Below are 57,671 nucleotides of genomic sequence, written 5' to 3' on the forward strand. Positions count from 1 at the left end.
AGATTTACAGTCTGCTCCCTTTGGCCACTCGGGAACCCCTCCAGGGTGTTTTCCTAATCTTTTACAAGAGAAGGCTTAACTGACGTTTTCCCAACACATCAATCAAGTGCGGAGCGCATATTATCAAACTCGGACTTTGTGTAAACCCTTTTTTTGTCTTTTTGAATTGAATGCTGGCTTTTTGGGCAAAGATGGCCGTAATTCCCCATTTTCTTTTTGAAATAGTGGTTTGAAAAGGAGATGGAAATATCAAATTTACGTTCCTTTACGTTTCCACGTGCTATAACTCGTTATAATAAAAGTTCTTTCTTATATGCTGATGTGGTTTATGAAAAACGTTTCGATTCTTTCTGCTGTTCTTGCTGTTGCCTTATTAGGAAGCGAAGGCGCTGTCGCTGCAGGGCCAAGAAGTGCACCTGCTATCTCTGTCGTCACTGATTTAGTGCAGGTTCATCAAATCTCTCAATCACTTTCTTTAGTTGGCAAACTGGAAGCTGAACAGTCAGTCATTATTTCGCCTGAAGTGGCTGGGAAAGTGGACATTATTGCGGTCAAAGCCAATCAGGAAGTAAAGAAAAATCAATTATTGGTGCAGTTATCTGACGAAAAAGCTCGTGCTTCTGTCGCCGAAGCAAAAGCGTATTTGCGTGATGAAAAACGTAAGCTGGCCGAATACGAGCGTTTGTTAAAGAGAAGTGCCATCACTCAAACTGAAATTGACGCTCAGAAAACCAGTGTTGACATTGCTCAGGCGCGTTTAGAAGCGGCAGAAGCGAACTGGAATGATCTTCATATCAAAGCCCCATTTGCTGGCACTGTAGGTTTTATTGATTTCAGCCGAGGTAAGATTGTCAGTACCAGCACTGAACTGATGACGTTAGATAACCTTTCATTAATGCAGTTGGATCTTCAGGTTCCTGAACGTTATTTGTCGATGCTTTCTAAAGGCATGAAAGTGGTTGGTACAACCCATGCTTGGCTGGGCAAGACATTTGAAGGCGAAGTGGTTGGTATCGATACTCGTGTAAATACTGAAACGCTGAATTTAAGAGTGCGCATTCATTTTTCCAATGCTGGTGGCTTACTTAAACCAGGAATGTTGGTTTCCGCTCTTTTAGCTTTCCCGGCAATTGAAGCGCCAATTATCCCGGTTCAGGCGCTAGAGTATTCTGGCACGAAACGCTTTGTTTATGTGGTTGGCGAAGATAACAAAGCCGTTCGAACCGAAGTGCTTCTAGGTGCTCGTGTTGAAAACCAAGTTGTGATTGAGCAAGGACTAGAAATTGGTGAGAAAGTTGTTGTTCAAGGCATCGTAAACATGCGTGATGGCGCTAAAGTGTCCGAAGTGACGGTAGCTGGTCTGCCTGTGAACAAGGATGACAACTAATGTTGATCTCTGATGTTTCAGTCAAACGCCCAGTGGCCGCGCTGGTTTTAAGCATGTTGTTGTGTGTGTTTGGTTTTGTTTCTTTTACTAAGCTTGCTGTACGTGAAATGCCGGATATTGAAAATCCGGTTGTTTCTATCTCAACCCGATATCAAGGCGCTTCCGCGACCATTATTGAAAGCCAGATTACCTCTGTTCTTGAAGAACAATTAACGGGTATCAGCGGTATCGACGAAATTACATCAGTGACTCGCAACGGTTCGTCACGTATTACGGTCACGTTTAACTTAGGTTATGACCTAAATACTGGTGTCAGTGATATTCGTGATGCGGTCGCTCGGGCTCAGCGTTCGTTGCCTGACGGGGCGGATGATCCACTCGTATTTAAGAACAACGGTTCCGGCCAAGCATCTATGTACATTAACTTGAGTTCATCGACGATGGACCGAACTCAGTTGACAGACTATATGGAACGAGTTCTGGTTGACCGCTTTAGCCTGATTTCGGGTGTCAGCTCAGTGAACGTCTCTGGTGGTTTGTACAAAGTGATGTATGTGCGACTGCAACCAGAGCTAATGGCGGGGAGGGGGGTGACCACTTCGGATATTTCAGCGGCATTACGCCGTGAGAATATCGAAAGCCCAGGAGGTCAAGTCCGTAACGATTCTACGGTGATGTCGGTTCGTACTGCTCGAACTTATCAAAAGTCGGAAGACTTCCAGTACTTAGTGGTTAAACGCGTCAACGGATCGCCTATTTATCTCAAAGATGTGGCCGAAGTATTTCTTGGTGCTGAGAATGAAAACTCGACTTATAAAACAGACGGTGTTGTGAACGTGAGCATGGGGATTGTTCCTCAGTCAGACGCTAACCCGCTGGAGGTGGCGCAACGAGTCCATCAGCAAGTTGATAACATTCAGAAATTCCTGCCTGAAAACACCAAGCTGGTGGTGAACTATGACTCAACCATCTTCATTGAACGCTCTATCGAAGAGGTATACAGCACCTTATTTATTACTGGTGGTCTGGTTGTTTTAGTGCTCTATATCTTTATCGGTCAGGCTCGCGCGACATTGATCCCTGCGATTACCGTACCGGTATCCTTGATCTCTTCTTTTATTGCGGCCTACTACTTTGGATTCTCTATTAACCTCATCACCTTGATGGCACTGATTCTGTCGATTGGTCTGGTTGTGGATGACGCTATTGTGGTGGTGGAAAACATCTTCCACCATATTGAGCAGGGCGAAAAACCTTTGCTTGCTGCCTATAAAGGCACTCGTGAAGTGGGCTTTGCTGTTATTGCCACGACCTTAGTGTTGGTGATGGTGTTCCTGCCAATCTCCTTTATGGATGGAATGGTCGGTTTGCTGTTCACTGAGTTCTCGGTTCTGCTGGCAATGTCGGTGATTTTCTCATCATTAATCGCTCTGACCCTCACGCCAGTACTGGGCAGTAAGATTCTTAAAGCAAATGTTAAACCGAATGGCTTTAACCGCTTTGTCGATAAGCTATTCGCAAAGCTGGAATCGGCTTATCGCACTGCTCTGCGTTTTGCTTTGCGCTTTAAATGGTTTGCCCCTTTAGTCATTCTTGGCTGTATTGGTGGCAGTTATCAGTTTATGCAGAGTGTTCCCGCGCAATTGACACCCTCTGAAGACCGTGGCGTTATCTTCGCGTTTGTACGAGGCGCAGATGCAACCAGTTATAACCGTATGTCGGCCAATATGGACCTAGTGGAAGCTCGTTTGAAACCCTTGCTTGGGCAAGGTTTCTTAAGATCGTTCAGCATTCAATCGCCAGCCTTTGGTGGTAATGCGGGGGATCAGACGGGGTTTGTGATTATGACGCTGGATGATTGGAATCAGCGCAGCATTACGGCTCAAAACGCATTAGGCGAAGTGAGAAAAGCGTTAGCAGGTATTCCCGATGTGCGTGTGATTCCGTTTATGCCTGGTTTCCGAGGCGGTTCCAGTGAGCCAGTTCAGTTTGTACTCGGTGGTTCTGATTATACGGAGTTAAAAGAGTGGGCTGAAAAACTAGAAGCGACAGCTGAAAGTTCAACCTATATGACGGGCGTGGATATCAACTATTCTGAGAAAACGCCTGAGTTGGTGGTGACGGTTGATAAACAAAGAGCATCGGAGCTGAACATCAGTGTGCAAGACATTTCGGATACGCTGGAAGTCATGCTGGGTGGTAAGGCGGTTACAACCTTCGTCGAGCGTGGTGAAGAGTATGATGTTTATTTACGCGGTGACGAAAACAGCTTTAATAATGCTGCAGATTTAAGTCAAATCTATATGCGCACCGGAAACGGTGATCTCGTCACTTTGGATACCGTGACTAAAATTGAGGAAGTGGCGTCGGCTATTCGCTTGTCACACTACAACAAGCAAAAGGCCATTACGATTACCGCGAACTTAGCCGATGGGGCAACCTTAGGTCAGGCTTTGGACTTTATGGATCAAAAAGCTTTGGAAATGCTGCCAAGCGATATCTCTGTCAGCTATTCCGGTGAGTCTAAAGACTTTAAGGAAAACCAGTCGAGTGTTGCGGTGGTATTCGCACTAGCCTTGTTGGTGGCTTACTTGGTGCTTGCCGCTCAGTTTGAAAGCTTTATCAACCCAATGGTCATTATGTTTACGGTACCTATGGGCGTATTCGGTGGTTTCCTCGGCCTATTTATTATGGGGCAGGGGATGAATGTATACAGCCAAATTGGTATGGTGATGCTGATTGGTATGGTGACTAAGAACGGTATCTTAATTGTTGAGTTTGCCAACCAGTTGCGTGACCGTGGCGTTGAGTTTGAAAAAGCGATTGTGGATGCTTCTGCGCGACGCCTTCGTCCTATTCTGATGACTGCATTTACAACTCTGGCTGGTTCTATTCCACTGATTGTCTCTACTGGCGCTGGTTATGAAAGCCGTGTGGCTGTGGGTACAGTTATTTTCTTCGGGATGGCATTCGCTACCGTGGTTACCCTGTTTGTTATTCCAGCAATGTACCGTTTAATTTCAGCGAAGACACAAGCTCCGGGGCACGTTGAAGCAGAACTGAACAGAGAGTTGGGGCACGATAACAAAGGTCGAACAACTCACTAAGCCCCTTGCCTTAAAGCCAAAATCAAAAAGCCCGCAAAATAGCGGGCTTTCGTTTTTCAATTCTTGTTCAATTTCGTCTAATTGTCTTTCACTGTGTCTAGATATATTTCACCGAATAACGTGAAGGCTTATGGTTCATCGCTAACACTATGTTGAGTACAAACGCGCCTGCTATAGAAAGCATAATGATTGACGGTGTTAAGAAGAACAGCGAGGTAAACACAATGATGCAGTCTAAAACAAGTTGAGTTTTGCCCACCGAAATGCCGAATTTGTCCTGAATAAACAGACATAGCACGTTAAAGCCACCCAAGCTTGAGCGGTGACGGAACAGAATCAGCATTCCTAATCCAGTCAGTAGTCCTCCAGCTATAGCACAGTAAGCCGGCTCAACATGTTCGATAGTGATGAAGTTCGACAAGTGATCAGTAAAGACTGAAACCAAGGCGCATGAGATAGCTGTGTTGACCGAAAACCTAGTCCCGAAGCGTTTCCACGCGAGCAAGTAGAATGGCATGTTGACGAAGAAATAGAGTACGCCGAAGCTCCATGGGAATACATGAGTGAGTAGAAGTGCTAAACCCGCAGTACCACCTGTGATCAAATTGGCTGCTTTTAAAAAAAATAGTCCCTGAGACACAATAAAGGTGCCAGTGAAGATCGCTACCCAATCTTCCTTCCGTGAATGTGTTTCCATTTAAGATGCCATTAATTGCTAAAAAATAAGTAATTGGTAAAGAATAAGTGGATACTAATTAAAACCTGATCTTTTCGGTAGCTAGCGAACAAAAATTAGGGTAAACCTATGTATTCCCAAATTTACACTGTGTAAAGAAAATGTAGACACTCATCTAAAAAGCGCAAAAGATGAGCGGTGTTGTCAATCAACATGAAAAAACTGCATGATAATTTCTGTAATTTGGGCTTTATGATATAAATCAAATTATGTAGAATGCGCGCCATATTACGGTGACGAAAACGTTTGCTTTTGGTCGTTGTGTGGTTTTTTGCTACTTTCAGTCAAATCTGAGTCAGGAGATACAGATGCTTAAGCGTGATATGAACATCGCTGATTATGATCCGGAGCTATACGCTGCCATTCAGGAAGAAACTCTTCGCCAAGAAGAGCACATTGAACTTATCGCTTCAGAAAACTACACCAGTCCGCGTGTAATGGAAGCTCAAGGTTCTCAGCTAACAAACAAATACGCTGAAGGCTACCCTGGCAAGCGTTACTACGGCGGTTGTGAGTACGTTGATAAAGCGGAATCTCTAGCAATTGACCGTGCATGCCAGCTATTTGGCTGTGAGTACGCTAACGTTCAGCCACATTCTGGCTCTCAAGCAAATAGCGCAGTGTACATGGCTCTTCTAAACCCAGGTGACACTGTTCTAGGTATGAGCCTAGCGCACGGCGGTCACTTGACTCACGGTTCACCAGTAAACTTCTCTGGTAAACACTACAACGTGATTCCTTACGGTATCGACGAAGCTGGTCAAATCAACTACGACGAAATGGAAGCTCTTGCTCTTGAGCATAAACCTAAGATGATCATCGGTGGTTTCTCAGCTTACTCACAAATCGTTGATTGGAAACGCATGCGTGAAATCGCTGACAAAGTCGATGCTTACCTGTTTGTTGACATGGCACACGTTGCTGGCCTGATTGCTGCTGGTGTATACCCAACACCAATCCCACACGCACACGTTGTTACTACTACAACTCACAAAACACTAGCAGGCCCACGTGGCGGCTTGATTCTTTCAAACGCTGGTGAAGAGATGTACAAGAAGCTGAACTCAGCAGTGTTCCCTGGCGGCCAAGGTGGTCCTCTAATGCATGTTATCGCTGGTAAAGCGGTAGCGTTCAAAGAAGCGATGGAACCTGAGTTCAAAGCTTACCAAGAGCGTGTTGTTAAGAACGCAAAAGCAATGGTTGCTCAGTTCCAAGAACGTGGTTATAAAATCGTTTCTAACAGTACTGAAAACCACCTGTTCCTTGTTGACCTAATCGACAAAGACATCACTGGTAAAGAAGCGGATGCAGCTCTAGGTGCAGCGAACATCACTGTAAACAAAAACTCAGTGCCAAACGATCCTCGTAGCCCATTCGTAACTTCTGGTATCCGTGTTGGTACACCAGCAATTACTCGCCGTGGCTTCAATGAGGAAGATGCGAAAGCATTGGCTAACTGGATGTGTGATGTTCTAGACAACATCAACGACGAAGCGGTTATCGAAGCAACGAAACAAAAAGTGCTTGATATCTGTAAGCGTCTACCAGTTTACGCTTAATTGCTTGAACATATGGAAAAGGCCTGCAATGCAGGCCTTTTTTACATCTTTAAACTGGCGAACTCGTTGGCTACAGAAAATCGCCATAGAACTGTAGTTCGCTCTATTTAGCCATACTGATCAAAGTGCCGGATTTGCATTTGAACATGTAGTATTTGTTGCTTTCGGTAAACTTACCTAAGCCTTCACCATCACAATATTCAATATTAATCTCGCGCATCACTTCGAGTGTATCTTCACTTGCCAGAGCAAACTTAGCACCATCTGAACAGACAATGCGAACTTTGCCATCGTCGCTGACAGAGTAGATATCGACTTCTGTATTACATAACTCAAAAGAAGCTTCGCGGAAGTTGTCTGTCTGAGAGTTCGAAGAACAACCGGCTGTAATTGCTGCTGTTGTCAGAGCGAAAGCGAGCATCGTTAAATTTTTCATTATCATTGTCCTTCATGATTTAAGAGTCAGTGGTTAGCCTATAAAACTATTTGCATCTATTCAATCATAGACACAAAAAAGGCGACATATCCGAAGACATATCGCCTTTTCATTGATTTAGTTGTTCAAGTATTGATTACTTTACTTCTAAACCTTGCGCTTGCATATCTGCGTGGTAAGAAGAACGCACAAACGGACCACAAGCCGCGTGAGTGAAACCAAGCTCTAGCGCGATATCTTTTAGCTCATCAAACTCTGCTGGTGGAACGTAACGTTCAACGGGCAAATGGTGGCGGCTTGGCGCTAGGTATTGGCCTAGGGTTAGCATAGTAACGCCGTGGGCACGAAGGTCTTTCATCACTTCGATGATCTCTTCTTTTGTCTCACCAAGGCCCATCATCAAACCTGATTTTGTTGGAATCTCTGGATGCTGCTGTTTGAATTTTTGTAGCAGTTGCAGTGACCACTTGTAGTTTGCACCCGGACGCGCTTTACGGTACAGGCGAGGTGCCGTTTCCAAGTTGTGGTTGAAGACATCCGGCGGGTTGTCTTTCAACAAGTCCAGTGCTACATCCATACGACCACGGAAATCAGGAACCAAAGTTTCAATACGAATATTTGGATTCAAAGCGCGAATTTCACGGTTACAGTCAGCAAAGTGTTGTGCACCGCCATCACGAAGATCATCACGGTCTACAGAGGTGATAACCACATATTTCAGTTTCATATCACTGATGGTTTTCGCTAGCTTTTTCGGCTCATCGGCTTCAGGAGCAACAGGGCGACCATGGGCAACATCGCAGAATGGGCAACGACGTGTACAAATAGCACCTAAAATCATGAAGGTCGCTGTACCGTGGTTGAAACACTCAGCCAAGTTAGGGCAAGACGCTTCTTCACAAACAGAGTGCAGGTTGTTCTTACGCATTGCTGATTTGATGTCTTGGATACGTTGGCTGTCTGCTGGCAGCTTGATTTTCATCCACTCAGGTTTACGCAAGATTTCTTTTTGTTCTGACGGCATGTTCTTTACGGGAATCAGTGCCATTTTGTCAGCGTCACGGTATTTGACGCCTTTTTCCATTTGAATGGGTTTGCTCATACTTTGTTACCGATTGAGGGTGCTTCAGTGCTGAATTCGACATGCTCGTAGCCAAATAGCGGTACGAGTTGTTGGATTAATTGTTGTTCTACTTGGTGAATATCTGCCGGTCCACCTAAGTTACTCACTTGTACCATTTCCATGCCTTGGTAACCACAAGGGTTAATTCGCAAAAATGGAGTGAGATCCATATTGACGTTTAAAGCTAGCCCATGAAATGAACAGCCTTTACGAATTCGTAGACCAAGTGAACAGATTTTTCTTCCGTCAACGTAAACACCCGGAGCATCCGGACGTGCTGCTGACGCAATATCGTAAGTTTTCAGAGTATTGATAACCAGATTTTCAATATCCGTTACCAGATCTCTAACACCTAATTTTTTGCGTCTTAGGTTAATTAAAAAATACACCACTAACTGACCTGGACCGTGATAAGTCACCTGACCACCACGGTCACTTTGTACAACCGGAATATCACCTGTGTTGAGCAAGTGTTCAGCTTTACCAGCCTGACCCTGTGTAAACACTGGGTTGTGTTCAACAAGCCAGACTTCATCACGAGTCTCTTCGTCACGCTGATCGGTAAATTCATGCATCGCCTGCCAAACTGGATGGTAGTCTTGTCGACCCCATTGTCTGACAACAAGCTGGTTATCTAGTGTCATATTCCGTCAGTGGTTGTTAAAATTTGGGTGATTATAAACGCCTTAAGAGCGAGGAACTACTCATAGAGGGCATTTTTTTGACCATAATTTAAGTGTTGTTTTGTTAACATTCTGATAAATATAAAGAAAGCAGCTTGATGCTGCTTTCAAAAATATTTTAATTGATATCGAATTATTTGATTCAGTTAAAGAACCATACGTACAATTTCAATATCACCCAGTTCTTTATACAGGGTTTCCACTTGCACGATAGAAGTGGCGGTAATGGTCACTGACACTGAGTGATAGGTACCTTTCGCACTAGGTTTAACTCGTGGGCTGTAATCGCCAGGAGCGTGACGTTGAATCACTTCAAGAACAAGCTCTGGTAATTCAGGTTTTGCATGGCCCATCACCTTGTAGGTAAAAGAACAAGGGAACTCAAGCAGGTCTTTTAATTTTGCATCAGAGTTGATGGTCAACATATTGGAAACTCCAAGTTTGGCATTCGATTAAGCGGTGCAGAATATTACAGCCTATCGAAGTGGATCTCAAGTGAACAAAAAAGCCGCTTTACTCTTCCTACTTGAAGCTGCGGTGGTGTTGGCTGCATTCGTTCGCCCCAATCACATAGTTATCTATGCTCATGGGGACTCACTTATTTGCCGCCTACCTGCAGTTCCAAGTAGTTTGAGTAAAAAGCAGCTTCCTTGTCAAATTACTAAAATACTATATCCAATTTCTAGAATTGGTATTAGAACAAGCCTTTGAATAGTAGAACAATGTAGTCCCATAGGCGGCTGAACAAGCTACCTTCATTCACATCTTCAAGTGCTAATAGAGGGTATTGAGCAACATCTTCATTGTCTACTTGGTAGTAAAGCTTACCAACTACATCACCTTTCTTAATTGGGGCTTTTAGCTCTTTTTCAAGTACAAAGCTTGCAGTTAGGTTTTTCGCTTGACCGCGAGGCAGAGTAACATAAGTGTCTTCATCAACGCCTAGAGCAACGGTTGACTTATCACCCATCCAGATTTGTTCTTCAACAAAGGTTTCACCTTTCTTATGTGGTGCAACGGTTTCGAAGAAACGGAAGCCGTAACTTAATAGTTTCTTGCTTTCAGATTTACGAGCATTCGCATCTTTAGTGCCCATTACAACAGCTACAAGACGCATCTTACCTTCGGTTGCTGAACTTACTAGGCTGTAACCTGCGTTCGATGTGTGGCCTGTCTTGATACCGTCAACGTTCATGCTCTTATCCCATAACAGACCGTTACGGTTGTACTGGGTGATGCCGTTGTAAGTGAATTTTTGCTCTGAGTACAGCGCGTACTCGTCTGGAACATCACGAATCAGCGCTTGACCTAGTCGGGCCATATCGTGAGGCGTTGAGTATAAATTTGGATCATCTAGACCGTGTACGTTCGCGAAATGCGTGTTGGTCATTTTCAGTGAACTTGCCCAAGCATTCATTAAGTCTACGAAAGCATCTTCTGAACCCGCAATGTGCTCAGCCATCGCAACACAAGCGTCGTTACCAGATTGAATGATAATACCTCGGTTCAGGTCACTCACTTTTACAGTGGTGCCGACTTCGATAAACATCTTAGATGAGTCAGGGAAGTTTTTTGCCCACGCGTTTTTACTAATCACGACATCGTCATTAGGAGAAATGTTTCCACGCGCAAGTTCTTGTCCGATAACGTAGCTTGTCATCATTTTGGTCAAACTTGCAGGAGACAGTTTTGTGTCCATCTCTTTTTCAGCCAGAATCTTACCTGAATGAAAATCCATCAGAACGTAACCTTTAGCGGCGATCTGTGGTGCGTCTGGCATAACAATAGGTGCAGCTGCGGCAGTGAATGAGATAAGAGTAGAAAGCGCAGTGGACGACGCCAGAACAGAATTTAGAATCAATTTTTTCATGGTAAATGCGTGTTATCTAGTTGGTTGTGTATATCTTAACAGAAACGACTATTCAAACCAGAGCCGATATGCCTTGGCTCTTCAATCATTACTGTGCAACTTGGTACTTTTTAATAAATGCGGTGTCGTAACCTAGGGACTTTACACGCTCTAATGTTTCTTGAGTCAGCGTATAGTCAGTAAAAGGGCCTAAAACAGCTCTATGGCTACCGTTTTCACTATCGATAAAACTTTGCACCGATAAGCTTTGTCCCAAATTTTGCGATAAAGTTCGAACTCTTTCTTCATTTTGTGAAGAAGCGACTTGAATTATATATCTTGGATCTGACTTTTTAACTAGGTTTGTCAGTGGTTTATCCACTTTAATAACTTCAATTGCAACGTTTGCGGTGCCGGTTTTAATGACGTCTAACTTGTAAGCCGCCGCATAACTTAAGTCAATGATGCGACCGGAATGGAATGGTCCACGGTCGTTGACTCGGACTATCGTTGTCTTGTTGTTATCGAGGTTAGTCACTTTTACGTAGCTTGGTATTGGCAATGTTTTGTGTGCTGCACTCATTGAGTACATATCATAAATCTCGCCATTAGACGTAAGGTGTCCATGGAATTTTTTACCATACCAAGATGCTTGCCCTTGTTCTTTAAAGCCCTCGGTATTTTTAACTATCTGGTATTTTTGACCACGTAATGTGTAGTCCTTATTACCACCTCGGCTATAGGGTTCATATTGAGGATGAGCATCCTCAATATGTTCGACTGAAATTGGGGCATTGGGTGCCACATCATCTTTAATATCGTAGCGGCCGCCGGAGCTCGAACAACCAGCGAGAATCATTAACACTAGGAGCGAAAAAAACGCGTTTAGTTTCATTAAGTCGCCTTTGAAAATGCCTTTCTGTGAGTGTGAATCGACATTAGGATACCGAAGCCAGCCATCAGGGTAACCATAGAAGTACCGCCATAGCTAACCAAAGGTAGTGGAACACCTACAACAGGCAAAATGCCACTTACCATGCCAATGTTCACAAACACGTAAACAAAGAAGCTGAGAACAACACTGCCTGCCATCATGCGGCCAAAGGCAGTTTGAGCATTGCTCGCCAAATAGAGACCTCGTCCGATAATAAACAGATATACAGAGAGAAGTCCTAAGATGCCAATCATGCCCCATTCTTCGGCGATAACTGCAAAGATAAAGTCAGTATGTCGCTCTGGTAAGAATTCTAGTTGAGATTGGGTGCCGTGCAGCCAACCTTTGCCTGAAATACCACCAGAACCGATAGCAATTTTACTTTGGATAATATGATAACCCGCGCCAAGGGGGTCAGATTCAGGGTTGAACAGTGTTCGTACGCGGACTTTTTGATACTCCCGCATCAAGAAAAACCACAATACAGGGATGAAAGCGCCTACGCCAACTGCCGCTGCGATGATGATTTTCCAACTGATACCAGCAAGAAAGATAACGAAGATACCTGATGCTGCAATCAATATTGATGTGCCTAAGTCTGGTTGCTTGGCAATTAAAATAGTGGGGACTAATACCATCACAATGGAAGCAACAAGTGTTCGAAAATTAGAAGGTAGAGGTCGCTTACCCACATAGCGTGCAACCATTAATGGTACCGCTAGTTTGAGCAATTCCGATGGTTGGAAACGTACAAACCCCAAGTTTAACCAGCGCTGTGCGCCTTTGGAGGATTCTCCGAAAAAGAGCACGCCTAAAAGTAAAATAACGCCCGCAAAATAGAGCAGGGGGGCTAGGCTTTCATACGTTCGTGGCGATATCTGGGCTAAGCCAATCATGACGGTAAGTGCCAATATCATGCGCATTGCCTGACGATCCATCATCGCCATACTCTGTCCACTGGCACTGTACATAACCATGAGCGCAAAGCCAAAAACCGCCAAAATACCAATCAACAAAGGTAGGTCAATGTGAAGCCTTTCAAATAGAGCCCGACTTTGTCCGGTTGAAGGATCCAGTTTCATTATTATTCGTCCTCTTGAGCACCCAGTATGATGTGATCGAATATGCGTCTAACGACAGGTGCACCATTGGTTGAACCACCACCGGCGTTTTCTAAAACGATGGTAACAATTGCTTGGGGATCATCAACTGGAGCGAAACCGGTAAACAGTGCGTGGTCGCGTAAATGTTCTGCTAATTCGTCAGCGTTATATTCTTGTCCTTCCGCTAAGCCGAATACCTGAGCAGTACCTGATTTACCGGCACTTTTGTATTTCAGATTCTGGAAAGCTCGTCTTGCTGTCCCTTTCTTACCGTGGTTAACCAGATACATACCTTCCATTGCCATATCCCAGTATTTCTTTGGCACGCCAGTAATTGGCGGGTAGCTGACATATTCTGCTTCTTTCTGACGAGTAAATTCTTCACCGTTATTGATGGTTGAACGCAATAAATGCGGAGCCCAAACTTCACCGCGGTGAACCAATACCGAGGTCGCCTTGGCGATTTGCATTGGTGTTGCGGTCCAGTAACCTTGGCCAATACCAACGGGGATTGTATCCCCTTGATACCATGGCGTACGGTGACGGGACATTTTCCATTCTCTGGTCGGCATGTTCGCTTTACTTTCTTCGTAAATATCGATACCAGTGTAATCACCAAAACCGAAGCGCATCATCCAGTCAGACAAGCGGTCGATGCCCAAATCGTAAGCGATTTGATAAAAGAAGGTATCGACCGACTCTTCAAGTGCTTTGATGATATCGACTCTTCCATGTCCCCAGCGTAACCAGTCACGGAATGGGCGTGTGGTTGAGTTTGGAATCTTCCAATAACCGGGGTCATTTCGGGTGGTATTCGCTGTAACCACGCCTTCTTTCAGGGCAGAAACGGCAATAAAAGGTTTAACGGTCGAACCCGGAGGATAAATACCTAGAGTTGTTCGGTTAACCAGTGGACGGTTCTTATCGTTCAACAGGCTACTGTATTCTTTACCGGAGATACCATGGACAAAGGCATTAGGGTCGTAGCTAGGGCTTGAGACCATCGCCAGAATTCCATTGTCTTTAGGATCGAGAACAACAGCCGCTCCGCGTCTTCCATCCAGGAGTTTGTGCACGTAAAGTTGTAAGTCGATATCTAGGTTTAGAACAATATCTTTGCCGGGAATTGGCGGAACATATTTGAGCGTGCGGATTATACGGCCACGACTGTTAACTTCAACTTCTTGATAGCCAGCGGTGCCGTGCAGTGTGCTTTCGTAATAGCGTTCAATACCCAGTTTGCCGATATCGCGAGTTGCTTGGTAGTTAGCAACTTGTTCGTCTCTTTCAAGGCGCTCGATGTCTTTATCATTGATGCGCGATACATAGCCGATAACGTGAGTCAGTACTTCGCCGTAAGGGTAGTAGCGTTTCAAACTTGCAGTAACGGTAACCCCGGGAAATTTATGTTGTTGTACAGAGAATTTTGCAACCTCAGTTTCTGTCAACTGAGTCAGTAATGGTACAGAGTTAAAACGACGAGAGTGACGACGCTCTTTCTCAAAGGTCGCTATTTTTTCCGGCGTTATTTCGAGGAATTCTTGCAAGCGAGCGATGGTGCCATCGATATCTTTCACTTGCTCTGGAGTGATCTCCAAGTTAAACACCGGACGGTTTTCTGCCAATAGGCGCCCGTTTCTGTCGTAGATTAAGCCTCGATTTGGCGCGATAGGAACAACTTTAATACGGTTATCGTTAGAACGAGTTTTATAGTCTTGGTATTGGTTGACCTGAATGTTGTAAAGGTTCGCGATGAGAATACCCATCATGAACACTATGCCAACAAATGAGACCACAGCACGGCTTTTGAAAAGCCGTGCTTCAGCAATGTAATCTCGAAAAGGGTTACTCTTACGTAACATCGATGCCTATTCTCGGTGATATGGATGGTTGGCAGTGATACTCCACGCCCGATACAAGCTTTCGGCCATGACGACGCGAACTAACGGATGCGGCAAAGTTAAAGGTGATAAAGACCAGCTTTGTTCAGCTGCCGCTTTACAAGCTGGTGATAACCCTTCAGGGCCGCCAATCAAAATGGATACGTCTCGTGCATCTAGCTTCCAACTTTCAAGTTGACCTGCTAGCTGTTCTGTATCCCAGCGTTTACCTGGAATATCGAGGGTAACAATTCTGTTGCCTTTTGGCACGGCAGCCAACATCGCTTCGCCTTCTTTTTGCAGTATTCTTGCAATATCAGCGTTTTTACCGCGTTTGCCTGCTGGGATTTCAACTAACTCAAGTGGCATGTCGTGAGGGAAGCGACGGCGATATTCTTGAAAGCCTTCTTCAACCCATTTAGGCATTTTAGTACCAACGGCAATAAGCTGAATTTTCACCATTAGCTCCAAAGTTTTTCTAGTTGGTACATTTCACGCTGTTCCTCCTGCATGACGTGCACCATGGTTGTCCCCATATCGACAACAACCCATTCACCTTCGTTTTCACCGTCCATACCGAGCGGATCGAAACCGATTTTCTTCGCTTCACTTGCGACGTGATCAGCAATTGATGAAACGTGACGTTTTGAAGTGCCAGTGCAAATGATCATGTAATCGGTCACACTTGATTTACCTTGTACGTCTAAGGTGATGATGTCAACGGCTTTCATGTCGTCAACTTTATCTGCAAGAAAGGTATTTAATTCTTCGCGTTGCAAGGGGTATTCCTCTGAAATGGTCTATTGGTACTATTTTTACTGTTTAGGCGCGCAGTATAACACTGTTTAAACTGGCAAAGGGATGTTTGCCTGAGGAGCGGCGAACTCTACGCTTATTTGATGAAGAAGTGGCCAGCATGGCTGCTCGTATTGAGTTTTAGCCAAGACTTCAATTTGAGCAAGTAACCTAATTAGGTGTTGCAACTTGCTGAATGACAATCTTTGAAGAGCAGCTGAATACAAGGGGCGCTTATTCTGCCAGACGCGGTGTTTGTCAAAAACAGCGCCCATGCCCATCGCGTTGAGTTGCTGTTTCATTTGCAATAAAAGAAGCAGTTCCTTTTGCAAGGTTCGCATCAAAATGATTGGTTCAATCGCTTCCGCTTCAAGCTGACGCAGAATTCTTTGTGCACGGTTGGCTTTACCTTCAAGCAACGCATCCATCCAATGAAATGGCGTGAAATGGTTATGTCGATCAAGTGACTCCTGAAGGCGAACAAGGGTTAACTGGCCATCAGGGTAATTGAGTGCAAGTTTTTGTAAGCTTTGCATCAACGCAAATAAATTGCCTTCATGCCATTGCGCCAGCATCTGAACCGCTTCGGCATCTGGGGTTAAACCCAATGTGCGGCAACGAGCCATAACGAACTGCGGTAAGCGAGATAATTCTGGTGTTAAGCAGGTAACCAGACAACCGTTTGCCATCAGCGCTTTAAACCAAGCAGTGTTCTCTTGAGCTTTGGTCAGCTTATTACCCATGATAATCAAAACAATATCTGGATTGAGATAATCAGCAACAGTCGCTAGAGATTTAGACAAGGCGGCATTAAGCCCCGATTCGGCAATCTCCAATACGATAATTTGTCGGCTACTGAATAGGCTTAAGGATTGGCAGCAGTCATAAACTTGTGTCCAATCCAGATTGTTATCGACCGTAAAATGATGCTTTTCTTCAAAGCCTTCATTTTGAGCTTTGCTTTCTATCGCTTTGACCGATTCTTGAGTCAGCAGTGGTTCGCCACCAAAGATAAGATATACGGGCAATAACGATCTTTGTAATGAGTCGGCAAGTTTATCGGCGTAAACTCTCATTGTTTCAATTACTCAGTGGTTGTTTGAGCCGATGGCTCTTGGTGAGTTTCGATAGTGTCAATGAGATACGATTCGTTTGTCACAGCTGCTTTAGCTGACTCTTCAGTATCTGAAATTTCATCCATAGTGCCAGCCTGAATCGACGCTTTTAGTCGACCCATTTGGCGAACGATTTGTGTCGCTGCCAGTTTACGCATTTCGTCTTCAATCATGTCGCGCTCAACAGACTTCGCTAAAGCCGTAAGAGGGTTATCTAAGTAACTACGAGTTACACTGGTTGAAAATGTCTTTGTACCAATCTCTGGTACCGTCACTCGATATGATGCTCTAAAGGTCAGCTCTTTTTCCGCTGCACGTGTGGTTTGATAGAGCGATAGTGTACGTTCGCCTATCCCTTCGTTGATCAAATGCACGTTAGGTACATCATCAGCTGGCTGAACGATTTCAATTTCGTTCATACGTAACTGACGAGTGACTATGCGAGTAAAACTACTGTATTGGTCGTAACTGGTAATCGAAAGTTTGCTTAGTTCATCTGGAACATCGTAATCACCGCGCAAGTGAAAACCGCACGCACTCAGTAAGGTCGCAGAGAGGAAAACCAGTGACAATTTCAATAAAGATGAACATGTAAAACGCATGGGATTATTATTCTCGTTAGATTACTTATGTTAGAACACAAAGGATTATGTTCTAACATAAGTAAACAGGGCACAAAGCCCTGTTTACAGACAACATAAGTACGAATTAGTTCGCTACGATATTCAGCAGCTTACCAGGAACGTAGATAACTTTACGTACGGTTAAACCTTCAGTAAATTTCACTACGTTTTCGTCATTTAGGCCAAGCTCTTCAACCTGTTCTTTAGTCGCATCAGCGGCTACGGTTAGTTTACCGCGCAGTTTGCCGTTTACTTGGACAACGATCAGTTTTTCATCTTCCACTAACGCTGCTTCATCGAATGTTGGCCATGATGCACTATCAATCTCTGACTCGCCAAGAGCGGTCCACATTTCAAAACAGATATGCGGTGCGATAGGGTAAAGCATCAGCGTAATCGCTTTTACTGCTTCGTCCAAAATTGCACGATCTTGTTCTGATTCTTGTGGTGCTTTAGTCAGCTTGTTCATCAATTCCATGATTGCTGCAATTGCCGTGTTGAACGTTTGGCGACGAGCGATATCGTCCGTTACTTTTGCAATTGTTTTGTGAACATCACGACGAAGTGCTTTTTGGTCTGCACTTAGTGTGCTGGCATTAACAGCTACAGTTGCACCTTTCGATGAGTGCTCGCGAGCCAGTTTCCAAACACGTTTTAGGAAGCGGTTAGCGCCTTCAACGCCAGATTCTTGCCATTCAAGAGTCATGTCTGCTGGAGAAGCAAACATCATGAACAGACGTACTGTATCTGCGCCGTATTTATCAACCATCTCTTGTGGGTCAATACCGTTGTTTTTCGACTTAGACATTTTAATCATGCCTGAGTGTTCAACGCTGCGACCTTGGTTATCTACTGAGGAAGTAATGTTACCTTTACCGTCACGTTCAACCTTAACTTCCGTTGGTGAGATCCACTCTTTTGTACCTTTCTCATTTGTCAGGTAGAAAGCATCAGCCAGCACCATGCCTTGGCAAAGTAGCTGTTTGAATGGTTCATCAGACGTGACATAACCCGCATCACGTAACAACTTGTGGAAGAATCGAGAGTACAACAGGTGCATACACGCGTGTTCAATACCACCGATGTATTGGTCTACTGGTAGCCAGTAGTTCGCTTTTTCTGGGTCTAGAATGTCATCTGCTTGTGGTGAACAGTAACGAGCGTAGTACCAAGAAGACTCCATGAATGTATCGAATGTATCGGTTTCACGTAGTGCTGGTTCGCCGTTGAAAGTGGTTTTTGCCCACTCTTTGTCTGCTTTAATTGGACTGGTTACGCCATCCATAGTCACGTCTTCAGGCAGAATCACTGGTAGTTGATCTGCTGGAACAGGATGAACTTGACCATCTTCAGTCGTTACCATTGGGATTGGAGCTCCCCAGTAACGTTGACGAGATACACCCCAGTCACGTAGACGGAAGTTTACGGTTTTAACGCCTTTACCTTCAGCTTCAAGTTTCGCAGCAATAGCGTTAAATGCTTCTTGGAACTCAAGGCCGTCAAATTCACCTGAATCGAACAATACACCTTTTTCTGTGTATGCCGCTTCAGAAATGTCTAGCTCGCTACCATCAACAGGTTTGATTACAGGAACAATATCTAGACCGTATTTAGTCGCAAATTCGTAGTCACGTTGGTCGTGTGCTGGTACTGCCATTACAGCGCCTGTGCCGTAATCCATCAATACAAAGTTTGCTACGTAAATTGGTACTTCACGACCGTTCAATGGATGAATCGCAGTAAGGCCAGTTGCCATACCTTTCTTCTCCATTGTCGCAAGTTCTGCTTCTGCAACTTTGGTGTTTCTACACTCATCAATGAAAGTCGCTAACGCTGGGTTGCTTGCTGCTGCTTTAGTTGCTAGAGGATGACCTGCAGCAATAGCTACATAGGTTACGCCCATCAGGGTGTCTGGACGAGTGGTGTACACTTCGAGATCTTGAGCTTCATCTTTTACTTCAAACTTAAGCTCAACACCTTCAGAACGACCGATCCAGTTGCGCTGCATGGTTTTAACCATTTCTGGCCAGCCTTCAAGCTTGTCTAGATCGTCTAGTAGCTCTTGTGCGTATGCAGTGATTTTAATAAACCACTGTGGAATTTCTTTTTGTTCAACTGGAGTATCACAACGCCAGCAACAGCCGTCTTCAACCTGCTCGTTAGCCAGTACAGTTTGGTCGTTTGGACACCAGTTTACTGAAGATGTTTTTTTGTAAACTAAGCCTTTTTCGTAAAGCTTAGTGAAAAACTCTTGTTCCCAACGGTAGTACTCAGGACGACAAGTTGCGAATTCGCGATTCCAGTCATAGCCAAAACCCAGCAGTTTAAGCTGGTTTTTCATGTACTCGATGTTTTCGTATGTCCAAGGTGCAGGTGCTGTTTTGTTTTTTACTGCAGCATTTTCTGCTGGTAGACCGAACGCATCCCAACCGATTGGTTGCATAACGTTCTTGCCTTGTAAACGTTGGAAGCGAGAAACAACATCACCGATAGTGTAGTTACGAACATGACCCATGTGCAGTCGACCACTAGGGTATGGAAACATAGACAGACAGTAGAATTTTTCTTTGTTTGGGTCTTCACTTACAACGAAAGTCTTGTTGTTATCCCAGTGCTGTTGAACTTTTTGTTCAATATCTTGCGGGTTGTATTGCTCTTGCATCGATGATATCCGGTTCTCTTGGAATTTGTGAGTTCAGTTTGAACAGACTCTTATAGATCGACATAGAATACATAAAGGAGCACAGCACAACAATAGCCAATCCGATTTGAAAGAGAGGTCTTATGCCAAAACAAAAATCTGGTTATGAAGCATTACTGAAAGATGTCGTTGAAACTCTCAAGCATAGCCGTGAGGAAGTCAGCCATATTGTCGAAACTTCTGGCAAAATTGTCAGTGCGGCTAATGATTTAACTAAAGATGAATTATCCCTTATTTCTGAATATGTTAAGTCAGATTTAAAGGAGTTTTCTGAAAGTTATGAAGAGAGTAAAAGTGGCCCATTTTACCTGATGATTACAGACTCCATCTGGCAAGGGTTGCTTGATATCACCGATAGAACCAAAGTGGAATGGGTGGAACTATTCCAAGATTTGGATCACCAAGGTTTGTATCATGCAGGGGAGATGATAGGGCTTGGTGTGTTGGTGTGTGAAAGTTGCGGTCACAAGGTGCAATATAACCACCCTTCAGAGATCGTTCCGTGCATTCGTTGTGGTAATAAAGTGTTTGGACGCTTACCACTTAAACCATAGCGAACCTTGCGTCTTGAAGTCATAGAACAAAGAGCCCAGTGGGCTCTTTTGACATTTAATTAATGACGGTTCTTCCGCTGGAGAATCAAACCTAAGGTTAGTCCGAACAACACCCACAAGTACAGCGGCCAACTACCCAACTGATGGTAAGGTGTTTGTCCACGAGTTGGGATAACTTCTGCTTTAAGTACACCCGTTTCAAACTGAGGGATCTGCTTAATGATGTTGCCTCGGTAGTCCGTTACTGCGGTTACACCATTGTTGGTGGAACGAACGACAGGCTTGCCCATTTCCAACGCTCTCATTCGAGCTATTTCCATATGTTGAAGCGGACCAATGGATTTACCAAACCAAGCATCGTTAGACAGCGTCAGGATGAAGTCGGTATCTTCATTGACATTTTCTCGCACTTGCTCGTTAAAAATAATTTCATAGCATAATGCGGAAGCGAACTTATGACCGTTAACGTCAATGTTTGGCTGAATGTAACTGCCTCGACTAAAAGAAGACATAGGTAAGTTAAAGAAAGGCGCAATTGGTCTTAGAATCTCTTCAAATGGCACAAACTCACCAAACGGAAGCAGGTGGTGCTTGTTATAGCGTCTCGCTGTCTCATATTGATATGCTGAGTCACCGCTTCCACCGAGAGCCAACACGCTGTTATAGAAGGCTTTGTTTTCATCTTGATTGAGAATGCCAAGGATAATGCCGCTGTTATTGGCACGTGCAAGTTCATCAAGACTTTTCAAATAAGAAGGCAGTTCGTATTCAAAAGCGGGTACGGCGGCTTCTGGCCAGATGATAATGTCAGCATCCCAATTCTCTCGGCTAAGATCTGTATATTTCATTATGGTCGGCCAGCGATGAGAAGGTACCCATTTCAGTGCTTGTTCAATATTACCTTGAATTAAGGCAACCTTAGTTGAACGATCGGCTTGCGGTGTGACCCAATGCGCAGAACGCAAACCATATCCGGTAGCAAAGATAACGGCAGGAATTACCAACAAAGACCAAGACTTATTGAGAAACGAATATGCCAAACTACTCGCGCACACCAAAACAAGTAAAGTCAGAAGCTCTACGCCACCAAGCGGAGCAAAGTTAGCCAGTGGGCTGTCGATTTGACTATAGCCTAACCAGAGCCAAGGAAAACCCGTCATAACCCAGCCACGTAACCAGTCAAATATGAGCCAAAGAATCGGTGCGGCAAGCAGTACTCGAGTTCGACTATTTGTTTGGAAGTAGCGATTCAGTGTCCAGCCGAACAAAGCCGAATAGATTGCCAGATAAGCAACCAATAGCACCATCAAAAAGACGCTGGCGATTTTAGGCATGCCACCAAAGGTATCAATGCTGACATGAACCCAGCGAATGCCTGTGGCAAATTGTCCAATTCCCCACAAGTAACCTATCCATGCGCCTTGTCTTGCAGACTGTTTATGTAAAAGAAGTAACAGCAGAGCCGGACTAATAAAGGCGAGCGGCCAAATTTGATATGGAGCGAACGATAGGGTAGTGAGAGCGCCAACAAAAGCGGCCGCAAGCGGCCGCATCAGGCGATGAGTAAAGTTATTATTCATCTGCTACTTTTAATAGACTCTTAGTTGGTAAGAGACAAAAGAATTATTCTTCAGTAATTTCAGGCATCGATTCCATACCTGGAATGGTAACCTGAAGCTGGATAACCCGACGGCTATCAGCTGCGGTAACTTTAAAGCTGTAATTGCCAATTTCAACCACTTCGCCACGAGTCGGTAAATGACCAAATGCCGTCATCACCATGCCGCCGACCGTATCTACTTCGTCATCACTGAATTGTGTTTTGAACGTATCGTTGAAATCATCAATTGTCGTCAGAGCTTTAACGGCGTAAGTGTGTTTGCTTAGCTTACGAATTTCCAGCTGTTCTTCATCATCTGTCTCGTCTTCGATTTCGCCGACAATTTCTTCAAGAATGTCTTCTATTGTGACAAGACCAGAAACACCGCCGAATTCATCAACAACAATCGCCATGTGATAGCGTTCCTCGCGGAACTCTTTTAGTAGACGATCTACCCGTTTACTTTCAGGCACGACGACTGCTGGGCGTATCACTTCTTCGATATCGAAGGGAGTACTATTGGAACCTAAATACTTGAGTAAGTCCTTCGCTAACAGAATACCTTCAACATGGTCTTTATCTTCACTGATCACCGGGTAGCGAGAGTGCTGTGCATCGGTGATCAGTGCAATCAACGTATCGAGATCGTCGGTACGTGAAATTGTGACCATTTGAGAGCGAGGGATCATGATATCTCTGACTCGCATCTCTGAAATTTCCATAACACCTTCGAGCATGTCGCGGGTATCGTGGTCAATTAAGTCATTTACTTCAGAGTCTCGAATGACATCAACCAATTCTTGGCGATCTTTCGGCTCTCCTTGAAACATTTGACCTAGGCGTTCAAAGAAGGACTTTCTACTCGGACCTTCAGACTTTTCTTTTTTACCTTCGTTGGAAGGGGGCGAATTGTCTTCGTTCATTATTTCTCAAATTATTAACGCTACCAAAGTGTGGTAGCTCACAAATAAATATAAGGCCAATGTGACCTTATATTTACACTTTTTCTGATAAATAGGGATCTTCAAAACCCAATTTTTGCATCAATTCTGTTTCGAGGGACTCCATCTCTTCGGCTTCGTCATCCTCGATATGGTCATAACCTAACAGATGCAGGCTTCCATGTACAACCATATGCGCCCAATGTGCTAACAGTGGTTTGTTCTGCTCACTGGCTTCTTGTTCAACCACTTGGCGACATATGACCAAATCACCCAGCAGATCCAGCTCCATGCCTGGTGGCGCTTCGAAGGGGAAAGATAGAACATTAGTCGGTTTATCTTTACCACGATAATCCATATTGAGCTGGTGGCTCTCTTCGCTATCGACGATGCGAATGGTCACTTCAGCTTGATCTTGAAATGGAGTGATAGCCGTTTCTAACCAAGTGGCAAAGTTCGCTTCACTGGGTAGGCCTTTTTCGTCTTCAACGGCTAATTGCAAATCGAGTTCAATACTCATTATTGGTCAGACTCTTTTATCGATGAACTAAGTTCTTCTTTCTGTAGTTCAAGCAGTTTAGATTCACGCTCTTCTCTACGACGTTTTTCGTACTCTTTACGCTCTTTCTGATCTTGTGCTTCCCACTTCTCATAGGCGTTAACAATACGAGCAACGACAGGGTGGCGAACTACGTCGTCAGCAATAAAGAAGTTAAAGCTAATTTCTTCCACTTCATTTAATACTTCTACCGCATGACGAAGACCAGATTTTGCTCCGCGAGGTAAGTCGATCTGGGTAACGTCACCTGTAATAACGGCGCGAGAGTTGAAACCGATACGAGTCAGGAACATCTTCATCTGTTCAACCGTCGTGTTTTGGCTTTCATCAAGAATGATAAATGCATCATTGAGAGTACGACCACGCATGTATGCAAGCGGTGCTACTTCAATAACGTTACGTTCGATGAGCTTTTCTACTCGCTCAAAGCCAAGCATTTCAAACAACGCATCGTAAAGAGGCCGCAAATAAGGGTCGACCTTTTGGCTCAAATCACCCGGAAGAAAACCGAGTTTTTCACCTGCTTCAACAGCTGGACGAGTCAGAAGAATTCGACGAATTTCTTGACGCTCTAACGCATCAACGGCCGCTGCTACCGCAAGGTAAGTCTTACCAGTACCTGCCGGACCAATACCAAATGTGATGTCATGAGTGGCCATGTTCATCAAGTACTGCGCTTGGTTTGGTGTGCGAGGTTTAATAACGCCTTTCTTGGTTTTCACAAACACTTCTTTGCCGTGAGTAAACTCTTCAGCGACGTCCGTGTTTTGCTCTAACACGCCCGATTCTTTTATTGCGAGATGAATTTGTTCCGGTTCAATGTCTGGAATTTCACCTCGAATTGGCGCGGTATCAACATAAAGGGATTTGATGATATCAAGTGCTGCCGCCGTCGTATGAGGTTTACCCACAATGGTAAAGAACTGGCTGCGATGATTAATTTCAACGCCCAAACGACGTTCTAAATGCTTGATATTGTCATCGAAAGGACCGCATAAACTGGCAAGTCGGCGGTTGTCAGAAGGTTCGAGATTGATCTCTAAGGTAACAATTTTATTGCTCAAATTAGCCTCTCAGTATGGTCATATCAAGGTGTCCGATTTCGACCGGACACCTTATGACTGTTAAAGCTTATGGAGTAAACGTCGCTACTCCTAGCTCATCTTCACGTTTTGTTTTTGCCATCATTTCTGATGGAGAAGTGACAACGCGAAGGTTCATTTCTTTTTCTGTACGAATCAGCTCACCACGAAGTGAGTTCGGGAATACATCAACGATTTTCACGTCAACGAATTGGCCGATTAAATCTGGTGAACCTTCAAAGTTTACAACGCGGTTGTTTTCTGTTCGACCACGAAGTTCCATCAGATTCTTCTTAGAAGTACCTTCGACCAGAATGCGCTGCTCTGTATCCATCATTAAACGAGAATAGCGCATTGCTTGCGAGTTGATCTGCTGTTGTAGCTCATATAAGCGATCTTTTTTCTCTTGCTCAGTCAGTTCACATGGGTAATCTGCTGCTGGCGTACCCGGACGAGGAGAGAAAATGAAGCTAAAGCTCATATCAAAATCAACTTCGCGAATCAGTTTCATGGTGTCTTGGAAATCTTTATCTGTTTCGCCAGGGAAAGCAACAATGAAGTCAGAACTGATCTGAATATCAGGACGTGCTTTACGTAGTTTACGGATAATAGACTTATACTCGATTGCTGTGTGCGGACGTTTCATCATCGTTAGAATTCGGTCACTACCGCTTTGCACTGGAAGATGAAGGAAGCTCACTAGCTCTGGAGTATCTTCGTACACAGCAATGATGTCGTCGGTAAACTCAAGTGGGTGGCTTGTTGTAAAACGAATACGATCAATACCATCAATGGTAGCGACTAGACGCAGTAGTTCAGCGAATGAACATATAGTACCGTCGTGCATTGGACCGCGGTATGCATTTACGTTCTGACCTAGCAGGTTTACTTCACGAACGCCTTGCTCTGCAAGCTGTGCAATTTCAAATAGCACGTCATCCATTGGGCGACTAACTTCTTCACCGCGAGTATAAGGAACAACGCAGTAAGTGCAGTATTTTGAGCAGCCTTCCATGATTGACACGAAAGCTGTTGGACCTTCAGCACGAGGCTCTGGAAGACGGTCGAATTTTTCGATCTCTGGGAAAGAAATATCCATAACAGGAGCTTTGTCAGTACGAGACTGTTTAATCATCTCTGGCAAACGATGTAGCGTTTGTGGGCCAAAAATAACATCAACAAAAGGTGCACGATCACGAATGTGGTCACCTTCTTGAGTTGCCACACAGCCACCGACACCGATTACAACGCCTTCTTTTTTGTCTTTCAACGTTTTCCAGCGACCAAGTTGGTGGAAAACCTTCTCTTGTGCTTTTTCACGAATCGAACAGGTATTAAGTAAAAGTACGTCTGCTTCTTCTGGATCCTCAGTCAGCTCATAGCCGTTGGCAGCGTTAAGCAGGTCGGCCATTTTAGATGAATCGTATTCGTTCATCTGGCAACCCCAGGTTTTAATTAGCAGTTTCTTACTCATTTTCACTTTCGCTCGTGTTAATTCTTAAATAAATCTTGAACGTTTTAGAGATTGTGAACCCTTTGTGTATTCAAAGGTAAACAGGTCTCAGCTCAAATTATAGCCGCCATCTCGGCGGTAAGCCGCGTATTGTACTGCTTTAAAAAGTCACTGACTAGTGATTGGATGAAATCTCTTAAATCCTTTGCTACATCAGGCTTTTTACCCTGTTAACTCTAAGGTTTTGTGACAAAAACGTTCGCAAAAAAAGTGCTGTTCCGTACAATAAGCCACGTTAACGAATTGAGATAATAGTTGGAAAGATGAACGATTTTGACATTGTTGTGATTGGTGGTGGCATGGTGGGGGCCGCAGCTGCGATTGGCTTTGCGAAACAGGGCCGGAAAGTCGCGGTTGTAGAAGGCGCAAAGCCGCATGCGTTTGAGCCTTCTCAAACGATGGACGTTCGTATTTCAGCTATCTCGCAGACTTCGGTTGATTTACTGGATTCACTGGGAGCGTGGGAAAGTATTGAGGCCATGCGTGTATGTCCTTACCGCCGTCTAGAAACTTGGGAACATCCTGAATGTCGAACTCGTTTCTCAGCTCAATCACTAGGCTTAGAACAGCTAGGCTACATGGTTGAAAACCGAGTTATTCAGTTGGGCTTATGGAGCTGTATAGAAGCGTATTCGAACATAACCCTGTTTTGTCCGGATAAGTTATCTCATATTCAGTTTGGCGACAGACATTCCATAGAGCTGGATTCTGGAGAGCAGTTGGTTTGCAATTGGGTGATTGGTGCGGATGGTGCCAATTCGCAAGTACGAGCTAGCGCCAATATTGGCGTAACGGCTTGGGATTATCGTCAACATTGTATGTTGATTAATGTTGAAACTGAAAAGCCACAACAAGATATTACTTGGCAACAATTCTTCCCATCAGGCCCTCGCTCATTCTTACCATTGAATGGCAATCAGGCTTCTTTGGTCTGGTATGACTCTCCAAGTCGCATAAAACAGCTGAATATGATGACAAATGAACAGCTGAGACTGGAAATACTTAAGCACTTCCCACAAGAGTTAGGTGACATTAAAGTTCTGCAGAAAGGTTCTTTCCCATTGACGCGTCGACATGCACAGAGTTACGTAAAGAATCATTGCGTATTAGTGGGCGATTCAGCGCATACCATCAACCCGCTAGCGGGGCAGGGTGTTAACTTGGGTTTCAAAGATGTGGCCACATTACTAAATTGCACCAATACTTTAGAAGAGTTAACAACAGAGGCGTTTCGCAGCTACGAACGCAAAAGACGACCAGATAATTTATTGATGCAGACTGGCATGGATTTCTTTTATAAGACGTTTAGCAATGACATTCCACCGCTCAAGTTTGCTCGCAATGCTGCATTAAAACTGGCTGAACAGGCAGGCACTGCGAAAGAACGAGTATTACGTTACGCGTTGGGATTGTAGATTGTTTTAGGGACGTTATTACCAAACTCTGAATACAAAAAAACGCTGCACTAGGCAGCGTTTTTAGATTCAACGAACTAATTATTTCTCTTGCGAGTTATTTAGTTACGCGAAGAACGGCAGTTTCACCAACAGAAACAGTACCAGAAAGCTTGTTCAGCTCTTTGATTTCGTCCATGTTAGAGATAACAACTGGCGTTAAAGTAGATTTTGCTTTCTCTTCTAGTAGAGCTAGATCGAATTCGATGATAGTGTCACCCACTTTCACTGATTGACCTTCTTCAGCAATACGTTTGAAGCCTTCGCCTTTAAGTTCTACAGTATCGATACCGAAGTGAACGAATAGTTCAACACCATCGTCAGACTCGATAGAGAATGCGTGGTTAGTTTCGAAAATCTTACCGATAGTACCATTTACTGGTGCAACCATTTTGTTGCCTGATGGCTTGATTGCGATACCGTCACCAACGATTTTCTCAGCAAACACGACATCTGGCACATCTTCGATGTTTACGATTTCACCAGAAAGTGGTGCGATGATTTCAATTGCACCAGCGTCAGCGCTGTCATCAGAGACTAGCTTTTTCAGTTTGTCAAACAGACCCATTGTGTCATGCTCCTAACGTTTTAAAATATTCTGTCGAAGTATAGTATACCAATCAAAAACAATAGACGACTACTTTTAGTCGTCTAAATCATTGGTATTCACAGATTATTGTGTTTTTTCAGCGATGAATTTTTCAACACATGCTTCGATTTCAGCAGCAGTTGGTAGAGAAAGTGCTTCCTCCGCCATTGCTTTTACTTCTGCGAAGTTAGAGTTGCGAACAACTTTCTTCACTTTAGGGATAGAAATACCGCTCATTGAGAACTCATCTAGACCCATACCAAGTAGAAGAAGTGTTGCGCGCTCGTCACCTGCTAGCTCACCACACATACCTGTCCATTTACCTTCTGCATGTGATGCATCGATAACTTGTTTGATAACTGTAAGTACTGCTGGAGATAGTGGGTTGTATAGGTGAGAAATCATCTCGTTACCACGGTCTACTGCTAGTGTGTACTGAGTTAAATCGTTAGTACCGATAGAGAAGAATGACACTTCTTTCGCTAAGTGGTGCGCAATTGCAGCAGCTGCTGGTGTTTCAACCATTACACCGATTTCGATGTTTTCGTCGAATGCTAGACCTTCTTCGCGAAGCTCTGCTTTGTATTCTTCAATGGCTTCTTTAAGAGCACGGATCTCTTCAACAGAGATAATCATCGGGAACATGATACGAAGTTTGCCGTGTGCAGATGCACGTAGGATACCGCGTAACTGGTCACGTAGAATTTCACGACGATCCAAGCTGATACGTACTGCACGCCAGCCTAGGAATGGGTTCATCTCTTTTGGTAGATCCATATATGGTAGATCTTTGTCACCACCGATATCCATAGTACGGATAATGACAGCTTGACCTTCCATTGCTTCTGCAACTTCTTTGTAAGCTTGGTACTGCTCTTCTTCAGTAGGAAGAGATGTACGATCCATAAATAGGAATTCTGTACGGTACAAACCAACACCTTCGCCACCGTTGCGTAGGATACCGTCACAGTCTTTAACTGTTCCGATATTGCCGCATACTTCTACACGGTGTCCGTCTAGAGTCTCAGCGTGAAGATCTTTAAGTTTTGCTAGCTCTTCTTTTTCATCGATGAAAGCTTGCTGTACCTTTTCTGCTTCAGCTAATTCAGCTGTAGTTGGATTAACAAAAATCTTGTTGTTAATTGCGTCAAGAACCAGCATGTCACCGTTCTTAACTTGTTTAGTAATATCGTTGGTACCTACAATCGCTGGAAGTTCTAGAGAACGAGCCATGATTGAAGTATGAGAAGTGCGACCGCCGATATCACATGCGAAACCAAGCACGTAATCAAGATTGATTTGCGCAGTTTCAGAAGGTGTTAGGTCATTAGCAACTAGGATAACTTGCTCATTGATGTTAGCGAGTGAAACTACATTGATGCCTAGTGCGTTCTTAACAAAACGAGAACCGATATCACGGATATCTGTTGCACGCTCTTTTAGGTATTCGTCGTCTAGAGACTCAAGCGCAGTAGCTTGCTCCTCGATAACAGTGTAAATAGCGTTATCTGCTGACAGCTTATCGTTTTTGATGAGTGCTAAAATTTCTTCTTCTAGCTCTTCATCTTCAAGCAACATGATGTGGCCTTCAAAGATGGCTTCTTTTTCTTCACCAAACGTTTCAAGCGCTTTTTGCTTGATTACTTCTAACTGTGCAGAAGCTTTGTTGCGAGCGTCGTAAAAACGAGCAACTTCAGATTCTACTTGATCGTCAGAAATGGTGTTTGTATTTAGGACAATTTCATCTTCTTGAAGTAGTAGTGCTTTACCGATAGCAATACCTGGAGATGCTAGGATACCTGAAATCATAGCTTTACCTTAAATTGGTCAACTGTAAACGGGAGATAAATGGACGCAGGCGCTAAAGATATTTTTAGCTTATTCTTTGAATAATATCCAACAAAGCCACTTTGGTTGTCCAAAATGGCTTTGAATTGGAATAGACCTGATTAGTGAAGTTGGTCCATTAGTGCTACTAGGTGGTCAACAGCTTTTTGAGCTTGAGGACCTTCTGCAGAGATAGTTACTACAGTGCCTTTAACTAGACCTAGTGTTTGTAGCTTGAATAGGCTCTTAGCACTAGCACTTTTGCCGTTAGAAGTAACAGTGATATCCGCGTCGAAAGCTTTAGCTTCTTTAACGAATTGTGCCGCAGGACGAGTGTGAAGACCGTTTTCTGCAGTAATTTCTACTTTCTTCTCGTACATGTGATATACCCCAATAATTTATTTTTTGTAAGTTTATTAACCAGTTTTTAGCTTAACCTTAGAACAGCGTTTCTGCTAGCAGAGTAACGTGCTTTTCGTGTTAGAACTGATACTGATCTAAAATTCGTCAATCGTATTGCCTGTGAGTTGGTCATTACAATTGAACTGGAATTTTTATTGCTTCTTTATTTTGAAGCGAAAAATAAAACAAGGTGATATTACCAAAGGTAGAAATAGGATCAACAAAAAAGCCCCATCAAGGGGCTTTTTTAAATGAAAAATTGATTTAACCACATATTACTGTTGGTTTTCTTTTTCCGTGAAAATGCCAGCAAATAGGGCTGTACTTAGGTAACGTTCACCTGAGCTTGGCAGTACGGTTACAATTGTTTTTCCTTCAAATTCAGGGAGTTCAGCCAAACGGTTAGCGGCAACAACTGCTGCACCTGAAGAGATACCAGCAAGGATACCTTCCTCTTCCATTAGGCGACGAGCCATATCAATTGCTTCGTCAGAAGTGACTGTTTCAACGCGGTCAATCAGGTCTAAATCTAGGTTACCTGGGATAAAACCTGCGCCGATACCTTGAATTTTGTGTGGAGCTGGTTGAATTTCATCACCCGCAAGCGCTTGAGTGATGACCGGAGATTCCGCTGGCTCAACAGCAACAGAGATAATTGCTTTACCTTTTTCGCCTTTAATATAACGGCTTGTACCTGTTAGCGTACCACCCGTACCTACACCAGCAACGAACACATCAACTTGGCCGTCAGTGGCTTCCCAAATTTCAGGACCAGTGGTCTTTTCGTGGATTTGAGGGTTTGCTGGGTTGTTGAACTGTTGAAGAAGCAGATACTTTTCTGGGTTGCTTGCAACAATTTCTTCCGCTTTAGCGATAGCGCCTTTCATGCCTTTTGCTGCTTCAGTCAGCTCAAGGTTAGCACCAAGTGCTTTAAGTAGTTTTCGACGCTCCAAGCTCATTGACTCAGGCATAGTTAGCGTTAATTTGTAACCGCGAGCAGCAGCAACAAACGCAAGAGCAATACCAGTGTTACCACTTGTTGGTTCTACCAATTCAACGCCAGGCTTAAGTGTACCTTGTTTTTCTGCTTCCCAAATCATGTTGGCACCGATACGGCATTTAACGCTAAAGCTTGGGTTGCGAGATTCAATTTTCGCTAATACTTTACCTTTGCTGACTTTATTTAGTCGAACTAGAGGTGTGTTACCAATAGTTAGGGAGTTGTCTTCGTAGATTTTGCTCATTGTTATATTCCTTCATTACGCATGTTTGGGTATCGGTATAACGATACGTTAGCGGATACAAAAAGAGCATATGTGCTCACTTAAAAAGGTAAAAGGATTAAATCGTTATATCTTATAGATAGAAGAGATCTTTCAGCAGTTTACCTAACTTAAGTTATGACATTGCCTTATTAACTTTTGTAGTCTCGTTTAAACTCGTTCACCCACATCGCGGTAGCGCCGCAAACAGCGACAGGCATTACGATTAGATTAATAATAGGTATCGTTGTCAAAAAGGCGACCAGAATACCGAAGCCATAAGCTTTGCTTTGTTTTTGTTTCAAACTGTTTCTCATGTCCTGAAACGAAATTTTATGGTTATCAAACGGGTAGTCGCAGTATTGAATTGCAAGCATCCACGCAGTGAAGATAAACCATGCAAAAGGACCGATAGTTTGCCCGACGGCGGGAATTAACAACAGGATGAATAACCCAAGCGCTTTAGGTAATACATAAAGCAGTTTTCGCCATTCGCGAGCCATAATACGCGGAACGTCTTTGACGAAATCTAACACTCCGCCATCATTCACTTGCTCTCCAATCATTTTCTGTTCTACTTTTTCAGCCAGTAATCCGTTGAACGGTGCGGCAATAAAGTTAGCTAAGGTGCTGAAGAAATAAGAAAACGTTGCAAGAATCGTAAGTACTAGCAGTGGCCACAGAATGTAACTTAGCCAAGATAGAAAACCAGGAATGTGACCCATCCAGCTGTTAATCCATTCGTCTAAGTGGATGAAAAGATAATATAAGGCTCCGCCTACTAATAATATGTTGGCCAGCAGTGGTAGAATCACGAAACGTCGAATGCCGGGGGATACCGCCAGTTCGAATCCGTAGAAAAAATAACCCAAGCCTGAACGCTGTTTCAAATGCATAGCTTATTCCGTGTCTTATTAAAGTGTCATAAGGATGAGCATTCTATTGTAACCAAGCAAAATCAGAATGAAAGAATGCTAAAAATCTCATTGTTATCTCAACTTATAACATTAAGTTGTTCTAAATCGGGGTAGAGTTTTGGTAGAGTATCTGGATATAAGAAATTTTGCCTCTGGTTGACGTTCTTCGAAAGCGTGAAATTCAGGACATCAAAAATCGAGAAGCCGAGAGTTTAAGATGCAGGAATTGCGATTCGTACTCATTATTGTTGGCGCGCTAGCGATAGCCGCTTTGCTATTTCATGGTCTATGGACCAGTAAGAAAGAAGGGAAATCCAAGTTCGGTGATAAGCCACTTGGTAAATTAGAGGTTGAGCAAGAAGATACAGTACCGTCGCGTGCATTTGCTCCTGAAGATGACTACGAGATCATTCGTAAGGATCGTAAAGAGCCAGATTTTGGTTTGTCTGATACTGCGTCTGAAGCTGATCCTTTGATTTCTGATTACGAACCAACCGTTGATGCTACAACTGCTATTAATACTGTTGAAGATGAGATGGAACTTGACGTGCCTTCAATGGTGGTTGAGAAAGACAAGGAAGAGGCCCAGGCTGATTCAGTAACTGAAGAGCAGCCTTCAGCAACGGATAACAAAGAGCCGAAATCGGATGAAATGGAAGTCATCGTTCTAAATGTCCATTGTACAGGTAATGAACCTTTTGTGGGTACTAAGCTGTTCGATAGCATGCAACAAAACGGTCTACTCTACGGTGAAATGGATATCTTCCATCGCCATGCGGATATGTCTGGAACGGGCAAAGTGTTGTTTAGCGTTGCGAACATGATGCAACCTGGAACACTAAAACACGATGATCCAGCTGAGTTTACGACTAAGGGTATTTCATTCTTTATGACCTTACCTTGTTTTGGCGATCCAGCTCAGAACTTCAAATTGATGTTGAAGACAGCGCAGCAAATAGCAGATGATCTCAGCGGTACCGTACTGGACGATGCTCGTAACATGATGACTCCAGATCGATTAGATGCGTATAGAAAACAAATCCAAGACTTCAAGATCAAAGCTGCTCAGCAGTAAGTGAACAGTTATTATTAAAAGGCTCCAAGTCGGAGCCTTTTTTCATGATTCGAGAGAATAAGAAATGCAAAACGTAGAGCAAAGACTAAAAGAACTAAGAGAAACGCTACATATTCACGCGATTCGCTATTACGTTGAAGATGATCCGACGATTCCTGATGCTGAATATGACCGTTTAATGCGTGAGTTACTCGATTTAGAGGAAGCTAACCCAGAGTTAGTTACTGCGGATTCGCCAAGTCAACGAGTTGGTGGAATGCCACTCAGTGGGTTTGAGCCTGTGACCCATGAAATCCCAATGTTGTCTTTGGACAATGCATTTGATGACGATGAATTAAACGCATTTAATCGTCGAATGGGCGACCGCGTTCCTGCTGCTAAACTGGCCGAATTTTGTTGCGAGCCTAAGCTTGACGGCCTTGCCGTTAGCCTGCTTTACGAAAATGGCGTTTTAGTCAGAGCGGCAACCCGAGGTGATGGTGCTACAGGCGAAAACATTACCGAAAACGTGCGCACGATAAAGTCTATTCCTTTAAAACTTCAAGGTGATTCATGGCCGCAGCGCATCGAAGTGCGTGGAGAAGTGTTTATGCCGAAAGCGGGTTTTGAACGCATGAATGAGCTTGCGGTGAAAAAAGGTGAAAAGGTATTTGTTAACCCTCGAAATGCAGCAGCAGGGAGCCTACGTCAGCTTGACTCGCGCATTACAGCAAAACGTCCTTTAGCTTTTTATGCATACAGCGTAGGTGTGATTGAAGGCGGAGATCTTTCATCGAGTCACTACGATCGCTTTATTCAGTTGAAAGGCTGGGGGCTACCAATGTGCCCAGAAACCAGAAGAGTTAAGTCTCTTGATGACGTAAAAGCTTATTATCAGGATATTTTGCAGCGCCGAGCTGAACTTCCTTATGAAATTGATGGCGTTGTGATCAAGCTGGATGATATTTCGCTACAGGAACAGCTCGGTTTTGTTGCTCGTGCACCACGCTGGGCAATTGCGTACAAATTCCCTGCGCAAGAAGAAATGACGACTTTGAACGATGTAGAGTTTCAGGTCGGTCGAACTGGTGCGATTACCCCTGTGGCTAAATTAGACCCAGTATTTGTCGGTGGGGTGACAGTCAGTAATGCAACCCTACACAATGCCGATGAAATTGAGCGCCTAGGCGTGAAAGTTGGCGATACCGTTATTATTCGCCGCGCAGGAGATGTGATTCCGCAAATTGTCTCGGTTGTTCAAGAGCTACGGCCTGAAACGGCACGAGAGATTATTTTTCCAGTCACTTGCCCAGTATGCCAATCAGCGGTTGAACGTGTGGAAGGTGAAGCGGTTGCTCGTTGTACTGGCGGATTAGTCTGTCAAGCGCAGCGCAAAGAAGCGCTCAAGCACTTTGTATCCCGCAAAGCTTTGGATGTTGATGGGTTAGGTGACAAAGTTATCGAGCAACTCGTTGATAAAGAAATGGTGGTGACTCCTGCTGATTTATTTAAATTGCGAGCGGGTGAGTTAACCATTTTGGAACGAATGGGGCCAAAGTCGGCGCAAAACATTGTCAATGCGCTTGAAAAATCTAAGCAAACTACGCTACCACGCTTTCTCTATTCTCTGGGTATCAGGGAAGTTGGTGAAGCAACAGCGTTGAACTTGGCTCAATATTTCTCAAATCTGGAGGCGATTAGCCAAGCTTCTGTCGAGCAGTTAATCGAAGTACCTGATGTTGGCAATGTGGTCGCGAATCATATTCACAGCTTCTTTGCCCAAGAGAACAACAATAAAGTGATTCAGGAATTGATTGAGCTTGGCGTTGAGTGGAGTGATATAGAGCCTCAAAGCGAAGATGCTCCTCAACCATTGGCAGGCAAAGTGGTTGTTTTAACCGGCTCTTTGTCGCAACTTTCTCGCAATGACGCCAAAGCTGCTCTTCAGGCTTTAGGTGCGAAAGTGACGGGAAGTGTTTCCAAGAATACAGATATACTTTTTGCAGGCGAAGCGGCTGGCTCGAAATTAGCAAAAGCGCAAGAGCTTGGTATTGAGATTCGCAACGAACAAGATTTGTTAGACTTAATGAAGTAACAATAGTTATCTATCAAAAAGCCTCTGTAATTTATTACTGAGGCTTTATTTTTATGCGTAAAATAACTTTAAACATATCCGTTACAACCGCAACTCTTTCCCCCAGTCTTTCAAATGTAACAGTTTGCATCTTTATGAAATCTTCTTGGAAAATATGCGATGTAATTCAACTAATATAAAATTGAATTTATTTAACTGTTTGTTTTTAAATTAAATTTTAATTTGTTTCATATTGTATGTTTGAGATTGAGATCTCGATCACTTACTCGATTAAAGTTTGCTCAAGTTCATATTTTTTTAGTCGAAAATTAAGTTCTCATTGATGTTTTACTCCATAAAGTTAGTCTAGTTGCATGAATGTACTCGTGCATTCAGAGTTTTTAGAGCGAAGTTAATCGCATTAAAACTCGAAATATAAGTCTTCTCTTCGGCGGCCAACTTAAGAGAGACGAAACAAACAGCTATGTCTATTTTTTAGGAGTTTTTCCATGGAAAAAGTATTTAAACGCACGCTTATCGGTGCGGCAGTTGCTTTCGCTTCTGTTTCTGGTTCAGCAAACGCAGCAGTACAACTTGCAGGCGACGCCGTTCAGTTTTACGGCCAAGCAGCTGGTTTTATGATCATGGGTGATGACAGCGATACTCAAAGTGCAGGTGCAGTAATTGAGTCTCGTGTTGGTTTTCGTGGTGTTGTAGAGTTTGAAGATTTTGCTCCAAACTTTATTTGGCAAATTGAAGGCGGTAACGCTGATAACGGCGCTAAATCAGGTCAGCTAGGTGCACGTGATACATATCTAGGTTTTGATTTTGATGGTTTCGGCCAATTAAAATTTGGACGTCAATTGGTAGCGGCATACAACTATGTAGACTGGCCACACTCAAACCCAGGTCTGGGCAATGTATTTGACTGGAATAATGACCTTGGTGTTTCATATCAAGACCGTGCTGATAACACATTCCGCTTTGATTCTGCAAACTGGGGTGGTTTTGGATTACAAGCAACCTTGAGTGGTATGGAACAAGATACAGACCGCATGGTGAGTAGTATTGCAGCTTCATTCTCTAAAGACCTATTTAGCTTGCATGCAGGTTACTACCACCGTGGTGAATATCAGTCTAAGGAAGATGAGCAATCTAAATATATCATCGACCAAGATACAGGTAACTTAGCTGCTAACCCTGACTATGTCGCTGGTGGTGCTACAGTTACTAACTACGCACATAACTATGCCATTTTGGGTGGTAGTTTATTCCTAGGTGATGTAACGCTTACTGCTGCTTATAAAGCAATGGAAACAGATTCTGCATCAGGTACAGTTAGTCAAAACGCGTTATCAGCAACAGCTCAGTATGTCTTAAATGGTAAGTGGGTATTCAAAGCTGGCTACTCTGCGACAGATGATGCTGATGGTAAAAATGATTCTGGCGATACAGCAGTAACTGCTCGCTTAGGTTATATCTTGCCAAGTGCTTATATGTACATCGATTCACGTAACTATAAGATTAATAACGCAGGTAATGATTACAAAGCTGATTGGGCAAACTATGTTCTAGTTGGTATGGAATACTACTTCTAATTGGCAAAAACAAATTAATCAAACGTACGAGCATCTGGCTAGGATGCTCGTTTTTTCTTAGGGGAAATCATCAATGAAATTATTAGGGACTTTCCTTGCAGTTGGTGCGCTGATGGCTTCTTGTAACGCGTTCGCACAAGTCGAAGTTAGGTTACATAGAGATGTTGCACCGCTAGTTATTCAAGATAAAGAAGTGGGTTTTTCTCTCAAGAAAAAAGATACGATTATTTTACCTAATGGTACTAATCAATTGGTTATTCGAATTGAAAAATTAGTTGAGCACCTTGGTGAGCGAGAGAAATTTAACTCAAAACCTGTAGTGGTAACTTTTGACGCCCAAGACAGTGTTGTAAATATCGAACCGATAAAAAATATTAGTCAAAGATCACAAGCTGAAGAGTTTGATAAAAATCCTAAATTTCGAATCAGTGTAGTTAGTGGAAAATTAGAGGAAAATGCGCAAGGTGTATTGAATGCATCTAACGGTTTAACTCGTGATTATTTAAAAGAGTTAGCGGTATACAACAAAGAGAACAGCCTCCAGATTGCATCTACAGATGCAAATGTTGAATCAAAATCTCATTCACTGGATTCTGGGGAAAGTGAATCCAAGCAGAAAGACATGGTTCAATACTGGTTCAATGAAGGCACTGCTGAAGAGCAAACACAATTTGCTGATTGGGCGTTTAGCCAAAGAACTTCTGTCACGAACATGATTCAGACCGATAGTAAGCCTGTTGAGATGATGGCCTATTGGTATGACAAAGCGAACAAGGCTGAGAAGTCAGATATTCTAGCTTGGTTGATTCGTCAGGAATAATTGCTATTTATATGAATTAGAGGCATGGTTTAACCATGTCTTTAATTCGTATAAATTGAACAATGAACATCAGTGAAGTCTCAAAAAAGACAGGCCTGACAGCTAAATCGATCAGGCTTTATGAAGAAAAAGGGTTAATTAAACCGCCACATCGCTTAAACAATGGCTACCGAGATTACCATGAGCAACATGTCGCCGATCTCAATCTGATTGCTCGATGCAAAGGAGTTGGGTTCAGTCTTGATGAGTGTAAAGCGATGCTCAACTTGGCCAATGACCCTGAAAGAAGTAGTTTCGCGGTGAAAGAGAAAGCACAGCAGAAGCTAAAAAATGTTGAGCAGAAGCTAAAAGAATTGGCCGTTATAAAACAGCAGTTGGAACTATGGATTCAGGAATGTCCCGGTGATGAGGGAAGTGAATGTCCGATTATCGACGATTTGAAAGGGCAATGCTGTAAAACGAAATAATGCAAGCCAGCAGGTAAGCTGTAGGCTTGCATTTTCTATTTATAGACAAGAGTTTTTGGGCTTAGATTGGTTCGACTTTCACGACAATGCCATCCACATGGATCACTTTAACTCGTGTTCCTGCTTTTAATGGCACATCGCATTCCGCTGTCCATGTGGTGTCACCCAGAATCAGGCGAAACTGACCAGCTTCAATATCCTGTTCAACCACCGACGTTTTGCCAAGGAGTTGCTTGTCTTTCTGATTAAGTTCTCTGTGAGCATCATCTTGTTTGTCTGTAGAGAGTTGCCTTCTCCACCATAACCAAGTGGTGATTAATGAGAAACTTGCGAATGACATCCATTGCATTTGCCAACCAATCGGTAGGAAAGCCACGACTACGCCTACGATAAGCGCAGAGATTCCCAACCAAAGGAAATATCCAGCAGTTCCAATCAGTTCTACTGCTAACAGACATAAGCCAAACGCTAACCAGTGCCAATGGTTTAGCTGAGTTAAAAATTCAATCAAGAATCAGCCTCTTTTTTGTTGGTTTGTTTAAACATTTCAGCAATGCCAGCAACAGAGCCCATCAAACCTGTAGCTTCTAAAGGAAGCATAATTATTTTGCCATTCTCTGCCTGACCAATAGATTTTAGAGCGTCCGTATAGCCTTGGGCAATAAAGTAGTTTACGGCTTGCATATCACCTTGTGCGATGGCTTTTGACACCATGTCAGTTGCTTTCGCTTCTGCTTCTGCGGCACGCTCACGAGCTTCAGCTTGAAGTATTGCCGCTTGTTTTTCACCTTCCGCTTTTAGAATTTCAGATTGCTTTTGACCTTCTGCCTTTAATATTTCAGCTTGGCGAACACCTTCAGCTTCTAATATGGAGGCACGTTTCATCCGTTCTGCCTTCATTTGCGCATTCATGGCTTCTGTCAAATCTGTTGGTGGTTGAACGTCTTTGATTTCGATACGGGTAACTTTAACGCCCCAAGGGTTCGTTGCTTGGTCGACGATCGACAGTAGTTTTGTGTTGATCATATCTCGCTGACTGAGCATTTCATCAAGTTCCAAAGAACCAAGCACAGTACGCATATTAGTTAATGTGAGGTTGCGAATCGCATTTTCCAAATCGTTGACTTCATACGCAGCTTTAGCAGCATCGATTACTTGCACGAAGCAGACCGCATCGATAACGACATTTGCGTTGTCTTTACTAATGACTTCCTGAGCTGGGATATCAAGCACTCGTTCCATCATATTGATTTTACGACCTACTCGATCGATGAATGGAATAATGATGTTGAGTCCCGGTTTTAGGCTATGGGTGTAACGGCCAAAGCGTTCTACTGTCCAGTTGTTGCCTTGAGGTACGGTCTTAACCGCTGAAAAAATAAAAACAATTGCTAGAAAAACAAACACACCGATAGCAATGAGTGAATCAAAAGCCATAACACATGTCCTTAATAAGTTAATTATGTAACGGGAAGGAAACTCCCTAAATGCAGTGTGTGGTATAGAACAAGTTTGAACAATCTTTAGGCTTGGGTTTTGTAGTAAAGTTCAGAAAAAAGGCAGGTATTATTAACCTGCCTATCTATAGCACTGATTAGTAAAGAAGTGAGTATAACTGGCGGCGATACTTGCTTGCGATGCTGTTGCCTTGGCCTATGGCACTGAGTATGTCCATAAAGGTTTTTTTTATCTCACCATCTAATGTGTTTAGGTCCGATTTTAGGAATCGCCACAATAGTTCTAGAGCCTCTTCGTCTCGTTTAACTTGATGATACTGAGTTGCCAGTTCAACTGCGATTTTTGCATCATGCGGGTTTTCTGATAATGCTGCTTCTAATGCTTGAATTTCTGGGCTGTTAGACGCTTGATCGTGCAGTTCTAATTTCGCCATTAAGCTCTTGTAGTAGCCGTCTTGATATTCCAATGGAATGAACTCCAGTTCGGCTTTTGCTGCCTCAATCTGACCTGATTCAATAAAACAATCAGCAAGAGCAAGTTTTACATCGCCTTTATTTTTTAGTTCTTCCGGCAGTGAAAGAAGTAAAGGCAGTGCTTGCTGGTGTTGCTGTGCTTGCACTAACTCTAATGCTTGATTCAGCGTCATTTCGTCTTGGCTAGGTAAATGGCGGTTAAGCATTTCTTTCACCGCTTCAATTGGCTGAGGTCCACCGATTCCATCAACAGGCTGACCATTGATAAATAGAGCGATAGTCGGTAAAGACTGAACACCAAATTGGGCAGCAATCTCTTGTTCATCCTGACAGTTCAGCATTGCTAGTGTAAATACACCATTGTATTGCTGAGTGAGTTGCTGCAACGCTGGAATCATCTGCGCGCTTTCTTGGCTTATCGGCGCCCAAAAGTAAAATAGAATTGGAGTAGATGCTGAACTTTCGAGCACCTGACGAAAGTTTTGTTGATTAACGTCAACGATAAATGGTGACTGCATGGACATTCCTTTTCGCTCCTGAATTTTGAGCACTGTAGTATGTACTTTACATTGGGGCGCTATGAAGAATTTCAAGCCACTAAGTGCTGGTTGAAGGCAAGAATAGCTAAACAAAAAAGCCACCAATGGGTGGCTTTTTTGTTTATATAGCAGGGTATTAGAGCGTCACAATTATAATGAGTGCAATACAAATACCAAGCCAATTACACTGGTTTAATGTCATAGATGAACTCAACACACCTTACTCAATACAAATAATTTGCTTAATATCTGCGCAGTATCAATGGTAAATGTTGCGAATAAATGACAATTCTATTTTTAACAAAAAAATTGATTAATTTCACGCCGCTTTGTAGAGCAATTTGTCCAACATAGCACCGGGTAGCACTCGTTTTAAAATCGCTGCAATTTTAGTCGGCGTTGTTACTCTATAACGTAATTTCGGCGTTGTAGATTCTAAAGCATGGATCAAAGGTTCTAAACAGGCCTCTGGAGGAAGTACGAAACGATTATTGGAAGTATCTTTTGCTAAACGAGCCAACTGAGCTTCATATTCAGAGTGATGAACACTCTCTTCTACGTTTATCCATTGTTTAAACGCTTGTAATGCATTCGCTCTAAATTCAGTTTCTATTGGTCCCGGTTCAATAATGCTAATTTTTATGTTGGTATGTCTTAACTCAAGACGGAGAGTATCTGTCCAGCCTTCTAAAGCAAACTTCGATGTATTGTAAGCACCTCTGTATTTCATTGCCGCAAAACCTAAGATCGAGCTGTTTTGCACAATGCGCCCACGTCCCAGTTGACGAAAGTGAGGCAGTAGCGATGTGGTTAGTGTATGCCAACCAAACAGGTTAGTTTCTAACTGTTGGCGTAATGCTTGCGTCGGTAAATCTTCTAATGCACCTGGTTGACCATAGGCGCCGTTGTTAAATAAAGCGGAAAGCTGGTGGTTTGAAAGCTCAAGTGCTTGTTCTACCGCTCGTTGAATACTCGCTTCATCGGACAGATCGAGTTGGATGCAGGTTAATCCTTCATTGTTGAGTCTTTGTACATCTTTTTGTTTTCTACAAGACGCAATTACTTGGTATCCTCGTTTGTGTAAGGCGTGAGCTGCCATATAACCTATGCCCGAAGAGCAACCTGTGATTAATATTGAATGCGTCATGAGTATTCCTAAATAAAACTAATTGGCAAATTGAAGTAGGTTTTTTAATGCAGGCTCGATATGGGAAAACTGAAACTGGAAGCCTAACTCAGTCAGTTTCTTGGGCTTGGCTCGCATGCTATCGAGTAACAATTCCGAAGCTTCACCCATGAGTAATTTTATTGCCCATTTAGGTGTGAATAAAAAGTGCGGACGTTTTATTGCAGAAGCTAAGCATTGACTAAAAAGTGCATTGGTTGCAGGGTGGGGTGCACTTAGGTTAAATGCGCCTTGAGCATGTTCCGTTCTCAACAAGAACATAATGGCCTGCACCATGTCTGTCATATGTATCCAAGGGATATATTGCTGTCCAGAGCCAATAGGACCACCTAATCCGAACTTATATGGAGGAAGCATTTTCTGTAGTGCACCTCCTGCGGGAGAAAGCACGACTCCAGTTCTAAGTAAGCACACTCTTGTTCTGTCTGATTGAGCTCTCAAAGCGATTTGTTCCCATGAGTCACACACTTGATGGGAAAAACTTTGATGATGAACATGCAGACTTTCGTCAAAAGGATGAGATTGTTGGTCTCCGTAATAACCGACAGCAGAGCCGCTGATCAAGACTGCTGGTGGTTTAGTGCTGGCATGAATCAACGACACCAACTGCTCTGTAATGTCCCAGCGGCTGCGACATATACGCAATTTTTGTTTTCGGCTCCAGCGCTTATTTGCAATTGGTTCACCCGCCAAGTTGATCACGGCATCGAAGTGATTGAGGTCTTGTAAATCAGATAAAGAGTTAATGAAGTTAAGATTGTTACTCTGAATATGGCTTAATTGATGCCTGGCATTTTCTGTATTGCGCGTTAATACGGTTACTTGTTCGGTCATCAGCAGCTTTAACAACTCACGCCCAATAAAACCGGTTCCGCCGGTAATCAGTATATTCATAGCCTCTCCTTTGCTACCTAAGTATAGGCAGTATCTACAAGCTCATTCTCAGCACTGCTGTTGTTATCAGAGTACGAGATTCAGTGGGAACTTCCAATACACTGTTTTTACATGTGATATTTTTTTTGCTCAGCCCTGTACCTAGGTCACACCAACTTTGGGGTTCTTTTGCCATGATGATTCATAACAATTGTTATGGGGGAAGTATGTCAGGATTGACAGCACTGTTTAAAGCGATGTTAGCGAGCATGCGAGACTTGATGCCAATCGTGATTGTTATAGCCTTTTTTCAATTGTTTGTTTTACAAGATGTCCTCCCTAATTTCTTAAGCGTTTTATTTGGAATGGTTCTTGTCGTTTTGGGGCTTACTTTTTTTATATTTGGTTTAGAAATGGGGCTGTTTCCGATAGGGGAATCGATGGCTCAAGCGTTTGCTCGCAAAGGGAGCGCATTCTGGCTGTTAGCGTTTGCATTCTGCCTTGGTTTCGGAACCACGATTGCTGAGCCTGCACTCACCTCCATTGCAACAGAAGCCGCCAAAGTGGCTGCTGAAGGAGGGATGATTACGCATTCTGAGCAAGAAATGGAAAACTACGCCAACGGACTTAGGCTAACCGTTGCTTTATCTGTGGGTATTGCCATTGTGATAGGAGTAATCCGCATCGTTAAAGGCTGGCCGATTCATTACATGATAGCGATAGGTTACATTGGAGTTGTGGTGATGACAGCTTTTGCTCCACCAAGCATCATCGGTATTGCCTACGATTCCGGCGGTGTCACCACTTCAACCATTACAGTCCCCTTAGTCACAGCTCTGGGTATTGGCCTTGCTTCTGCTATTAAAGGTAGAAATCCGATGCTTGATGGATTTGGTCTTATCGCGTTTGCCTCTCTATTGCCGATGATTTTTGTCATGGTATTCGGCATGGTGATGACATGATTTCACTTGGCACTTTTTATTCCACACTCATATCCACTCTTCAGGATGTCTTTCCGATCGCTGTGATCATTGCAGGCTTTCAATTTGTTGTTTTACGTAAACCACTCGCGAACCCAATGAGAGTGTTGATCGGGTTCGCCTATGTGATTTTTGGTCTTACGCTGTTCCTGCTGGGGCTCGAGTTTGCGCTATTTCCCTTAGGAAAAACCATGGCGATGCAATTAACCTCACCTGATTTGCTGACCGAATTCCGTTTGAGCATTGGCGACAAATTGCAATGGATTGATTACTACTGGGTATATCTGTTTGCTTTCAGCATTGGTTTCAGCACCACCATTGCCGAACCTTCGTTGATAGCTGTTGCTATCAAAGCAAATCAGGTATCAGGCGGTGCAATATCGGTCAATGGTTTGAGAATGGCTGTGGCGCTGGGAGTTGCGGTAGGTATTACTCTTGGCTGTTATCGTATTGTGGTGGGGGACCCCATTCATTACTACATTATTGCCGGATACGTTGTGGTGGTAATTCAGACCTTTTTTGCGCCACAACTGATAACCCCTTTAGCTTATGACTCTGGAGGTGTAACGACTTCCACTGTTACCGTCCCTATTGTTGCAGCATTGGGACTTGGGCTGGCTTCGACTGTTCCCGGACGAAATCCGATGATTGATGGTTTTGGTCTTATCGCGTTTGCCAGCTTATTTCCTATTATTTCGGTAATGGGATATGCACAAATTACTCAGTGGCTTAATCGAAAATCTGAGTGCACAGATGCAACTAGAAAGGAGAAAGACAATGCGGTTTAAGTTAATTCTGGCGTTTGTCGAAGATGCAAAAACGGACTTAGTGCTTGATGCCGCAAGAGAAGCGGGAGCAACTGGCGCTACGGTTATTAATAATGCGCGAGGTGAAGGTTTAAATAAGAAGCGAACGTTTTTTGGTTTGACCTTAGAAGTACAAAAAGACGTCATCTTGTTAGTGGTTGAAGAGCATTTAGCTCGGCATATCCTCGAAACAATCAACGAAGTGGGCGAATTTGATGCGACTTCAGGGCAGGGTATCGCCATTCAGATTGATATTGAAGATGCCGTAGGTGTGGCGCATCAGGTTGAGCGTTTAACGAAAGTGGTGGAGGAAAATCTATGAAGCGGGAAGATAAAGTTCGCGTCAGAGACGTCATGGCAGGCACCTATGTAATGGTTGATGGATTGACCACAGTTTTTGAAGGTATATGCCTTGCGAAAAAGCATCAGGTGAAAGCTTTAATCGTCGATAAACGCCATGAAGATGATGAGTATGGAATTGTGTTGATGAATGACATCGCCAAAAAAGTTCTTGCTAAGAATCGCTCGCCTAAGCGAACCAATATTTATGAAATTATGACCAAGCCAGCGCTGTCTGTTTCTCCAGACATGAATGTGAAATATTGCGCTCGTCTGTTTGAACGCTTTGGTATAAGCCGAGCACCAGTCATAGATGGCGGGAGAATTATTGGTATGGTGAGTTATAACAATATTGTGGTGAATGGCATGGTAAGAGATGACGAGTAGTTGTTAAACCATTAAACTCATGTGGTTTTTGCTATGAGGTCTATGATGAAACTGTTTTTTGCTTCCGATTTGCACGGCTCGCTTCCTGCAACTGAAAAGGTCTTGTCTTTGTTTGATCAATCAGAGGCGTCAACGCTCGTCTTGCTAGGAGACCTTTTAAATCATGGGCCTCGTAACCCGATCCCTGAAGGGTACAGCCCAGCAGTTGTAGCAGAACGGCTTAATCACTATGCAGATAAAATAGTGGCGGTACGAGGTAACTGTGATAGTGAAGTCGACCAGATGTTGTTGTCATTTCCGATGATGTCTGACTACGCATGGGTGATGCTTGAATCTGGACAAAGAATGTTCCTGACTCATGGTCATCTGTACAACCAAGACAACAGTCCTGCTATCGGGCAACGTGACATTCTGGTTCACGGACATACCCATATTCCATCTGCTCAAGAGTGGGATAAAGGCTTTTTCTTCAATCCGGGATCAGTGACATTCCCAAGAAATGGCTTTGCACCCAGTTATGGCTTACTAGAAGACAACCAGCTTGTGGTTAAGTCTCTTGATGGCTGTGAAGTGATTGCTAAAACAGCCTTTTAAAAAGACGCTGCGTTGAAATAAAAGAAGAGCTCATTTGAGCTCTTCTTTTATTTTCTGTCTGAGTGGCCTAAGTCACGTTCAGGATCAATCAGATCTCTAACTCGCTGTTTTAACTCTTTTGCTTCTGGGAAGCCGCCATCTTTCTTGCGTTCCCAAATCTGTACACCGTTACAGAAAATCTCATATCTTCCGCCAGTATCGGGATGGAGCGATACTGTTTCAATTTCTTCACTGAAGGTGTGTAATAGCTCTTGACTCATCCAAGAGGCTCTTAGCATCCAGTTACATTGTCGACAGTAAAAGATGTCTATTTTGGCTTTGTCCATATGTTCCTTAGTTGCTAAACAGTACGGTCGAACCGTGGTTCAAGCTTGTTAGCAGCAAAGTTTTTTTATTGACGATATCAACACGTCGACTTTGCTGGGCTTCCATTTTGAAAAACTGAGTCACCAATTCAAGCTCTTCTTGAGTGAACTCTTGACTCTGGCTTTGTGAAACATTCCTAAACTTAGTTGGCGAAACCAGTAAGTAGTTATCGCTGACATCCCATTTGCCGGTTTCTGAGATATTCATGATGTTCTGTTGATCATCATTGTTTGCATACAAAACTACATTAGATACACGCACATAGGTACCGTTAGGCAAATACTTCACATTTGAAGAAATATCGACTCGACGTAATGAACCAATGGCTTGATGCGTTGTGGTGTTTTCAATGACGGTTACTGTTTTTGATTGCCATTCTCGCGAAGATATTTCCTGCTCGATTTTAAAATCGCTTCCCCAATAGAGCCAACAGCTGAATGCGACTGAAACAATGCTCATCACTACTGCAATTTTTCTGTTCATGATGATTCACCTCGCTGGCACACTTTGTTTATTTCATCCTGATTAGCCACAATTTTTAATGTGATATTGGCTGATGAATACTCAGGTTTATGAATGTAATTCAAGATCAACACATCGTTATGCCCACCCGTTGCAATTACTTTCTCGAGAGCAAATTCGCCTTGATATTGAGTTATGTATTGATTGATGCATAACTCAATAGAAGGTAGCCATTCCGTTAGATCTGGGTGGTTTTTTGGGGTATCTACCACCACACCATGATAGCTCGCGAGCCTTCTGAATTCAGACTGAGTAGGACTAGTAAACATCACTGCAAATATTGGTAGCAGCACTGAGAATAAAAACAACAGCTTAGTGACTAAGTCGATAGGACGCTTCGTATTACTAGGTGGCTGTGAATCTGTAGTTACTTCGTCATCATGAGACACTCTGCTGTTTGTCTCCATGTGCGTTATAACCTCAAGCTGAGCAGCTTGATCTGAAACATCGCTACGGGTTTCTTGTTCATCCCACTCAACAGTTCCAAGATCGTTATCATCACTCACGTCGAGCTCAGAAATATCTGTGACTGTTGAGATTAATTGATAGCCACGTTTAGGCACAGTTTTCACAAACTGTGGCGACTTGGTGGAATCTTTAAGCTGTTTACGCAAGGTAGAGATAGCTTGAGTTAAGCTCGAATCATCTACTTCAAAGCCCTGTTCTCTCCAAACAAAATCATACAATTCGTTACGAGAAACGACTTCATTTGGACGTTGGCAGAATAGAAGGAGTATTCGACTTTCATTGCTGCCTAAACGAACAAGTTCATCGTCAAAAATATTATCAATCAGAGTGTTGCTAATTGAATCGAAAGTAAATCTGTCTCCGAGAAGGAATTTATTGCCTATGCCCGTCATCGATATTTTCTTCATTTATTTTTAGAGTCTTAAATCGCGTCTAACTGGGAATAGTTTCCATGCTAAGGAGTTAAGAAGGAGTTAAGACAGCAATGAATATTTATCTTCCTTGATATAAAACTGTGCCAAGCATAATCAATATAAATAAAAAAAACAGTGTTTTTTGACGTTACTGACCTTGAATTTACATTCATAGCCCTTACTTATTTAGCAAATTGGTTATCTTTCTGGTCTGGCTAATTTTTGTGCAATTCGGCCAGAAATCTCTAATGTGATGTTATGGAGCTAAAATGAGCGAAACAACGACAGCAAACAAAGAAACTCGTGGCTTTCAATCGGAAGTGAAGCAACTGCTTCATCTTATGATTCACTCTTTGTATTCAAACAAAGAGATCTTCCTGCGTGAGTTGATTTCTAATGCTTCGGACGCTGCAGATAAACTGCGTTTTCAAGCATTATCAAATCCAGAACTTTACCAAGGTGATGCGGACCTTGGAGTTAAACTGTCATTCGACAAAGAGACAAAAACGATAACGATCTCGGATAACGGTATCGGTATGACTCGCGAAAATGTGATTGAACATTTAGGTACTATCGCGAAATCGGGTACTGCTGAGTTTTTCTCTAAGCTTTCTGAAGAGCAAACCAAAGATTCTCAGTTGATCGGGCAATTCGGTGTTGGTTTTTACTCTGCATTTATTGTTGCGGATGCTGTGACTGTGCGTACTCGCGCTGCGGGAGTTGCCAGCAGTGAAGCAGTTCAATGGCATTCTAAAGGTGAAGGCGAGTACACGGTTGAGTCAATTGAAAAGGCAAGCCGTGGTACTGACATTATTCTTCATCTTCGCGAAGAAGGTGAGGAATTCCTCTCTGAATGGCGCCTGCGTGACGTGATTTCAAAATACTCAGATCACATCGGTATTCCCGTCTTTATTCAGACTGAAGAGCGCGACGACGAAGGCAAAGAGACGGGCAATAAGAATTGGGAACAAATCAACAAAGCTCAAGCACTTTGGACTCGTAGTAAATCTGATATCACAGAGGAAGAGTACCAAGAGTTCTACAAACATGTATCACATGATTTCGCTGAACCACTAGTTTGGAGCCACAACAAGGTTGAAGGTAAGAATGACTACACCAGTCTGCTATACATTCCTTCGAAAGCGCCTTGGGATATGATGAATCGCGACCATAAGTCTGGTTTGAAACTGTATGTGCAACGCGTGTTTATCATGGATGATGCAGAGCAGTTCATGCCTTCTTATCTGCGTTTCGTGCGTGGTTTGATCGATTCAAACGATTTGCCACTGAACGTGTCACGCGAAATTCTCCAAGATAACAAAGTGACTCAATCTCTGCGTAATGCATGTACAAAGCGCGTGCTTACTATGCTTGAACGTATGGCAAGTAATGATGCTGAAAAGTACCAGTCATTTTGGAAGCAGTTTGGTCTTGTGATGAAAGAAGGCCCAGCGGAAGACATGGCAAACAAAGAGAAAATTGCTGGTCTGCTACGTTTTTCTTCAACAGAAGTTGATTCTTCAGAGCAATCTATAGGTCTTTCTTCTTATGTTGAACGCATGAAAGAAGGCCAAGACAAGATCTACTACTTAACCGCTGACAGTTATGCAGCCGCTAAGAACAGTCCTCACTTAGAGCAGTTCAAAGCTAAAGGAATTGAAGTTATTTTAATGTATGACCGCATTGATGAGTGGTTGATGAACTACTTGACTGAGTTTGATGGTAAGCAGTTCCAATCGATTACTAAAGCGGGTCTTGATTTAAGTAAGTTCGAAGACGAAGCAGAGAAAGAAAAGCACAAAGAGACGGAGCAAGAGTTTCAGTCAGTAGTAGAGCGTATCAAAGCTTACTTGGGGGACCGAGTAAAAGACGTTCGCACAACCTTTAAGCTAGCGACGACGCCTGCGGTTGTTGTGACTGATGACTTCGAAATGGGTACGCAAATGGCGAAGCTTTTGGAAGCGGCCGGTCAGGCTGTACCTGAAGTTAAGTACATCTTCGAGATCAACCCTGACCACGCTTTGGTTAAGATGATGTCTGACGAACCAGATGAAGAAGCATTTGGACGCTGGGTTGAAGTGTTACTGGGTCAAGCAATGTTGGCGGAGCGCGGCTCTATGGCTGATCCTTCTCAGTTCTTGACGGCTATGAATAAACTTCTGACTAAGGTTTAATAGTTTTAATGAATGAAAAGCTCGCGAAATGCGGGCTTTTTTATTAAAAAGTGAGCTAACGTCGTTTATTTGTGTCGATTTGTGTTAAATAGGCTTGAGAGTTGGATGCCAAGTTGCATTCTTTAGTCTTAGATTCGCCTGAGAGACAAATTTATGTGATAGAATGCGAAGCTTGAATAAGGTTATCAACGCGTGTATTTTGCACGCCAGCTTGCATTCGCTAGCTGTATCAACTGTTATACCGAAACTTACCGTTCCCCTATCAAGGATGTTCCTCTAAAGGACTTTGCTTCTAAAGGATATAGTGAGCTTCGGTATAAATATTATTTTCTAAAGAGGATTAAACATGCGCATCATTCTTCTAGGTGCTCCAGGTGCTGGTAAAGGTACACAAGCTCAATTCATCATGGAGAAGTTCGGTATTCCACAAATCTCTACTGGTGACATGCTACGTGCCGCTATCAAAGCAGGTACAGAACTTGGTAAACAAGCTAAATCTGTTATCGATGCTGGTCAGCTAGTTTCTGATGAAATCATTCTTGGTCTAATCAAAGAGCGTATTGCGCAAGATGATTGCGAGAAAGGCTTTTTGTTGGACGGTTTTCCACGCACTATCCCTCAGGCAGATGGCCTAAAAGAAATGGGTATCGATGTTGACTACGTGATTGAATTTGATGTAGCTGACGATGTAATCGTTGAGCGTATGGCTGGTCGCCGTGCTCACCTTGCTTCTGGCCGTACTTACCACGTTGTGTACAACCCGCCTAAAGTTGAAGGGAAAGATGACCTAACTGGTGAAGATCTTGTCGTTCGTGATGACGATAAAGAAGAAACGGTACGTGCTCGTCTAAACGTATACCACAATCAAACTGCACCACTTATCGAGTACTACGGTAAAGAAGCTGCAGCGGGTAACACTAAGTACCTGAAATTTGACGGTACTAAGCAAGTTGCTGAAGTAAGTGCTGATATCGAAAGAGCATTAGCTTAATAGATAATACCTATTATCAAAATTTTTAATAATTTTGTTATAGTTAAGCGACCGTAAGGTCGCTTTTTTTATACCCGAACGACTTAAAACAACTACAGTCTTGATAGCTAACTTTATTTGCATAAACTCAGCTCCAGTTAGTTAGGGTATGTTCCTATTTTATGTATGTCTTAAGCCCGATTAGTAGACAAAAGGACGCTATGAAAACTATAAAAAAACAAGGTGTCTTGTTAGCCAACTTAGGTACACCTCAAGCTCCCACTGCCAAGGAAGTTAAGCGCTTTTTGGCTGAATTTCTTCATGACAAACGCGTTGTTGATATGAGTCGTTGGTTGTGGTGTCCGCTTCTACACGGAATCATTCTTCCGATACGCTCTCCTAAAGTAGCAAAGCTGTATCAGTCTGTTTGGCTGGAAGGGGGCTCTCCCTTGATGGTGTACTCACAGCAACAACGCGACAAGCTCCAATCATTGTTGAATATTCCTGTTGAGCTTGGAATGACTTATGGTCAACCCAATTTAAGCAGTGGTCTGGAAAAACTCCTGCAACAAGGCGTTGAAGAGGTTATTGTTCTTCCTCTATATCCCCAGTATTCATCGTCGACGACAGCCGCTGTTTTTGATGGATTGGCGAAAGTCATAAAAGGCATATCAACTATGCCTCAGCTTACGTTTGTGCGTGACTACTACAGTCATCCTCTATACATACAGGCGCTTGCTAGCAGCGTTCGCGCATCATGGGAACAAAATGGACAAGGAGACTTACTGGTTTGTTCCTACCACGGTATTCCTAAGCGATACGCCGATAATGGTGATATTTACCCGCTGCACTGTGAAGAAACGACTCGGCTTCTTGCTCAAGAGCTGGGCTTAGCTGAAGAAAAGGTTCTGATGACCTACCAGTCTCAATTTGGTAAGGAAGAGTGGTTACAACCATACACCGACAAAACGATGGAATCTCTACCTGAAAAGGGTATTAAGAAGCTTGATATCATCTGTCCGGCATTTTCTGTCGATTGTTTGGAAACTCTTGAGGAAATAGCAGGGGAAAACAAAGCGCTGTTTTTGGAAGCTGGTGGTGAGACGTTTAACTACATTCCATGTCTGAATGCCGATGATGCCCATATTGAGATGATGAAAGCACTTGTAACGAGCTAAGTAGAGGTGTTCTCTGAAACAAAAAGGACCACATTAAGTGGTCCTTTTTACTATCCAAGCAGCATTAAGCGGGTTGTACTTCAGTTTGCTTCTCTTCAGAAACGATGTCGACGTAGCCTTCTGCTCCGTGCATCCAAAATACTAGTTTGTTGGCAAACAGCAGCAGAATGGCACCAGAAACAGTCGCAGTAACCGCAATACCACTGAAGATGGCCATTGCGCCTAACTCACCTACATGAGAGCCAACGTAGCCAGCAACGTAGTTTGCAATCGCGTTACAACCAAACCATGCACCCATCATTAATGATGCAAGACGTAGTGGAGCCAGCTTAGTTACTAGTGATAAACCGATTGGAGATAAACACAGTTCGCCCAAGGTATGGAAGAAGAATGCACCCACTAACCAAAGCATCGATGTTTTAACTGTGGTGTCTCCACCTTGTTGCAGTACCGCACCAACCATACATAGGAAGCCAAGCGCTAAGAAGAACATCGCAAGAGCAAATTTAACGGGAGAGTTAGGTTCACGTTTGCCCAGTTTTACCCAGAAAACAGCCAGTACGGGCGCTAGAGTAATAATAAAAAATGGGTTAAGTGACTGGAACCAAGCCGCAGGTATTTCAAAGCTACCAATCATACGATCGGTGTATTGCTGAGTGTAGATGTTCATCAAACCACCTGCTTGTTCAAAGCCAGCCCAGAACACAATAGTAAACAGACTCATGATTAAGATAACTTTAATACGGTCAAATTCTTCTTTTGTAAGCGGTTGCTTAGTTTGAGATTGGTTATTTTCCATTGCACGTTGTGCTGCAGGAACTCTACCGATATCACCAAGCCAAGATTGTGCAAGAGTAAGCTGCATGACTAAGCTAATAAGCATGCCGATACCTGCTGCGACAAAACCTGCTTTCCAGCCGAAAGAATTCGTTACTGATCCAGCAACAATACCTGCAAGTAGAGCGCCAATGTTGATACCCATGTAGAAGATAGTAAAGGCACCATCGCGGCGATTATCGCCTTCTTGGTATAAGTCACCGACCATTGTTGAAATGTTTGGTTTGAACAAGCCGTTACCCGCGATAAGTAATGCAAGACCAAGGTAGAAAGAGTGCATTGGCGAAATACCAATGGCCTCTGCTGGCATTGCTAAGGTGAACTGACCAATAGCCATCAATGCGCCGCCGATCAAAATTGAACGGCGTTGACCAAGGTAATTATCCGCTAGGTAGCCACCAATAAGTGGAGTGATATACACCAAGCCAGTATAGATACCATACAAATCAAGAGCATCTTTTGTCGACCAACCTAGACCACCGTTGAGAGTGGCATCAGTTAAGTAAAGAACTAAAATTGCTCTCATTGCATAGTAAGAGAAACGTTCCCAAAGCTCGGTGCTAAATAAAAGGAATAAGCCACGTGGGTGACCAAAAATTTGTTGTTGTTTTTGCATAATTAGAAACTAATGCCATCATTATATTTTTAGTGGCCGATAGATATACATTGGTCATAAAGATATTTCAAATGATTTAATATTGTAAATTTGTGTGTTTGATGGGTTTTTACTCTGGATGGCGTTGTTGATTCAGGATATTTGAAAAATTTATTATTTGTGAAAACTAATTTTTAAAAAAAAGTATTGTTAGTTGATAGAATGGTGTTTATTTCGTCAGATGAGCGAAGATGGATGGCTGTTACTATCTTTAATCATGACTATATATACCCATAGTGATAGCATTGCCAAAAAATTATTGGTTAAGAATATGAAGCGTTGGTATCTACTTTATTGTAAGCGAGGTGAGCAGCTTAGAGCGAAAGCTCATTTAGAAAATCAAGGCGTTGAGTGCTATTACCCAGAAGTCACAGTAGAGAAAATTCTACGTGGAAAGCGTCAGTCGGTGAAAGAGCCGCTTTTCCCTTGTTATATGTTCGTCCGTTTTGATTTTGAAATCGGCCCCACATTTACCACTGTTCGCTCCACACGTGGAGTGGCGGATTTTGTCCGCTTTGGCAGTCAACCTAAAGAGTTGCAAGGTGTTCTGATTTATGAACTTAAACAGATGGATATGAGTGAGCAAAGTTTAGCTGCATCTAAACTACCAACACAAGGGCAAGTGATGAAAGTGACTGGTGGGCAATTTTCCGGCATAGAAGCTATCTATCAAGAATCGGATGGGGAAACCCGTTCATTAATGTTAATTAAACTCATCAACCAACCATTAGTGATGAGTATTGATAATAAAGATTTAGATCTTAAGTAGAGTGTTTAATGACATGCATACAAGAAAAAGGCGCCTTAGGCGCCTTTTGTCGTTCTTAATGCTTAGTAAGCTTCATTGTGTACAGCTTTTACAGCACGACCAGATGGATCGATACAGTTTTTGAATGATTCATCCCATTCAACGGCTTTTGCTGAAGAACAAGCCACTGAAGGGCCACCAGGAACACATTGAGCAGCTGATTCTAGTGGGAACAACTCTTCAAAGATTTCACGATACACATAACCTTCTTTGGTTGTTGGTGTGTTGTATGGGAAACGGTATTGCGCGGTTTCCATTTGTTGATCGGTCACTTTCGCTTCGGCTGTTGCTTTTAGCGTGTCGATCCAGCTGTAGCCTACGCCATCAGAAAATTGCTCTTTCTGACGCCATGCGATGGATTCTGGAAGATAGTCTTCAAAACACTCTCGTAGGATGTGTTTTTCCATCTTGCCGTTACCACACATTTTATCGGCAGGGTTCAGGCGCATCGCAACATCGATAAATTCTTTGTCTAGGAATGGAACTCGACCTTCTACGCCCCATGCAGCAAGCGATTTGTTTGCGCGTGCACAGTCAAACATGTTTAGTGCAAGCAGCTTACGAACTGTTTCTTCGTGGAATTCTTGAGCGTTTGGTGCTTTGTGGAAATATAAATAACCGCCAAAGATTTCATCTGCACCTTCACCAGAAAGAACCATTTTAATACCCATTGCTTTTATCTTACGTCCCATGAGGTACATAGGGGTAGAAGCACGGATGGTTGTGACATCGTAGGTTTCAATGTGGTAAATCACATCACGAATAGCATCAAGGCCTTCTTGAATGGTGTAAGTCATCTCGTGGTGAACTGTACCGATTTTCTCAGCCACTTCACGTGCTGCTTTAAGATCCGGTGCACCTTCAAGACCAACTGCGAATGAGTGAAGTTGTGGCCACCAAGCTTCAGATTTTTCATCATCTTCGATACGCATAGCAGCATAACGTTTCGCTACAGCTGAAGTGATAGAAGAGTCCAAACCTCCAGACAGTAGTACACCATATGGTACGTCTGTCATCAATTGACGCTTAACAGCAGCTTCTAGTGCAGTTGTCAGCTCTTCTTTGCTCGTAGTGTTACCACTTACCGCTGCGTACTCGTTCCAGTCACGTACGTAGTAACGCGTTGGCTCTTTGTCTTGAGAGCTGTAGTAGCTACCTGGAGGGAACTCGCTTAGGTTTTTACATACAGGAACCAATGCTTTCATTTCAGAAGCCACATAGTAGTTGCCGTGCTCATCTTGACCTTGGTATAGCGGGATAATACCGATGTGGTCACGGCCTACTAAGTACTCGTCTTTCTCTTCATCGTAAAGAACGAAAGCAAAGATACCGTTGAGCTCTTCAAGAAGATCTACGCCTTTGTCTTGGTATAGTGCCAAGATAACTTCGCAGTCTGAATCGGTTTGGAACTCATACTTACCTTCGTAACGAGCACGAATTTCTTTGTGGTTATAAATCTCACCGTTTACTGCGAGGATAAGCTTCTTATCTGGGCTGTACAGAGGTTGTGCTCCACTATTTAGACCAACAATAGCTAAACGCTCGTGTGCCAGAATAGCTTTGTCAGATGCATAGATACCGGACCAGTCAGGGCCTCGGTGACGGAGTTTTTTCGACATTTCCAATGCTACTGGGCGTAGCGCCGCTGCATCACTTTTGATGTCCAAGATGCCAAAGATAGAACACATACAACTTCCCTTAGTAAACGAGTTTTAATCAGATGACTCCAATTTGCCATTTTGATTAAAAAAAACAACCCATGATTGGTAAATAGTTTAAATAAACTTACTATAGGTGAACTTTATCTATTTAAATGGTTGTTTTGGTAGATGAGGTTTAAATAATGATGAAAAAAACATCACTTGGAGTAAAGAAAGAGCACTTGGTGCTCTTTCTTTTTAAGTAGATGAATGAATTAAGGCTAGTGTTTTACAAATTCAGGCTTCAGTTGTTCACAGACATGGCGAGCAAAACCAGAGCCTGCTTCTCGATAGATGTTGAACGCCGCATGTGCGCCTTTTTCGAGAAGGTTATCTAACTGATCTGGATATTCCGCAATAGCTGCAATTTGTCCGTTGAATGAACGTTTTTTCAACTGCTCTAGCGCGATCTGGTTCGCTTGATGGTGTGGCATGGCTAAAAGCACCATTTTAACGTTACCTGTATCTAGTATTCTTTCCCAAAAGTCGGGGTCGGTTGCATCACCAGAGATAACGTTTCTGCCTTCATTTCGATGTTGCTGAGCCGTATCTTCTCTCAGTTCAACGCCTAAGCAGATTTTGCCATAACGAGCATGAAATTCTTCGTAAGCACCTGTTCCTATACGTCCCATCCCAAGAATGATCAGTTGAGAGCTGCCTGGATTAATAAATTTGTCTTTGATGTTTATTCGTTCGGCGGTTTGTTCTTTTAACCAATGTGCAGAGTGTTGATAGATCTCGTGTCCTTTACGCACAATTGGTGCGGTAACGATAAAGGAAAGGGGCACTGAAATGGCTAAGGCGACAAGTATATCACCTGATAACCAACCCATCTTAAACGCTAACCCACCAACGATCAGACCAAACTCACTAAAGTTGAAAAGAGAAATTGTGGCTAGCAATGACGTACGGACACGAAACCGAAACTTGTTTAATACTAAAAAGTACAACACGCCTTTGAGTGGCAGCAGCAGCAATAATAATAGTGCAAGCAAGAAACCTGTGACGGTCGGTTGTTCTGATAAGCCAATGTTCAAGAAGAAGCAAACCAAGAACAACTCTTTCATATTAAACAAAGATTTAGATAGCTCTGAGGCTTTGCTGTGTCCCGCGAGCATCATACCTAAAATGAGTGCGCCTAAATCCGGTTTCATTCCAACGAAATCAAATAAACCTGCCCCCACGACTAATGCAAAGAAAA

The 57,671-nt window shown here is 43.2% G+C and carries 54 protein-coding genes (1 of these 54 running past the window's edge); 19 read left to right on the top strand and 35 right to left on the bottom strand.

Annotated features, from left to right (window positions below):
• Positions 1 to 328 precede the first annotated feature (328 nt).
• On the top strand, positions 329 to 1,387 hold the full coding sequence (locus ACRQQK_RS02320; protein WP_457509897.1) for an efflux RND transporter periplasmic adaptor subunit: 1,059 nt from the start codon (positions 329 to 331) through the stop codon (positions 1,385 to 1,387).
• Complete coding sequence (gene vexH / locus ACRQQK_RS02325) at positions 1,387 to 4,494, top strand: vibriobactin export RND transporter permease subunit VexH (RefSeq protein WP_457509898.1); 3,108 nt, start codon at positions 1,387 to 1,389, stop codon at positions 4,492 to 4,494. The genes ACRQQK_RS02320 and vexH overlap by 1 nt, the downstream gene beginning before the upstream one ends.
• Positions 4,495 to 4,591: 97 nt before the next feature.
• On the opposite strand, the gene ACRQQK_RS02330 is transcribed toward vexH, so the two are convergent.
• Entirely contained in the window at positions 4,592 to 5,191 is a 600-nt protein-coding gene (locus tag ACRQQK_RS02330; RefSeq protein ID WP_457509899.1) for a YitT family protein, read from the bottom strand.
• 347 nt (positions 5,192 to 5,538) lie between these two features.
• On the opposite strand from ACRQQK_RS02330, the gene glyA reads away from it, so the two are divergent.
• Positions 5,539 to 6,789 (top strand): serine hydroxymethyltransferase, encoded by a 1,251-nt coding sequence (glyA, locus tag ACRQQK_RS02335; protein ID WP_171138395.1) that lies wholly within the window; start codon positions 5,539 to 5,541, stop codon positions 6,787 to 6,789.
• 103 nt (positions 6,790 to 6,892) lie between these two features.
• Here the strand turns inward: glyA and ACRQQK_RS02340 are convergent, their stop codons facing one another.
• From ACRQQK_RS02340 to leuS, 13 genes are all read right to left on the bottom strand, one after another.
• Positions 6,893 to 7,225 carry a hypothetical protein gene (locus ACRQQK_RS02340; RefSeq protein ID WP_457509900.1) on the bottom strand — a complete coding sequence of 111 codons (333 nt, stop codon included), beginning with the start codon at positions 7,223 to 7,225 and terminating at the stop codon, positions 6,893 to 6,895.
• 136 nt (positions 7,226 to 7,361) lie between these two features.
• Positions 7,362 to 8,327 (bottom strand): lipoyl synthase, encoded by a 966-nt coding sequence (gene lipA / locus ACRQQK_RS02345; protein WP_457509901.1) that lies wholly within the window; start codon positions 8,325 to 8,327, stop codon positions 7,362 to 7,364.
• The gene (lipB, locus tag ACRQQK_RS02350; protein WP_457509902.1) at positions 8,324 to 8,992 is read right to left on the bottom strand and encodes a lipoyl(octanoyl) transferase LipB; all 669 of its coding nucleotides are present in this window, start codon (positions 8,990 to 8,992) and stop codon (positions 8,324 to 8,326) included. Before lipB ends, lipA begins: the two co-directional genes overlap by 4 nt.
• Before the next feature lie 185 nt (positions 8,993 to 9,177).
• Positions 9,178 to 9,456: a DUF493 family protein YbeD gene (gene ybeD / locus ACRQQK_RS02355; protein WP_457509903.1), complete on the bottom strand. Its 279-nt coding sequence runs from the start codon at positions 9,454 to 9,456 to the stop codon at positions 9,178 to 9,180.
• 269 nt (positions 9,457 to 9,725) lie between these two features.
• Positions 9,726 to 10,901: a serine hydrolase gene (locus ACRQQK_RS02360; RefSeq protein WP_457509904.1), complete on the bottom strand. Its 1,176-nt coding sequence runs from the start codon at positions 10,899 to 10,901 to the stop codon at positions 9,726 to 9,728.
• A gap of 88 nt (positions 10,902 to 10,989) precedes the next feature.
• Complete coding sequence (locus ACRQQK_RS02365; protein ID WP_457509905.1) at positions 10,990 to 11,775, bottom strand: septal ring lytic transglycosylase RlpA family protein; 786 nt, start codon at positions 11,773 to 11,775, stop codon at positions 10,990 to 10,992.
• On the bottom strand, positions 11,775 to 12,896 hold the full coding sequence (gene rodA, locus ACRQQK_RS02370) for a rod shape-determining protein RodA (RefSeq protein ID WP_457509906.1): 1,122 nt from the start codon (positions 12,894 to 12,896) through the stop codon (positions 11,775 to 11,777). Before rodA ends, ACRQQK_RS02365 begins: the two co-directional genes overlap by 1 nt.
• Before the next feature lie 2 nt (positions 12,897 to 12,898).
• Positions 12,899 to 14,779 carry a penicillin-binding protein 2 gene (gene mrdA / locus ACRQQK_RS02375; protein ID WP_457509907.1) on the bottom strand — a complete coding sequence of 627 codons (1,881 nt, stop codon included), beginning with the start codon at positions 14,777 to 14,779 and terminating at the stop codon, positions 12,899 to 12,901.
• 6 nt (positions 14,780 to 14,785) lie between these two features.
• Positions 14,786 to 15,256 (bottom strand): 23S rRNA (pseudouridine(1915)-N(3))-methyltransferase RlmH, encoded by a 471-nt coding sequence (gene rlmH / locus ACRQQK_RS02380; RefSeq protein WP_042486506.1) that lies wholly within the window; start codon positions 15,254 to 15,256, stop codon positions 14,786 to 14,788.
• A 2-nt stretch (positions 15,257 to 15,258) separates the two neighbouring features.
• Complete coding sequence (rsfS, locus tag ACRQQK_RS02385) at positions 15,259 to 15,576, bottom strand: ribosome silencing factor (protein WP_042486474.1); 318 nt, start codon at positions 15,574 to 15,576, stop codon at positions 15,259 to 15,261.
• A gap of 66 nt (positions 15,577 to 15,642) precedes the next feature.
• Entirely contained in the window at positions 15,643 to 16,668 is a 1,026-nt protein-coding gene (gene holA / locus ACRQQK_RS02390; protein ID WP_457509908.1) for a DNA polymerase III subunit delta, read from the bottom strand.
• 8 nt (positions 16,669 to 16,676) lie between these two features.
• Positions 16,677 to 17,309, bottom strand: coding sequence for an LPS-assembly lipoprotein LptE (locus ACRQQK_RS02395; protein ID WP_457509909.1), 633 nt, complete (start codon positions 17,307 to 17,309; stop codon positions 16,677 to 16,679).
• A gap of 106 nt (positions 17,310 to 17,415) precedes the next feature.
• Complete coding sequence (gene leuS, locus ACRQQK_RS02400; RefSeq protein WP_457509910.1) at positions 17,416 to 19,992, bottom strand: leucine--tRNA ligase; 2,577 nt, start codon at positions 19,990 to 19,992, stop codon at positions 17,416 to 17,418.
• A gap of 122 nt (positions 19,993 to 20,114) precedes the next feature.
• Between leuS and ACRQQK_RS02405 the strand changes: the two genes are divergently transcribed.
• Entirely contained in the window at positions 20,115 to 20,585 is a 471-nt protein-coding gene (locus ACRQQK_RS02405) for a zinc ribbon-containing protein (protein WP_457509911.1), read from the top strand.
• Positions 20,586 to 20,644: 59 nt separating this feature from the next.
• Here ACRQQK_RS02405 and lnt read toward each other — a convergent pair whose 3' ends face one another.
• The 5 genes from lnt to miaB form a co-directional block, all read right to left on the bottom strand.
• On the bottom strand, positions 20,645 to 22,165 hold the full coding sequence (gene lnt, locus ACRQQK_RS02410; protein ID WP_457509912.1) for an apolipoprotein N-acyltransferase: 1,521 nt from the start codon (positions 22,163 to 22,165) through the stop codon (positions 20,645 to 20,647).
• Between the two features lie 43 nt (positions 22,166 to 22,208).
• The gene (gene corC / locus ACRQQK_RS02415; RefSeq protein ID WP_457509913.1) at positions 22,209 to 23,108 is read right to left on the bottom strand and encodes a CNNM family magnesium/cobalt transport protein CorC; all 900 of its coding nucleotides are present in this window, start codon (positions 23,106 to 23,108) and stop codon (positions 22,209 to 22,211) included.
• A 73-nt stretch (positions 23,109 to 23,181) separates the two neighbouring features.
• On the bottom strand, positions 23,182 to 23,646 hold the full coding sequence (gene ybeY / locus ACRQQK_RS02420; RefSeq protein ID WP_457509914.1) for an rRNA maturation RNase YbeY: 465 nt from the start codon (positions 23,644 to 23,646) through the stop codon (positions 23,182 to 23,184).
• Positions 23,646 to 24,749, bottom strand: a complete 1,104-nt coding sequence (locus ACRQQK_RS02425) for a PhoH family protein (protein WP_457509915.1) — start codon at positions 24,747 to 24,749, stop codon at positions 23,646 to 23,648. The genes ybeY and ACRQQK_RS02425 overlap by 1 nt, the downstream gene beginning before the upstream one ends.
• A gap of 67 nt (positions 24,750 to 24,816) precedes the next feature.
• A complete protein-coding gene (miaB, locus tag ACRQQK_RS02430) occupies positions 24,817 to 26,241 on the bottom strand; it encodes a tRNA (N6-isopentenyl adenosine(37)-C2)-methylthiotransferase MiaB (RefSeq protein WP_457509916.1) in 1,425 nt (474 codons plus the stop codon).
• A gap of 302 nt (positions 26,242 to 26,543) precedes the next feature.
• On the opposite strand from miaB, the gene ACRQQK_RS02435 reads away from it, so the two are divergent.
• A complete protein-coding gene (locus tag ACRQQK_RS02435; protein ID WP_457509917.1) occupies positions 26,544 to 27,695 on the top strand; it encodes a 2-octaprenyl-3-methyl-6-methoxy-1,4-benzoquinol hydroxylase in 1,152 nt (383 codons plus the stop codon).
• Positions 27,696 to 27,792: 97 nt separating this feature from the next.
• Here ACRQQK_RS02435 and crr read toward each other — a convergent pair whose 3' ends face one another.
• From crr to cysZ, 5 genes are all read right to left on the bottom strand, one after another.
• Positions 27,793 to 28,302 carry a PTS glucose transporter subunit IIA gene (crr, locus tag ACRQQK_RS02440; RefSeq protein ID WP_042486447.1) on the bottom strand — a complete coding sequence of 170 codons (510 nt, stop codon included), beginning with the start codon at positions 28,300 to 28,302 and terminating at the stop codon, positions 27,793 to 27,795.
• Positions 28,303 to 28,407: 105 nt separating this feature from the next.
• Entirely contained in the window at positions 28,408 to 30,132 is a 1,725-nt protein-coding gene (gene ptsI, locus ACRQQK_RS02445; protein ID WP_457509918.1) for a phosphoenolpyruvate-protein phosphotransferase PtsI, read from the bottom strand.
• Positions 30,133 to 30,272: 140 nt separating this feature from the next.
• Entirely contained in the window at positions 30,273 to 30,530 is a 258-nt protein-coding gene (locus tag ACRQQK_RS02450; RefSeq protein WP_042486442.1) for an HPr family phosphocarrier protein, read from the bottom strand.
• A 297-nt stretch (positions 30,531 to 30,827) separates the two neighbouring features.
• Positions 30,828 to 31,796: a cysteine synthase A gene (gene cysK, locus ACRQQK_RS02455; protein ID WP_102940219.1), complete on the bottom strand. Its 969-nt coding sequence runs from the start codon at positions 31,794 to 31,796 to the stop codon at positions 30,828 to 30,830.
• 170 nt (positions 31,797 to 31,966) lie between these two features.
• Positions 31,967 to 32,710, bottom strand: a complete 744-nt coding sequence (gene cysZ / locus ACRQQK_RS02460; RefSeq protein ID WP_457509919.1) for a sulfate transporter CysZ — start codon at positions 32,708 to 32,710, stop codon at positions 31,967 to 31,969.
• A gap of 238 nt (positions 32,711 to 32,948) precedes the next feature.
• Between cysZ and zipA the strand changes: the two genes are divergently transcribed.
• The 5 genes from zipA to cueR all read left to right on the top strand — a co-directional run bounded on the left by zipA (position 32,949) and on the right by cueR (position 38,744).
• Positions 32,949 to 33,806: a cell division protein ZipA gene (zipA, locus tag ACRQQK_RS02465; RefSeq protein ID WP_457509920.1), complete on the top strand. Its 858-nt coding sequence runs from the start codon at positions 32,949 to 32,951 to the stop codon at positions 33,804 to 33,806.
• A 64-nt stretch (positions 33,807 to 33,870) separates the two neighbouring features.
• Positions 33,871 to 35,880, top strand: coding sequence for an NAD-dependent DNA ligase LigA (gene ligA / locus ACRQQK_RS02470; RefSeq protein ID WP_457509921.1), 2,010 nt, complete (start codon positions 33,871 to 33,873; stop codon positions 35,878 to 35,880).
• A 488-nt stretch (positions 35,881 to 36,368) separates the two neighbouring features.
• On the top strand, positions 36,369 to 37,457 hold the full coding sequence (locus ACRQQK_RS02475; RefSeq protein WP_457509922.1) for a porin: 1,089 nt from the start codon (positions 36,369 to 36,371) through the stop codon (positions 37,455 to 37,457).
• A gap of 73 nt (positions 37,458 to 37,530) precedes the next feature.
• Positions 37,531 to 38,277, top strand: coding sequence for a YccT family protein (locus ACRQQK_RS02480; RefSeq protein ID WP_457509923.1), 747 nt, complete (start codon positions 37,531 to 37,533; stop codon positions 38,275 to 38,277).
• A 62-nt stretch (positions 38,278 to 38,339) separates the two neighbouring features.
• Positions 38,340 to 38,744, top strand: a complete 405-nt coding sequence (cueR, locus tag ACRQQK_RS02485; RefSeq protein WP_457509924.1) for a Cu(I)-responsive transcriptional regulator — start codon at positions 38,340 to 38,342, stop codon at positions 38,742 to 38,744.
• 61 nt (positions 38,745 to 38,805) lie between these two features.
• Here the strand turns inward: cueR and ACRQQK_RS02490 are convergent, their stop codons facing one another.
• The 5 genes from ACRQQK_RS02490 to ACRQQK_RS02510 all read right to left on the bottom strand — a co-directional run bounded on the left by ACRQQK_RS02490 (position 38,806) and on the right by ACRQQK_RS02510 (position 43,294).
• Entirely contained in the window at positions 38,806 to 39,255 is a 450-nt protein-coding gene (locus tag ACRQQK_RS02490) for an NfeD family protein (protein WP_457509925.1), read from the bottom strand.
• Positions 39,252 to 40,181: an SPFH domain-containing protein gene (locus tag ACRQQK_RS02495; RefSeq protein WP_457509926.1), complete on the bottom strand. Its 930-nt coding sequence runs from the start codon at positions 40,179 to 40,181 to the stop codon at positions 39,252 to 39,254. The genes ACRQQK_RS02490 and ACRQQK_RS02495 overlap by 4 nt, the downstream gene beginning before the upstream one ends.
• 157 nt (positions 40,182 to 40,338) lie before the next feature.
• A complete protein-coding gene (locus tag ACRQQK_RS02500) occupies positions 40,339 to 41,193 on the bottom strand; it encodes a co-chaperone YbbN (protein WP_457509927.1) in 855 nt (284 codons plus the stop codon).
• Between the two features lie 340 nt (positions 41,194 to 41,533).
• Complete coding sequence (locus tag ACRQQK_RS02505) at positions 41,534 to 42,361, bottom strand: SDR family oxidoreductase (protein WP_457509928.1); 828 nt, start codon at positions 42,359 to 42,361, stop codon at positions 41,534 to 41,536.
• Between the two features lie 18 nt (positions 42,362 to 42,379).
• Positions 42,380 to 43,294 (bottom strand): TIGR01777 family oxidoreductase, encoded by a 915-nt coding sequence (locus ACRQQK_RS02510; protein ID WP_457509929.1) that lies wholly within the window; start codon positions 43,292 to 43,294, stop codon positions 42,380 to 42,382.
• A gap of 206 nt (positions 43,295 to 43,500) precedes the next feature.
• Between ACRQQK_RS02510 and ACRQQK_RS02515 the strand changes: the two genes are divergently transcribed.
• Genes ACRQQK_RS02515 through yfcE form a run of 5 tightly spaced genes read left to right on the top strand, consistent with a single transcriptional unit; the run spans position 43,501 to position 46,379 of the window.
• Positions 43,501 to 44,235 (top strand): DUF1538 family protein, encoded by a 735-nt coding sequence (locus ACRQQK_RS02515; protein ID WP_457509930.1) that lies wholly within the window; start codon positions 43,501 to 43,503, stop codon positions 44,233 to 44,235.
• Complete coding sequence (locus ACRQQK_RS02520) at positions 44,232 to 45,041, top strand: DUF1538 domain-containing protein (RefSeq protein WP_457509931.1); 810 nt, start codon at positions 44,232 to 44,234, stop codon at positions 45,039 to 45,041. Before ACRQQK_RS02515 ends, ACRQQK_RS02520 begins: the two co-directional genes overlap by 4 nt.
• Positions 45,031 to 45,381 (top strand): P-II family nitrogen regulator, encoded by a 351-nt coding sequence (locus ACRQQK_RS02525; RefSeq protein WP_042486396.1) that lies wholly within the window; start codon positions 45,031 to 45,033, stop codon positions 45,379 to 45,381. The genes ACRQQK_RS02520 and ACRQQK_RS02525 overlap by 11 nt, the downstream gene beginning before the upstream one ends.
• Positions 45,378 to 45,785, top strand: coding sequence for a CBS domain-containing protein (locus tag ACRQQK_RS02530; RefSeq protein WP_102940206.1), 408 nt, complete (start codon positions 45,378 to 45,380; stop codon positions 45,783 to 45,785). The genes ACRQQK_RS02525 and ACRQQK_RS02530 overlap by 4 nt, the downstream gene beginning before the upstream one ends.
• A gap of 45 nt (positions 45,786 to 45,830) precedes the next feature.
• Positions 45,831 to 46,379: a phosphodiesterase gene (gene yfcE, locus ACRQQK_RS02535; protein WP_457509997.1), complete on the top strand. Its 549-nt coding sequence runs from the start codon at positions 45,831 to 45,833 to the stop codon at positions 46,377 to 46,379.
• A gap of 47 nt (positions 46,380 to 46,426) precedes the next feature.
• On the opposite strand, the gene ACRQQK_RS02540 is transcribed toward yfcE, so the two are convergent.
• From ACRQQK_RS02540 to ACRQQK_RS02550, 3 genes are read right to left on the bottom strand one after another with little or no spacing between them, the layout of a single operon-like run.
• Positions 46,427 to 46,705: a SelT/SelW/SelH family protein gene (locus tag ACRQQK_RS02540; RefSeq protein ID WP_102940204.1), complete on the bottom strand. Its 279-nt coding sequence runs from the start codon at positions 46,703 to 46,705 to the stop codon at positions 46,427 to 46,429.
• 7 nt (positions 46,706 to 46,712) lie between these two features.
• Positions 46,713 to 47,228, bottom strand: a complete 516-nt coding sequence (locus ACRQQK_RS02545) for a regulatory protein ToxS (protein WP_457509932.1) — start codon at positions 47,226 to 47,228, stop codon at positions 46,713 to 46,715.
• Positions 47,225 to 48,127 (bottom strand): winged helix-turn-helix domain-containing protein, encoded by a 903-nt coding sequence (locus tag ACRQQK_RS02550; protein WP_457509998.1) that lies wholly within the window; start codon positions 48,125 to 48,127, stop codon positions 47,225 to 47,227. The genes ACRQQK_RS02545 and ACRQQK_RS02550 overlap by 4 nt, the downstream gene beginning before the upstream one ends.
• A 290-nt stretch (positions 48,128 to 48,417) precedes the next feature.
• Here ACRQQK_RS02550 and htpG point away from each other — a divergent pair, with 290 nt between their 5' ends.
• From htpG to hemH, 3 genes are all read left to right on the top strand, one after another.
• The gene (htpG, locus tag ACRQQK_RS02555; RefSeq protein ID WP_457509933.1) at positions 48,418 to 50,322 is read left to right on the top strand and encodes a molecular chaperone HtpG; all 1,905 of its coding nucleotides are present in this window, start codon (positions 48,418 to 48,420) and stop codon (positions 50,320 to 50,322) included.
• A gap of 346 nt (positions 50,323 to 50,668) precedes the next feature.
• Positions 50,669 to 51,313: an adenylate kinase gene (adk, locus tag ACRQQK_RS02560; protein WP_457509934.1), complete on the top strand. Its 645-nt coding sequence runs from the start codon at positions 50,669 to 50,671 to the stop codon at positions 51,311 to 51,313.
• Between the two features lie 200 nt (positions 51,314 to 51,513).
• Positions 51,514 to 52,470, top strand: a complete 957-nt coding sequence (hemH, locus tag ACRQQK_RS02565) for a ferrochelatase (protein WP_457509935.1) — start codon at positions 51,514 to 51,516, stop codon at positions 52,468 to 52,470.
• Positions 52,471 to 52,534: 64 nt separating this feature from the next.
• Here hemH and ACRQQK_RS02570 read toward each other — a convergent pair whose 3' ends face one another.
• On the bottom strand, positions 52,535 to 53,923 hold the full coding sequence (locus tag ACRQQK_RS02570; RefSeq protein WP_457509936.1) for a peptide MFS transporter: 1,389 nt from the start codon (positions 53,921 to 53,923) through the stop codon (positions 52,535 to 52,537).
• Positions 53,924 to 54,233: 310 nt separating this feature from the next.
• On the opposite strand from ACRQQK_RS02570, the gene rfaH reads away from it, so the two are divergent.
• Positions 54,234 to 54,731, top strand: a complete 498-nt coding sequence (gene rfaH, locus ACRQQK_RS02575; RefSeq protein ID WP_457509937.1) for a transcription/translation regulatory transformer protein RfaH — start codon at positions 54,234 to 54,236, stop codon at positions 54,729 to 54,731.
• 62 nt (positions 54,732 to 54,793) lie between these two features.
• On the opposite strand, the gene asnB is transcribed toward rfaH, so the two are convergent.
• Positions 54,794 to 56,458, bottom strand: coding sequence for an asparagine synthase B (gene asnB / locus ACRQQK_RS02580; RefSeq protein ID WP_457509938.1), 1,665 nt, complete (start codon positions 56,456 to 56,458; stop codon positions 54,794 to 54,796).
• A gap of 233 nt (positions 56,459 to 56,691) precedes the next feature.
• Positions 56,692 to 57,671: the 3' portion of a cation:proton antiporter domain-containing protein gene (locus tag ACRQQK_RS02585; RefSeq protein WP_457509939.1), read on the bottom strand. Its footprint extends 607 nt past the window's final position; 980 of the gene's 1,587 nt are visible here — the last part of the coding sequence; its start codon lies off the right edge, out of view; it ends in the stop codon at positions 56,692 to 56,694.

The organism is Vibrio sp. C8 (assembly GCF_054051265.1).

Coding starts and splice junctions, on each gene's coding strand:
- ACRQQK_RS02320 (WP_457509897.1), top strand. CDS start 329: ATGAAAAACGTTTCGATTCTTTCTGCTGTTCTTGCTGTTGCCTTATTA.
- ACRQQK_RS02500 (WP_457509927.1), bottom strand. CDS start 41,193: ATGCAGTCACCATTTATCGTTGACGTTAATCAACAAAACTTTCGTCAG.
- ACRQQK_RS02530 (WP_102940206.1), top strand. CDS start 45,378: ATGAAGCGGGAAGATAAAGTTCGCGTCAGAGACGTCATGGCAGGCACC.
- ligA (WP_457509921.1), top strand. CDS start 33,871: ATGCAAAACGTAGAGCAAAGACTAAAAGAACTAAGAGAAACGCTACAT.
- ACRQQK_RS02405 (WP_457509911.1), top strand. CDS start 20,115: ATGCCAAAACAAAAATCTGGTTATGAAGCATTACTGAAAGATGTCGTT.
- ACRQQK_RS02495 (WP_457509926.1), bottom strand. CDS start 40,181: ATGGCTTTTGATTCACTCATTGCTATCGGTGTGTTTGTTTTTCTAGCA.
- ACRQQK_RS02330 (WP_457509899.1), bottom strand. CDS start 5,191: ATGGAAACACATTCACGGAAGGAAGATTGGGTAGCGATCTTCACTGGC.
- cysK (WP_102940219.1), bottom strand. CDS start 31,796: ATGAGCAAAATCTACGAAGACAACTCCCTAACTATTGGTAACACACCT.
- crr (WP_042486447.1), bottom strand. CDS start 28,302: ATGGGTCTGTTTGACAAACTGAAAAAGCTAGTCTCTGATGACAGCGCT.
- ACRQQK_RS02395 (WP_457509909.1), bottom strand. CDS start 17,309: ATGCGTTTTACATGTTCATCTTTATTGAAATTGTCACTGGTTTTCCTC.
- ACRQQK_RS02570 (WP_457509936.1), bottom strand. CDS start 53,923: ATGCAAAAACAACAACAAATTTTTGGTCACCCACGTGGCTTATTCCTT.
- hemH (WP_457509935.1), top strand. CDS start 51,514: ATGAAAACTATAAAAAAACAAGGTGTCTTGTTAGCCAACTTAGGTACA.
- asnB (WP_457509938.1), bottom strand. CDS start 56,458: ATGTGTTCTATCTTTGGCATCTTGGACATCAAAAGTGATGCAGCGGCG.
- adk (WP_457509934.1), top strand. CDS start 50,669: ATGCGCATCATTCTTCTAGGTGCTCCAGGTGCTGGTAAAGGTACACAA.
- leuS (WP_457509910.1), bottom strand. CDS start 19,992: ATGCAAGAGCAATACAACCCGCAAGATATTGAACAAAAAGTTCAACAG.
- ACRQQK_RS02340 (WP_457509900.1), bottom strand. CDS start 7,225: ATGAAAAATTTAACGATGCTCGCTTTCGCTCTGACAACAGCAGCAATT.
- cueR (WP_457509924.1), top strand. CDS start 38,340: ATGAACATCAGTGAAGTCTCAAAAAAGACAGGCCTGACAGCTAAATCG.
- rodA (WP_457509906.1), bottom strand. CDS start 12,896: ATGAAACTGGATCCTTCAACCGGACAAAGTCGGGCTCTATTTGAAAGG.
- glyA (WP_171138395.1), top strand. CDS start 5,539: ATGCTTAAGCGTGATATGAACATCGCTGATTATGATCCGGAGCTATAC.
- ybeY (WP_457509914.1), bottom strand. CDS start 23,646: ATGAGTATTGAACTCGATTTGCAATTAGCCGTTGAAGACGAAAAAGGC.
- ACRQQK_RS02450 (WP_042486442.1), bottom strand. CDS start 30,530: ATGTACGAGAAGAAAGTAGAAATTACTGCAGAAAACGGTCTTCACACT.
- mrdA (WP_457509907.1), bottom strand. CDS start 14,779: ATGTTACGTAAGAGTAACCCTTTTCGAGATTACATTGCTGAAGCACGG.
- ACRQQK_RS02520 (WP_457509931.1), top strand. CDS start 44,232: ATGATTTCACTTGGCACTTTTTATTCCACACTCATATCCACTCTTCAG.
- ACRQQK_RS02480 (WP_457509923.1), top strand. CDS start 37,531: ATGAAATTATTAGGGACTTTCCTTGCAGTTGGTGCGCTGATGGCTTCT.
- zipA (WP_457509920.1), top strand. CDS start 32,949: ATGCAGGAATTGCGATTCGTACTCATTATTGTTGGCGCGCTAGCGATA.
- holA (WP_457509908.1), bottom strand. CDS start 16,668: ATGAGAGTTTACGCCGATAAACTTGCCGACTCATTACAAAGATCGTTA.
- ACRQQK_RS02475 (WP_457509922.1), top strand. CDS start 36,369: ATGGAAAAAGTATTTAAACGCACGCTTATCGGTGCGGCAGTTGCTTTC.
- vexH (WP_457509898.1), top strand. CDS start 1,387: ATGTTGATCTCTGATGTTTCAGTCAAACGCCCAGTGGCCGCGCTGGTT.
- ACRQQK_RS02360 (WP_457509904.1), bottom strand. CDS start 10,901: ATGAAAAAATTGATTCTAAATTCTGTTCTGGCGTCGTCCACTGCGCTT.
- miaB (WP_457509916.1), bottom strand. CDS start 26,241: ATGAGTAAGAAACTGCTAATTAAAACCTGGGGTTGCCAGATGAACGAA.
- ACRQQK_RS02365 (WP_457509905.1), bottom strand. CDS start 11,775: ATGAAACTAAACGCGTTTTTTTCGCTCCTAGTGTTAATGATTCTCGCT.
- ACRQQK_RS02510 (WP_457509929.1), bottom strand. CDS start 43,294: ATGAATATACTGATTACCGGCGGAACCGGTTTTATTGGGCGTGAGTTG.
- yfcE (WP_457509997.1), top strand. CDS start 45,831: ATGAAACTGTTTTTTGCTTCCGATTTGCACGGCTCGCTTCCTGCAACT.
- lnt (WP_457509912.1), bottom strand. CDS start 22,165: ATGAATAATAACTTTACTCATCGCCTGATGCGGCCGCTTGCGGCCGCT.
- corC (WP_457509913.1), bottom strand. CDS start 23,108: ATGAACGAAGACAATTCGCCCCCTTCCAACGAAGGTAAAAAAGAAAAG.
- htpG (WP_457509933.1), top strand. CDS start 48,418: ATGAGCGAAACAACGACAGCAAACAAAGAAACTCGTGGCTTTCAATCG.
- ACRQQK_RS02515 (WP_457509930.1), top strand. CDS start 43,501: ATGTCAGGATTGACAGCACTGTTTAAAGCGATGTTAGCGAGCATGCGA.
- ACRQQK_RS02525 (WP_042486396.1), top strand. CDS start 45,031: ATGCGGTTTAAGTTAATTCTGGCGTTTGTCGAAGATGCAAAAACGGAC.
- ptsI (WP_457509918.1), bottom strand. CDS start 30,132: ATGATTTCAGGTATCCTAGCATCTCCAGGTATTGCTATCGGTAAAGCA.
- cysZ (WP_457509919.1), bottom strand. CDS start 32,710: ATGCATTTGAAACAGCGTTCAGGCTTGGGTTATTTTTTCTACGGATTC.
- lipB (WP_457509902.1), bottom strand. CDS start 8,992: ATGACACTAGATAACCAGCTTGTTGTCAGACAATGGGGTCGACAAGAC.
- ACRQQK_RS02435 (WP_457509917.1), top strand. CDS start 26,544: ATGAACGATTTTGACATTGTTGTGATTGGTGGTGGCATGGTGGGGGCC.
- ybeD (WP_457509903.1), bottom strand. CDS start 9,456: ATGTTGACCATCAACTCTGATGCAAAATTAAAAGACCTGCTTGAGTTC.
- lipA (WP_457509901.1), bottom strand. CDS start 8,327: ATGAGCAAACCCATTCAAATGGAAAAAGGCGTCAAATACCGTGACGCT.
- rfaH (WP_457509937.1), top strand. CDS start 54,234: ATGAAGCGTTGGTATCTACTTTATTGTAAGCGAGGTGAGCAGCTTAGA.
- ACRQQK_RS02550 (WP_457509998.1), bottom strand. CDS start 48,127: ATGACGGGCATAGGCAATAAATTCCTTCTCGGAGACAGATTTACTTTC.
- ACRQQK_RS02545 (WP_457509932.1), bottom strand. CDS start 47,228: ATGAACAGAAAAATTGCAGTAGTGATGAGCATTGTTTCAGTCGCATTC.
- ACRQQK_RS02505 (WP_457509928.1), bottom strand. CDS start 42,361: ATGACGCATTCAATATTAATCACAGGTTGCTCTTCGGGCATAGGTTAT.
- ACRQQK_RS02540 (WP_102940204.1), bottom strand. CDS start 46,705: ATGGACAAAGCCAAAATAGACATCTTTTACTGTCGACAATGTAACTGG.